The 44,841-nt window shown below is 70.7% G+C and carries 41 protein-coding genes and 1 pseudogene; 19 read left to right on the top strand and 23 right to left on the bottom strand.

All coding sequences use genetic code 11. The features are described 5' to 3' along the window. Nucleotides 1–113: 113 nt before the first annotated feature. From ACWDVB_RS14890 to ACWDVB_RS14875, 4 genes are all read right to left on the bottom strand, one after another. The gene (locus tag ACWDVB_RS14890; RefSeq protein WP_451515128.1) at nt 114–713 is read right to left on the bottom strand and encodes a hypothetical protein; all 600 of its coding nucleotides are present in this window, start codon (nt 711–713) and stop codon (nt 114–116) included. Nucleotides 714–720: 7 nt separating this feature from the next. Continuing rightward, on the bottom strand, nt 721–1,920 hold the full coding sequence (mqnC, locus tag ACWDVB_RS14885) for a cyclic dehypoxanthinyl futalosine synthase (protein WP_451515129.1): 1,200 nt from the start codon (nt 1,918–1,920) through the stop codon (nt 721–723). 71 nt (nt 1,921–1,991) lie between these two features. Further along, nucleotides 1,992–2,711: a prepilin peptidase gene (locus ACWDVB_RS14880; protein WP_451515130.1), complete on the bottom strand. Its 720-nt coding sequence runs from the start codon at nt 2,709–2,711 to the stop codon at nt 1,992–1,994. 75 nt (nt 2,712–2,786) lie between these two features. Then, the gene (locus ACWDVB_RS14875; RefSeq protein ID WP_451515131.1) at nt 2,787–5,879 is read right to left on the bottom strand and encodes a BTAD domain-containing putative transcriptional regulator; all 3,093 of its coding nucleotides are present in this window, start codon (nt 5,877–5,879) and stop codon (nt 2,787–2,789) included. 214 nt (nt 5,880–6,093) lie between these two features. Here ACWDVB_RS14875 and ACWDVB_RS14870 point away from each other — a divergent pair, with 214 nt between their 5' ends. Continuing rightward, nucleotides 6,094–6,444 (top strand): hypothetical protein, encoded by a 351-nt coding sequence (locus ACWDVB_RS14870; RefSeq protein WP_451515220.1) that lies wholly within the window; start codon nt 6,094–6,096, stop codon nt 6,442–6,444. Between the two features lie 41 nt (nt 6,445–6,485). Here ACWDVB_RS14870 and ACWDVB_RS14865 read toward each other — a convergent pair whose 3' ends face one another. From ACWDVB_RS14865 to ACWDVB_RS14825, 9 genes are read right to left on the bottom strand one after another with little or no spacing between them, the layout of a single operon-like run. Next, entirely contained in the window at nt 6,486–6,950 is a 465-nt protein-coding gene (locus tag ACWDVB_RS14865; RefSeq protein ID WP_451515132.1) for a TadE/TadG family type IV pilus assembly protein, read from the bottom strand. A gap of 17 nt (nt 6,951–6,967) precedes the next feature. After that, complete coding sequence (locus ACWDVB_RS14860) at nt 6,968–7,405, bottom strand: TadE/TadG family type IV pilus assembly protein (protein WP_451515133.1); 438 nt, start codon at nt 7,403–7,405, stop codon at nt 6,968–6,970. Beyond that, complete coding sequence (locus ACWDVB_RS14855) at nt 7,405–7,866, bottom strand: TadE family protein (RefSeq protein WP_451515134.1); 462 nt, start codon at nt 7,864–7,866, stop codon at nt 7,405–7,407. The genes ACWDVB_RS14860 and ACWDVB_RS14855 overlap by 1 nt, the downstream gene beginning before the upstream one ends. 42 nt (nt 7,867–7,908) lie before the next feature. Then, nucleotides 7,909–8,154, bottom strand: coding sequence for a hypothetical protein (locus ACWDVB_RS14850; RefSeq protein ID WP_451515221.1), 246 nt, complete (start codon nt 8,152–8,154; stop codon nt 7,909–7,911). Nucleotides 8,155–8,212: 58 nt separating this feature from the next. Further along, entirely contained in the window at nt 8,213–9,142 is a 930-nt protein-coding gene (locus ACWDVB_RS14845; RefSeq protein ID WP_451515135.1) for a type II secretion system F family protein, read from the bottom strand. Further along, the gene (locus ACWDVB_RS14840; RefSeq protein WP_451515136.1) at nt 9,139–10,137 is read right to left on the bottom strand and encodes a type II secretion system F family protein; all 999 of its coding nucleotides are present in this window, start codon (nt 10,135–10,137) and stop codon (nt 9,139–9,141) included. Before ACWDVB_RS14840 ends, ACWDVB_RS14845 begins: the two co-directional genes overlap by 4 nt. A 7-nt stretch (nt 10,138–10,144) precedes the next feature. Then, nucleotides 10,145–11,455, bottom strand: coding sequence for a CpaF family protein (locus ACWDVB_RS14835; RefSeq protein WP_451515137.1), 1,311 nt, complete (start codon nt 11,453–11,455; stop codon nt 10,145–10,147). Then, nucleotides 11,452–12,288: a hypothetical protein gene (locus ACWDVB_RS14830; RefSeq protein WP_451515138.1), complete on the bottom strand. Its 837-nt coding sequence runs from the start codon at nt 12,286–12,288 to the stop codon at nt 11,452–11,454. Before ACWDVB_RS14830 ends, ACWDVB_RS14835 begins: the two co-directional genes overlap by 4 nt. 17 nt (nt 12,289–12,305) lie before the next feature. Then, nucleotides 12,306–13,028, bottom strand: coding sequence for a hypothetical protein (locus ACWDVB_RS14825; protein WP_451515139.1), 723 nt, complete (start codon nt 13,026–13,028; stop codon nt 12,306–12,308). Nucleotides 13,029–13,570: 542 nt separating this feature from the next. Here ACWDVB_RS14825 and ACWDVB_RS14820 point away from each other — a divergent pair. Next, nucleotides 13,571–14,485 carry a S1 family peptidase gene (locus ACWDVB_RS14820; protein ID WP_451515140.1) on the top strand — a complete coding sequence of 305 codons (915 nt, stop codon included), beginning with the start codon at nt 13,571–13,573 and terminating at the stop codon, nt 14,483–14,485. 176 nt (nt 14,486–14,661) lie between these two features. Here the strand turns inward: ACWDVB_RS14820 and ACWDVB_RS14815 are convergent, their stop codons facing one another. The 4 genes from ACWDVB_RS14815 to ACWDVB_RS14800 form a co-directional block, all read right to left on the bottom strand. Further along, nucleotides 14,662–15,105 carry an SUKH-3 domain-containing protein gene (locus tag ACWDVB_RS14815; protein ID WP_451515141.1) on the bottom strand — a complete coding sequence of 148 codons (444 nt, stop codon included), beginning with the start codon at nt 15,103–15,105 and terminating at the stop codon, nt 14,662–14,664. A gap of 2 nt (nt 15,106–15,107) precedes the next feature. Continuing rightward, nucleotides 15,108–19,721, bottom strand: coding sequence for a DUF6531 domain-containing protein (locus ACWDVB_RS14810; RefSeq protein ID WP_451515142.1), 4,614 nt, complete (start codon nt 19,719–19,721; stop codon nt 15,108–15,110). Between the two features lie 64 nt (nt 19,722–19,785). Beyond that, a complete protein-coding gene (locus ACWDVB_RS14805; RefSeq protein ID WP_451515143.1) occupies nt 19,786–20,427 on the bottom strand; it encodes a hypothetical protein in 642 nt (213 codons plus the stop codon). Nucleotides 20,428–20,523: 96 nt separating this feature from the next. Then, nucleotides 20,524–21,060, bottom strand: coding sequence for a DinB family protein (locus ACWDVB_RS14800; RefSeq protein WP_451515144.1), 537 nt, complete (start codon nt 21,058–21,060; stop codon nt 20,524–20,526). A gap of 228 nt (nt 21,061–21,288) precedes the next feature. Here ACWDVB_RS14800 and ACWDVB_RS14795 point away from each other — a divergent pair, with 228 nt between their 5' ends. From ACWDVB_RS14795 to ACWDVB_RS14740, 12 genes are all read left to right on the top strand, one after another. Next, nucleotides 21,289–21,963 (top strand): hypothetical protein, encoded by a 675-nt coding sequence (locus ACWDVB_RS14795; RefSeq protein WP_451515145.1) that lies wholly within the window; start codon nt 21,289–21,291, stop codon nt 21,961–21,963. Then, nucleotides 21,954–23,036 (top strand): hypothetical protein, encoded by a 1,083-nt coding sequence (locus ACWDVB_RS14790; protein ID WP_451515146.1) that lies wholly within the window; start codon nt 21,954–21,956, stop codon nt 23,034–23,036. The genes ACWDVB_RS14795 and ACWDVB_RS14790 overlap by 10 nt, the downstream gene beginning before the upstream one ends. Nucleotides 23,037–23,177: 141 nt before the next feature. Further along, nucleotides 23,178–23,468 (top strand): hypothetical protein, encoded by a 291-nt coding sequence (locus ACWDVB_RS14785; RefSeq protein ID WP_451515147.1) that lies wholly within the window; start codon nt 23,178–23,180, stop codon nt 23,466–23,468. Nucleotides 23,469–23,538: 70 nt separating this feature from the next. Continuing rightward, nucleotides 23,539–24,804 carry a hypothetical protein gene (locus tag ACWDVB_RS14780; RefSeq protein ID WP_451515148.1) on the top strand — a complete coding sequence of 422 codons (1,266 nt, stop codon included), beginning with the start codon at nt 23,539–23,541 and terminating at the stop codon, nt 24,802–24,804. A 47-nt stretch (nt 24,805–24,851) separates the two neighbouring features. Then, a complete protein-coding gene (locus ACWDVB_RS14775; protein WP_451515149.1) occupies nt 24,852–25,289 on the top strand; it encodes a hypothetical protein in 438 nt (145 codons plus the stop codon). After that, nucleotides 25,276–25,902: a hypothetical protein gene (locus ACWDVB_RS14770; protein ID WP_451515150.1), complete on the top strand. Its 627-nt coding sequence runs from the start codon at nt 25,276–25,278 to the stop codon at nt 25,900–25,902. Before ACWDVB_RS14775 ends, ACWDVB_RS14770 begins: the two co-directional genes overlap by 14 nt. Beyond that, nucleotides 25,899–26,504: a hypothetical protein gene (locus tag ACWDVB_RS14765; RefSeq protein ID WP_451515151.1), complete on the top strand. Its 606-nt coding sequence runs from the start codon at nt 25,899–25,901 to the stop codon at nt 26,502–26,504. The genes ACWDVB_RS14770 and ACWDVB_RS14765 overlap by 4 nt, the downstream gene beginning before the upstream one ends. 155 nt (nt 26,505–26,659) lie before the next feature. After that, nucleotides 26,660–26,782: a hypothetical protein gene (locus ACWDVB_RS14760; RefSeq protein ID WP_451515152.1), complete on the top strand. Its 123-nt coding sequence runs from the start codon at nt 26,660–26,662 to the stop codon at nt 26,780–26,782. A gap of 576 nt (nt 26,783–27,358) precedes the next feature. Then, on the top strand, nt 27,359–28,072 hold the full coding sequence (locus ACWDVB_RS14755; RefSeq protein WP_451515153.1) for a hypothetical protein: 714 nt from the start codon (nt 27,359–27,361) through the stop codon (nt 28,070–28,072). Nucleotides 28,073–28,132: 60 nt separating this feature from the next. Continuing rightward, nucleotides 28,133–28,636 (top strand): hypothetical protein, encoded by a 504-nt coding sequence (locus ACWDVB_RS14750; RefSeq protein ID WP_451515154.1) that lies wholly within the window; start codon nt 28,133–28,135, stop codon nt 28,634–28,636. A 5-nt stretch (nt 28,637–28,641) separates the two neighbouring features. After that, nucleotides 28,642–28,887 carry a hypothetical protein gene (locus tag ACWDVB_RS14745; RefSeq protein WP_451515155.1) on the top strand — a complete coding sequence of 82 codons (246 nt, stop codon included), beginning with the start codon at nt 28,642–28,644 and terminating at the stop codon, nt 28,885–28,887. Next, nucleotides 28,884–29,534: a hypothetical protein gene (locus tag ACWDVB_RS14740; protein ID WP_451515156.1), complete on the top strand. Its 651-nt coding sequence runs from the start codon at nt 28,884–28,886 to the stop codon at nt 29,532–29,534. The genes ACWDVB_RS14745 and ACWDVB_RS14740 overlap by 4 nt, the downstream gene beginning before the upstream one ends. Nucleotides 29,535–29,633: 99 nt before the next feature. Here ACWDVB_RS14740 and ACWDVB_RS14735 read toward each other — a convergent pair whose 3' ends face one another. Next, nucleotides 29,634–29,933 carry a WXG100 family type VII secretion target gene (locus ACWDVB_RS14735; protein ID WP_451515157.1) on the bottom strand — a complete coding sequence of 100 codons (300 nt, stop codon included), beginning with the start codon at nt 29,931–29,933 and terminating at the stop codon, nt 29,634–29,636. 248 nt (nt 29,934–30,181) lie between these two features. Between ACWDVB_RS14735 and ACWDVB_RS14730 the strand changes: the two genes are divergently transcribed. After that, entirely contained in the window at nt 30,182–34,945 is a 4,764-nt protein-coding gene (locus tag ACWDVB_RS14730) for an FtsK/SpoIIIE domain-containing protein (protein WP_451515158.1), read from the top strand. 46 nt (nt 34,946–34,991) lie between these two features. Here ACWDVB_RS14730 and ACWDVB_RS14725 read toward each other — a convergent pair whose 3' ends face one another. Further along, nucleotides 34,992–36,983, bottom strand: coding sequence for a protein kinase domain-containing protein (locus tag ACWDVB_RS14725; protein WP_451515159.1), 1,992 nt, complete (start codon nt 36,981–36,983; stop codon nt 34,992–34,994). A 334-nt stretch (nt 36,984–37,317) separates the two neighbouring features. After that, nucleotides 37,318–38,172, bottom strand: coding sequence for a menaquinone biosynthetic enzyme MqnA/MqnD family protein (locus tag ACWDVB_RS14720; protein ID WP_451515222.1), 855 nt, complete (start codon nt 38,170–38,172; stop codon nt 37,318–37,320). Nucleotides 38,173–38,509: 337 nt separating this feature from the next. Between ACWDVB_RS14720 and ACWDVB_RS14715 the strand changes: the two genes are divergently transcribed. Continuing rightward, nucleotides 38,510–38,713, top strand: coding sequence for a cold-shock protein (locus ACWDVB_RS14715; protein ID WP_006138897.1), 204 nt, complete (start codon nt 38,510–38,512; stop codon nt 38,711–38,713). Between the two features lie 191 nt (nt 38,714–38,904). On the opposite strand, the gene ACWDVB_RS14710 is transcribed toward ACWDVB_RS14715, so the two are convergent. Beyond that, entirely contained in the window at nt 38,905–39,510 is a 606-nt protein-coding gene (locus tag ACWDVB_RS14710) for a helix-turn-helix domain-containing protein (RefSeq protein WP_451515160.1), read from the bottom strand. A 123-nt stretch (nt 39,511–39,633) separates the two neighbouring features. Here ACWDVB_RS14710 and ACWDVB_RS14705 point away from each other — a divergent pair, with 123 nt between their 5' ends. Next, nucleotides 39,634–40,434: an AzlC family ABC transporter permease gene (locus ACWDVB_RS14705; RefSeq protein ID WP_451515161.1), complete on the top strand. Its 801-nt coding sequence runs from the start codon at nt 39,634–39,636 to the stop codon at nt 40,432–40,434. After that, complete coding sequence (locus tag ACWDVB_RS14700) at nt 40,431–40,745, top strand: AzlD domain-containing protein (protein ID WP_451515162.1); 315 nt, start codon at nt 40,431–40,433, stop codon at nt 40,743–40,745. The genes ACWDVB_RS14705 and ACWDVB_RS14700 overlap by 4 nt, the downstream gene beginning before the upstream one ends. A 39-nt stretch (nt 40,746–40,784) precedes the next feature. Here ACWDVB_RS14700 and ACWDVB_RS14695 read toward each other — a convergent pair whose 3' ends face one another. Continuing rightward, nucleotides 40,785–41,468 carry a hypothetical protein gene (locus ACWDVB_RS14695; protein ID WP_451515163.1) on the bottom strand — a complete coding sequence of 228 codons (684 nt, stop codon included), beginning with the start codon at nt 41,466–41,468 and terminating at the stop codon, nt 40,785–40,787. A gap of 39 nt (nt 41,469–41,507) precedes the next feature. Then, nucleotides 41,508–43,379, bottom strand: coding sequence for an AMP-dependent synthetase/ligase (locus ACWDVB_RS14690; RefSeq protein ID WP_451515164.1), 1,872 nt, complete (start codon nt 43,377–43,379; stop codon nt 41,508–41,510). A 94-nt stretch (nt 43,380–43,473) separates the two neighbouring features. Here ACWDVB_RS14690 and ACWDVB_RS14685 point away from each other — a divergent pair. Further along, nucleotides 43,474–44,475, top strand: a pseudogene (locus tag ACWDVB_RS14685) (AraC family transcriptional regulator); the annotation flags it as partial. Nucleotides 44,476–44,841 lie beyond the last annotated feature (366 nt).

Here is a 44,841-nt window from a genome sequence, read left to right as displayed (position 1 = left end):
GGTTTGTTCGTGGCTGGTCGCGCCGTTCCCCGCGCCCCTGGAGGGGCTGCGCCCTCCCCCTTGCTCGCGCCGTTCCCCGCGCCCCCGGGAGGGCTGCGCCCTCCCCCTTGTGGTCAGCGGGACCTGTACACCAGACGGCCGGCCACTACCGTCGCCACGCAGGTTGACGTGCCTCGGCGGGGCAGGTCCGCTCGGGTGGGGACGTCGAAGATCGCGAAGCGGGCGGGGGCGGACTTGGTCAGGGAGGGGAGGAGGATCAGGGGGGTGGGGGACAGGGAGGGTGGGCCTGGGAGTCTTGGGGGGCGGCGGCCTACCGCCAGGCCCGCTCTGCGGACCGCGTCGATGACGGGGCGGGCCCGTAGTTCGCCCGCCACGGCCACCGTGCCGTGCGCCAGCAGCCGCTGCACGCCGCGTCGCGCGCTGGCGCCGAGGCGCGACGGGTCGGCGCGGAAGATGGCGCGGGCGCGCTCCCCCGCGATGGGGTCCGTGCCGAGCTCGTCGGCCTCGCGCGGGTCGGGGTGGTAGGTGGCTTCGAGGAGTTCGGGGCCGTACGGGTTGAGCAGGCCCGGCGTCAGGATGCCGGGCCAGCGGCGGACGCGGGCGGACGGGTGCGCCGCGGCCAGGCTCTCGTACGGGCCGACGGCGGCGATGATCGCCCCGTCGGCCAGGACCGCCGCCTCAGGTGAGTGTTCGGCGACGTGAAGTGTCAGCAAGGTGGCCTCAGTTGCCGGCGAGGAGCTTCAGCTCCGGGTGAGCCGTGCCGCCCTCGATCGCGGTGGACGAGATGTGCGAGGCGACGCGGTCGTCGACCGGGTCGTTCGCCGGGTCGTCGTGCACGACGAGGTGCTCGTACGTCGTGGCGCGCTGGGCCGGGACGCGGTCCGCCGTGCGGATCATCTCGATCATCTCGCGCAGGTTGTTGCGGTGCTTGGCACCGGCCATGGAGACCACGTTCTCCTCCAGCATGACCGAGCCGAGGTCGTCCGCTCCGTAGTGCAGCGTCAGCTGGCCCGCCTCCTTGCCGGTGGTCAGCCAGGAGCCCTGGATGTGCGCCACGTTGTCGAGGAAGATGCGGGCGATCGCGATCATGCGGATGTACTCGAAGATCGTCGCCTGCGTACGGCCCTTGAGGTGGTTGTTCTCGGGCTGATACGTGTACGGGATGAAGGCCCGGAAGCCCCCCGTCCGGTCCTGCACGTCGCGGATCATACGCAGGTGCTCGATGCGCTCGGCGTTGGTCTCGCCCGTGCCCATGAGCATGGTGGAGGTGGACTCGACGCCGAGGTTGTGGGAGATCTCCATGATCTCCAGCCAGCGCTCGCCGCTCTCCTTGAGCGGGGCGATGGCCTTGCGCGGACGTGCGGGGAGCAGCTCGGCGCCTGCGCCGGCGAAGGAGTCGAGGCCCGCGGCGTTGATCCGCTTGATGGCTTCCTCGACGGAGACCTTGGAGATGCGGGCCATGTGCTCGACCTCGGACGCGCCGAGGGAGTGGATGACCAGCTGCGGGAAGTTCTGCTTGATCGCGGCGAAGTGCTTCTCGTAGTACTCGACGCCGTAGTCCGGGTGGTGACCGCCCTGGAACATGATCTGCGTACCGCCCAGCTCGACGGTCTCCGCGCAGCGGCGCAGGATGTCGTCGAGGTCGCGGCTCCAGCCCTTCTTGGTGTCCTTCGGAGCGGCGTAGAAGGCGCAGAACTTGCAGGCCGTCACGCAGACGTTCGTGTAGTTGATGTTCCGCTCGATGATGTACGTCGCGATGTGCTCCGTGCCGGCGTAACGGCGGCGGCGCACGGCGTCGGCGGCGGCGCCGAGCGCGTGCAGCGGGGCGTCCCGGTAGAGGGCGAGCGCCTCCTCGGGGGTGATCCGCCCACCTGCGGCGGCACGGTCGAGGACGGACTGAAGGTCGGCCTTCTCGGTCACCGGGGCGTCCCTTTCGTAAGGGTTGTGGACGGACCAAGCCAGCGTACGCCAGCCCTTCCGGGGCCCTGACGTCAGGCGGTGAACGCCCCGAGCAGCACTCCCACGAAGGCGCCGCCCAGCAGGAACGGGCCGAAGGGGATCGCCGTCTTCCGCCCGGCGCGGCGCGCGGCGACGAGCCCGATGCCGTACAGCGAGGCGAGGACGAACCCGGCGAAGGTGCCGAGCAGCAGCACGCCCCACCCGTACCAGCCGAGCACCGCCCCCAGGGCGAGGGCGAGCTTCACGTCGCCGAAGCCCATGCCGTTGGGGTTGATGAGGAACAGCACGAAGTACGCACCGGCCAGCGCGAGCGCCCCGTACAGCGCCCCTGTCCACTCCCCCGCGTGCTCGGGCAGCAGCGCGGCACCGCCGAGCAGCACGAGCGCGGCCCCTGCGAGCGGCAGGGTCAGGACATCCGGCAGCCGGTGCACTCCGAAGTCGACCACGGTGAGCAGCACGCCGAAGGGCGCGATCAGGAGCCAGACGCCCAGCTCCGGGCGGGCGCCGGTGGCGGTGGCGAGCGCGGCGCAGACGGCCGCGGTGGCGATGGCGACCAGGGCGGTGCCGGGCCCGTACGACCGCCCGTGCCCGCACCTCGCGAGTCCGACCCAGCCGCCGAGCGGGTGTCCCTCGGGGCACTCCCGCCGCCAGCTCTCGTCGGGCTGGACGGAGAGCCGGTAGGCGGCGCGGGGCACGAGGGTCCCGGCGAGGGCCCCCCAGAGGCCGCCGAGGAGGATGAGGAGGGCGGTCATGACGGTCACCATTCAGCGCGGGGCAACGGGTGGGCAGGGGGCGTCCGCCGCGAACCGGCGGTCCAGCCGCCCCCGTCACCCCACAGCCGTGAGCCCACTGCGCCAGGTCGGCAGCAGCTCGTCCAGCAAGGCTTCGGTCCGGGGCGGCAGCCCCCGCGCCCCACTCCGCGCAAGGAGATCCGCAGCCACCCGCTGAAGCCGAGCAGAATCCTCCGTGGCGGCCGTGGCCCGGAGCAACTCGTTCCAGAGCCGCTCGTCCCCCGGCGCCGAGCCCAGCGCGGCGTTCAGCGCCTCGATCGCCTTCTCCACCCGCCCCTTCTCCAGGTGGAACTCGGACAGAGCGAGCCCGATGTCGGCCACGAGCAGCGGAAGCTGCGCGTCGATGATCTCGTGCGTGAGCCACCCGTACCGCCCCTGCGGCCGGTCGGCGAGCAGCGGCCCGCGTACGAGCACCAGCGCGTCGGTGAGCATCCGCCCGCGCACGGCACGGTTGCCGGCGCCGCGCCCCTGCGTGGCCTCGTGGTAGAGCGAGCGCAGCACGTCCAGGTCGGAGACGACGGACTTGGCGAGCGTGAGCCGCCCGTTCTGATCGGCCCGCAGCCGGGGCGCCCCGTCGGGGTCGGTGCCGAGCCACTCGCGCAGCCGCTCGACGAGCGCGTCGCGCACGTCCTCGGTGACGCCGCGCGGCCAGAGCGCGGAGGCGAGCACCCGGGGGTGGACGCCCTCGCGGTGCAGGAGCAGCAGGGCGAGCGCCTCGTGCATCAGCGCGCTGCGCTCACCGTCCGGCGGGTCGAGGCCGATGATCTCGTACGTACCGACGAGGCGGGCGTAGACCGCGGGCCGCCCCTGCTCGGTGACGTCGACGAGGAACGGCGGCGCGGCGCCCGCGGGCCCGTCGTCGGGGCCCGTGGGGTGTCCGTCCCTGTCGGGGTCGGCCTCGGTGAAGAGCCGGACGACGGCGCGCTGCTGGGCCTCGGGCAGCGCCTGGGCCTCCAGTTCGAGGCCGAGCAGCGGGGCGAGCAGCTTGCCCGCGGGGGTGATCTCCATCTGCCAGGCGGCGCCGGGCAGGTCCCCGGACTCCGTACCGACGAGGTAACCGATGCCGAGACGGCTGGCGTCGGCGGCGAGTTCGGCGAGCTTGACGGCGTCCTCGCCGGTCGGTTCGGCGGCGAGCAGTACGAGGTGCGGGGCCCAGCGGGTGTGCTGGGCGGGGCCGGTGCGGCCGGTGAGCACGGAGTCGTGTCCGGCGGTGCCGAGCGCGCCGCGCCGCTGTCGCGTCTCGGCCTCCATGGTCTCCAGGAGGGCTTCGACGTCCTCCAGGTGGCGCAGCCGGTTGGGCGCCAAGGGGGTGAGGTCCTGCCCGAAGCCGACGAGGGTGATGGTCATGCGGTCCGACCAGCCGTTGGTGGCGAGTTCGGCGGCGACGGACGCGAAGACGGCGGCGCGGTCGGCCTCGCTGCCGCTCAGCGAGACGATGCCGGGCACGGACTCCAGGTTGAGGAGCAGCCGTGACTCCTCGGGGGCGCCGAGGGTGCCGAGGCTGACGAGCCCCGGGTAGGGCGCGGCGGTGTCCACGTCCTCGTACCGCTCGGCGTCGGTGCGGGCCAGCATCCAGAACGTCTGGTCCTGCCCCAGCTGCCACGGCGCCGGCGGGCGTCCGGCGGGCTGGGCGAGCTGGAGGTGCAGGTCCCCGTTGCTCAGCCAGGCCGCGTACACGGTCGGCAGGGCGCGGTTCTCCTCGGCGAGCGAGGCGGCGAGGCCGCGCAGCGACAGGTCGAGCAGGCGTACGCCCTCGGGGTCGGCGCCCACGAGCAGCGCGTCCTGCACATCGGCGGCGTCCCCGGTCGGGGTCGGCGGCTGCATGCCGCGGCGGCCGCCGACCGCGCCCATGGCCGACTGCCACAGGGCGTGCCGGCGACGCCGCCCGAGGGCACCGAGCAGACCGGCGGCGAGGAGGGGCGCGCCGAGGAGCGCCTCGGGCAGCCCGAAGCCGGAGCTCTCGGACTGGCTGCCGCCGGTGGCGGAGGGGGCTTCGGGAGTGACGGGTGTGGCGGGTCCCTCGGGCGTGGCGGGTGTCTCGGGCGTGGCCGGGGCCTGCGGCATCGCGGGCTTCTCCGGCGCCGAGGGCCGCTGTTCGGGAAGGACGATGTGCGCGGTGTCGCGGTCGACGGAGCTGCCGCCGCCCTGCTGACCCCCCTGTTCCCCACTGCCCTGCCGGCCGCCGCCGCCCTGTCGCTGGTCCCCGGTCTTGGAGTAGTCGGAGATCTGCTCCTTGACGTCCTGCGACACCTTGGGCGCCTCGTCGGGCATCTCGACGAGCTCGCCGCCGTGCGCGTCCGCGGGCATCTCCATGATCCAGCCCGGCCGGATGAGACTGGCTTCGGAGAGCTTCGAACCGTCGGGCTGCTCGCGGTCCTTGTTGAGCTGGTAGATCTCCTTGTACCGGCGGCCGTCGCCCAGGTGCCGCTCGGCGACCTCCCACAGGGAGTCGTGGTGGCGCCCCTCGGGCGGCTGGATCCGGTAGTACTTCGTGTCCCCGTCCTTGGCACCGCTGCCGCCGCCCGCGTGCGCGGCGGCCTGCTCGGCCTGCGCGGCGAGGGCGTCGGCGGCACTGGCGGCCTGCTGCTGCTCCTGCCCGAACAGACCCCCCGGCGTCTGCTGGGCGCTCGCGGCGGACGCGGGCTTCTGGTTCCCCTCCAACGACTGCCCGAACTGCGAGAGCCCCGGCGCGAAGCCGGCGGCCGTGGCGCCCACGAGGAGGAGGGCGGCGACCAGTTGCCGCGCGAGCATCTGGCTGCCACCGGCGCCGGGCACCCGGCTCGGGATCCCGACGCCGGAGAGCGCGGCCTTTATCTCGACGAGTACGCAGGCGGTGAACTGCGCCCAGGCGAACCAGACGACGACGGTCAGCACGTTGATGAACGTGCCGACGGTGATCTCCTGCTGCAGCCAGCTCAGCGAGGGCGCCCCACCCGGCAGCGGCCACCCCACGAACACCGCGAGGGCCCCGGGCACACCGACCAGGAGCACGGCCAACGCCACAAAGGCGAGGAATGCCTTGACGAAATCCCCGAAGGAACGCCGACGCCGGGGCAGAGGCTGCGGCGTCCGGTTCCGCGGCGACTGCGGATCAGGCGGGCTCGTCGAGCGTGAGGTGGTGCGCGCCATGGCGGGTGTCCTGGTGTCCTGTGGGGAGGAGTGGATGGAGGGGGGTGGGTGGTAGTAACAAAAGCCTACTGAGGTGATGGTACGGAAGGGGAACCGTTCCGCCCTGTCCACCGACGCGATCTCGGCCGGAGACGGTTCCCGGCCCACGCGGTAGCGTCGTCGGTGCCGTTTCCTGTCGGCGGGACGCGGTGAATCACCCAAGGGGGACATGACTATGGGCAAGGGCAAGAGCGACCTCGCGGTCCCGATCACCGACCTGGAGGACTACGGCAGACGCCTGCGCTCCATCAAGGACCGCATGAACCGCACCAAGAAGATCTTCGAGTCCTACCGCGACGACATCGGCGACGGCGGTGTGTACGACTCCCTGGAGGACTTCGAGTCCAACTGGGAGGACGGCCGCGAGGACATCGGCCAGCAGTTGGACCAGCTCGCGGACCTCTCCGACGCGGTCGTACGCGAGTTCAAGAAGCTCGACGACGACTTGGCGAAGGAGGTCAACGACGCGGTGAAGGTGAACGGGAAGGGCGGCCAGGGCGGCAAGGACGGTGGGGGCGCGAAGTAGCCGAGGGTCGGGCTGACGCGCCGGAGGAGGCGAGGAAGGCCTCAGCCGACTTCGTTCTCCGCCGCCGCGCGGCCCTTCACCGTGATGTCGCCGCCGTAGAACATGCCGGTGAACACCGGGCTGTAGGTCATCTGGACCTCGACCTCGACCTGCTGCGCGTTCGCCGTCACGCAGTGCGTGTTGGCGACGTCCGAGGCGATCAGGCCCGCTTCCTCGACGAAGGCCCGGACTCGGGCGCCGCAGTTCTCGTAGTTGATGGGCGCGCCCTTGGCGCCCTCGTAGAGGCCCTCGGTGTCCAGGTCCTGCGCGGCGTAGCGCGCGGCCTGCTCCGCGATGTCCGCGGCGCGCTCCCGCTTGGAGATGGAGAGGCCGCCGTCGATCACGAACGCGGAGAGCGTGAGGAAGACGATCGCGAAGATGATGACGGCGCCGGCGCCCGAGCCGCGGTCGTCGAGGCGTACACGACGGGAACCGATCCAAGCGCGTACGACGCTTACGTCGCGCACAGCGCGGTGCGCCCCCGTCACGCCGACCTCCGGTAGGGGTCCAGCGGAGAGCTGAAGCTGGCCTCCAGCGTCGTGGGGACGTCCAGGCCCAGCATGGCCAAGCCCTTGACCTCGCAGCTCACTTCGACTGTGAAGAAGGGGTCCACGTCGGGGTCGAAACCGTCGCTCTTCTGGACGACCGAGACCGGGCCGGAACAGACGTCCGCGAGGTCCGCCCTCGCCGCCTTTCTCGCCTCCGCCATCGCCGTGCCGTGCTCCTTCTGGATCGACCCGGCGCGCGCCGCGTCCCGTGCCGCTCCGTCGATGGCGCCCCGGCCGTCGACGAGCTGGCCGAAGGCCACCAGGACGAGGATGAAGAGGATCATCACGGGGGCGAGGATCACGACCTCGACGGTCGAGAGCCCCCGGTCCGCGCTTTCACGGTTCGCGGCCCGTATGTGGCGTGCTCTCCGCATCAGCCGTCACCTTCCACGAACCGCTCCACCGGGCCCGCCGACCGCGCGTGCACGGTCAGATCGAGCCCCGGGAAGACCGTGGGCACCCGTCCCGTGATCTCCACGCCGACCGTGTTCTGCTCCGGCTGGATGGTCTTCACGTCCGGGCCGAGCACCAGCTTCGGGCCGAGCTGGCGGATGTACGCGTCGGCCACGTCACGCGCCTCGCCGCGCCAGCCGCCCGCGTTCTCGTCGGCGGTGGCACGGGCCTTGCGCGCGCCCGCCTGGGCGGCGGCCTGGGCGACATGGTCCGCGAAGAAGTACAGCGCGAACTGCACCGTCGCGAAGATCATGAAGAACAGGACCGGGGTCAGCAGCACGAACTCGATCGCGGTCATGCCGGATTCGCCGCGGGTGGAGGCGGCCCCCACCCTGCGGCGTACGAATCCACGCGGTCCCCGCACCCCGTCACCCTTCACCATGCCGTCAGCTTCACCATGCCGTCAGCAGCCAGTCGTACGCCGTCAGCAGGTGCCGCTGGCTTCCGCGCCCTTGATGCAGTCGCTGACCTTCTCCGCGCCGTCCTTCAGCGCCAGGTTGATCACCGCGGCCACGACGCCGACGATCGCCACCACGACCGCCGAGATGATGACCCACTCCACCGCGGACGCGCCACGGTCGAGCTCGCCGGAGCGGGCGCGCTGGACGCGGCCCTTCAGGAAGGTCACGAGGAAGTCGACAGCCGGGTGACTGAAGTTCCGTCCGTTCATCATGAGTTGTCCTTTCGGGTGGGTCGGGTGTGGGGTGGCATGGGTCGGGCATGGGTCGCTACACCTGGAACACGCGCATCGCCGCGGGAAAGATGAGGAAGACCAGGAACCCCGCGCACAGCAGCAGCTGCGCGACCAGCATCGACTGGGACTTCTCGCCCGCACTGCCCTCGATCTCGGCCAGTTCGCGGTGCCGCATCGTCTCCGCGCGGGACGCGAGCGACTCGCGTACCTTCGCGCCGTCGTCCGCCACCAGCGCCAGGGACGCCGACAGGTCCTTCAGCTCCTCGACGCCCAGTTCCTCGCCGAGCGCGCCGAGCGCCTGCCACTGGCTGACGCCGGTGATGCGGGCGTCGGCCAGCGCGCTGCGGATGCGCTGCGTCGCCCAGCCGTCGGAGACCTCCGCCGCCGCCATGAGCGCCTCGGGCAGGCCGCGGCCGCCCGCGAGGCTCATCGACACCAGGTCCAGATAGGCGCCGATGACGCGGCGCAGATCGCGCCGCTTCTCCGCCGCGTCCCTGCGTACTTCCAGGTCGGGCAGGAAGAAGAAGAGCGCGCCGAACATCAGCGCGAGCCACACCGGGATGATCGGGCTGCGGCCGACGCCGAGCGTCCAGACGATGGCGAAGAGGAACGGGCCGAAGAAGATGCCGACCGCCGCCAGCAGCACCTTCGTCGCCAGGAACTTCTCCCAGCTGCGTTCGAGGACCGCGAGGTCGGCCCGCAGCGACCGCTGCTCCCAGCCCTGCTGGAGGTAGAAGTCCGCGACGCGCATGCCGACGCGGGTCCGCAGCGAGCCGATGCGGCCGGGCTTCTCCGTGTCCGAGATGGCCCGGTGCGACTCGTACGCCGCGCCGCGCGCCCGCATCGCGTCGATGCGGGCGACGGTGGCGACCGCGCTGCGCTTGGTCGGCATCAGGGCGCGTACGAGGGCGAAGACGCCGAGGCCGAGCACCGCGCCGATCACTATCGGCATCGTCAGGCTCATCGACGTACCCCCTCAGGGTTCGAGTAGCCGGGCAGGCCCTGCTGGACCGGCTGCGGAGCCTGCTCTGCGGCGCCCGCCGGGCCCCGTGGACGTACGAACTGCACGCCCGGCACGTCCTTGACCAGGAAGCGGTCCGGCGTCTCCACCGTCGACAGCTTCCGCAGCCACCAGAAGCCCAGCGCGAACAGGGCGCAGACCATGGCGAGCACGAGCTGGCCGACCGGCGTGCCGTAGGGCTCGACGAACTCGCGGTTGAAGATGGAAAGGCCGAGTACGAAGGCGACCGAGACCGCCACCACGATCTGCACCGAACGGCGGGTCGACGCGCGCTGCGCCATCACGCGCTGGCGCATGTCGACCTCCTCGCGCGCCGACTTGGCGAGCGCGCCGAGGACCTGGCGCAGGCCGGGGCCGCGCAGCTTGGCATTGAGGATGAGCGCCGCGACGATGATGTCCGCCGACGCGTCGTCGATCTCGTCGGCCAGGATCTGCAGCGCCTCGGGGAGCGGGGTGCGGGCGCGCAGACGGTCCACGAGGGCGTCCAGGTGGGGGCGGAGCACCGGCGCCGCCGCGCGCGCCGAGGCCGGGATCGCCTGTTCCAGGCCGACCGCGCCCGCGATCGTGTCGCGCAGCGACTCGGTCCAGGCGGCGAGGGCCTCTACGCGCTTCATCTGCGCGCGCTCCTCCGCCGCGCCGCCGAACAGCTTGTCCCAGAAGAAGACGAGGATGCCGGCGGCGATGCCCGCCACCGCCCAGCGGGTGAGGAGCAGGACGACCAGGCCGACACCGGCGGCCAGCGAGCCGCGCCGGCCCGCGAACCGGATCAGTTCGCTCGCGCGCTCGCTCGCCTTGTGCTTCTCGTGGTCCGGCTTGACGGGCAGGCCGCGGATCGCGATCACGAGGAGCGCGATGCCGCCGCCCGCTGCGACGCCGCAGCCCAGCGCGTACAGGACGGGCAGCGAGAAGAGGCCGCCCATGGAGCCCGGTCCGTTCATGTCGTGCTCACCCCCATTGCCCGGCGGGGCGGTAACCGAACGCGGCCAGGTCGTCCATGCAGGCGATCGGCGCGTGCGCGACGACCCGTCCGTCGGGGGCCTCCGCGAAGACCTCGCTGGACAGGACGCGGCCGTCGACGCCGTTGACCTCGCGGACCGAGGTCACCATGCGCTGGAGCTTGCCGCCGGACTCGTAGTTGTTGCGCCGCTGGATGAAGACGACGAAGTTGACGGCTCCCGCGATGAGCATCTGGCTCGCGTCGATGGGGAGCCGCTCGGAGGCCTGCAACGCGTACGTGGAAATACGGTTGAAGACCTCGCTGGAGCTGTTGGCGTGGATCGTGGAGAGCGAGCCGTCGTTGCCCTGAGACATCGCGTTCAGCATCGTCACGATCTCGTCGCCGAGGACCTCACCGACGATGACGCGCGAGGGGTTCATGCGGAGGGACCGGCGCACCAGCTCCGCCATCGTGATCTCGCCCTGGCCCTCGGAGTTGGGCAGGCGTTCCTCGAAGGCCACGACGTTCGGGTGCAGGTCGGCGAATTGGTCGAGGCCGAGCTCCAGGGCCCGCTCGACGGTCACCAGGCGCTCCTGCGGCGGGATCTCGTTGGCGAGGGCGCGCAGCAGCGTGGTCTTACCGGCGTTGGTCGCGCCCGCGATCATGATGTTCTTGCGGGCCCGGACCGCGCAGGCGAGGAAGTGGCCGATCTCCGGCGTCACCGTGCCGTTGCCGACCAGGTCCGACATGAAGACCTTGCCCATGCGGGCGCGGCGGATGGAGAGGGCGGGGCGGCGCGTGACGTCCATGACCGCCGACAGCCGCGATCCGTCGGGCAGTCGGAGGTCGAGCTGCGGGTTCGCGGAGTCGAACGGGCGGGAGGAGAGACCCGAGTACGCGCCGAGGACCTGGATCAGCTCGACCAGCTCCTCGTCGGTCTCGGCGACCGGGTCGGCCTGGCTCTCGCGCCCGTCGGCGTACCCGACGAAGACCTGGTCGCAGCCGTTGATGTCGATGTTCTCGACCTCGGGGTCGTCGAGCAGCGGCTGCAGCCGTCCGACGCCGAAGAGAGCGGCGTGCACGGCGGCCGCGTACTGCTCCTCGGTCTCCGCGTCGAGGGGGGTGCGCCCGGCGTTGATCTCCGCGCGGGCGTACTCCTCCAGGATCTGGGCGATGACGGCGCGGGCGTAGTGCCGTTCGTCCTCGCCCGACATCGGGGTGACGCCGGAGACCTGGTCGAGGCGGCGCTGCTCGGCGATGCGGTCGCCGGCGTCCTGCCGGAAGCGCTTGACGAGCTGGTGATCGACGGGCGTACTCATCGGCCCGCTCCGGGCTGCTGCGCGACGGGGTTGGCCCAGGCGGCGCCGTACTGCTGGTACAGGTCGACGGTCACCTTGCGCGCGGAGCGGATGAGCAGCGACTTGTCGAGGCGGCCGCGCCTGCGTCCGGCCAGCTGGTCGGCGCCCGTCGGGTCGTCGGCGAGGGTGCCGACGACGCGGGCGCCGGTCTGCGCGGCCATCAGCATGTCGTTGACCTGGTGGACGAGCTTGGCCGATGCCGAGGGGTCCGCGATGAGCAGTACGCCGATGAGCGGGGTCGCGAGCGAGGCGGCGCCTCGCGCGCCGCCGTGCAGCTTGGCGGCGAGCGCCGCGGCACGGTCGCGTACGCGGGCGATCGACTCGGGTTCGGTGCGCGAGACGAGCAGGACGAGGGCGGCCTGCGGGAAGAGTTCGACGGCCGGGGTGTCGCCGCTGATGCGCCCGCAGTCGGCTATGACGTCGGCGGGCGCGTGCGGCGAGTCGGCGAGCTGCGAGAAGGCGCGCCCGAGGGTGGGCCAGAGACCGGCGAGCCCGGCGGCCTGCTCGGCGACGCCGAGCCCGACAAGGACTTCGAGCCCGCCGCTCAATGGCTGGGTGTGGTCCCAGAGTTGGTCGGGTACGAGGCCGCGGCGGGCCGTGGCCGCGATGGAGAGCATGCCGGTGTTGGGGTTGAGCGGCCCGCCGTGCGCGGCCGCGCTGCGGTAGACCAGGTCGCCGCCGGCGGGGTCGGTCTCCGCGACCAGCACGCGGCGCGGCCAGACGGCGGCCAGCGCGACGGCAGCGGTGGTGACGCCGGGCGACCCTTTGTCGGCGGCGAGAGCGATGAGCGCCATGTCTCTTCTACTCGCCTTTAGTTGCCGTTGGACGGGACGCGGACGATGACGACCTTGCCCTCGGAGGCGGCGCTGGCCAGGGCAGCGACCTCGTCCTGCGGGACGAGGAGGGTGAGGTTCTGGTTGCCGGTGCTCACGGTGGCGTCGCTCTGGGAGGCGACGGTGCTCACCTTGGCGGCGGCGACGAGCGGCGTACCGCTGGTGGAGTTGCCGCTGCCGGTGGAGCCCTTGCCGGTGGAGGTGCCGGAGACCACGGGGTAGGCGGCGACGGTGTCACCGACCTTCAGGTCGGAGGGGTACTGGCCCTCCTTGAGGGAGAGGCCGACGGAGGCCTTGCCCGCGGGCAGGCCGGCCTGGGCACCGAACATCTCACCGACGGCGACGGTGCCGCCCGGGATGGTGTTCCTGGCCTTGAGCTTGGTGAGGGCATCGGCCTTCGCCCACGGCACGTAGTTGATGGAGGCGTCCTCGGCGACCATCACGCTGGTGATGTTCTCGCCCTCGACGGGCGCCTCGCCCGCCGGGATCTCCTTCGTCACCTTGACGACCTCGATGCGGTCACCGGCGCGCAGTACGAGCACGGTGGCGCCGAGCGCGCCGACCAGGATGAGGAGGACGGCCAGTGCGGCCAGTGCCGGTTTGCGCTCGCGAGGCGGCGCGGGAAGGCGCTCACCGACCGCCGGCTGAACCGGCGCGGCGGAACGGCTGTTGCCCGCCCCCATACGCTCCTGGATCTTCACGCAACTGCTCCCCGCACACCCAAGAAGATTCGGTCAATTTTCATCATTTGCGACACTCGCGACTCTCTCGCCCCACCTCGGACGGGCTATTCAGCCCCAGGCCCAGTGTCAAGTCATCGCACCGTATCAGCAGCACATAAGCCCCTCAAGGCGCGTTAAAGATCGCGAAGCTCACACGTCCCATCGTTATCCACGCGCAATCCGCGCTCGTCGGTTCCGATGCCGTTCCTGGTTTTCGGAGTGCGGTGTTTGTGTGCGTACGCGAATAGGTCCGCGGCGCGCAACTGGCGGCGCGGCGGCGGGCGATGGGCCGAGATCGACCGGCCTGCCCCAAGGGGGACGCCGCGAGGGGCGTGGCCGGTTCCCGCCCGTCCGACTCCCGGGCGGCACCTGCGGCGTCGCCTGCCGCATCACCGAACAACCCGCACTCCTCCCCATGACCCACCCGACTCCGGCCGCCGGTCCGAATGAACCGGCCCGGCTTGCTCGCCCTCTGACATTCCGTATTCGTGTCCCTGCCGTACGAAGGAAAAGCACCCCCCATGAGTCACATGACCCCCACAAGAACCCCCGCCCGCGGCACCTCCGCCCCCAGGACTCCCGCCCGCAGAACCTCCATCACCGCCGCTCTCGCCGCGACCGGCGCCGCGCTGGCGATGGTCGCCACCTCCGCCCCCGCCGCGCACGCGATCATCGGCGGCACCGAAGTCCCCAACGACGCCTACCCGTTCATGACGGCGGTGCTGGAGAAGGGTCCCGGCAGCGCGCGCGACCGCCAGTTCTGCGGCGCGAGCCTCGTCACCCCGGACACGGTCGTGACGGCGGCGCACTGCCTGGTCGACGAGGCGGGCAAGCCGGTCAAACCGAAGACGCTCCAGGTCGCCGTGGGCCGCACGGTGCTCTCCGCACGCCAGGGCCAGATACGGAACATCGCCAAGGGCGGCGTGGTCGTGCACCCGCGCTACCTCAAGGGCAAGGAAGCCTACGACGTGGCCTTCCTCCAGCTGGAGAAGCCGGTGCGGGGCATCTCCGCGGTCGCGCTCCCCACGCAGGGCACGGACGCGCTGATCCGCCCGGGCCAGAAGGCGACGGTCGCGGGCTGGGGCAACACGGACACGGAGCTGACCCACACCCCTGACCGCCTCCGCGAGGTGAAGGTCCCGATCCTCTCCCACGCCGAATGCAAGGCGAGCTACAAGGAGTACGACGCGAAGGTCAACTTCTGCGCCGGCGTCGAGACGAAGGACTCCTGCCAGGGCGACAGCGGCGGCCCCATCTTCCGCAAGGTCCCCGGCCGTGAGGCCCCCATCCTGATCGGCGTCGTCTCCTACGGCGACGGCTGCGGCGCGCAGGGTGCCCCCGGCGTCTACACGTCGCTCAGCTCGGCGAAGCTGTGGAAGACGCTGGACGAGTCGCCGTCGGGGAAGAGGGTCAAGCGGGGGTTGAACCGGCGCTGACGCTCGGCTGACGCGGGCGGGCGGCCCGGGGCACGGATCTCCACGGCCCCGGGCCGCCCGGCATCCACACCAGGTCGGCGGCGGCGAAGCGGTGCACGGTGCCGCGGCTGGGGCAACACGGACACGGAGCTGACCCGGGTCGACTTCTGCGCCGCCGCCCTCCCCGAATGCCTGGTTCAGCGAATACCCTCGATGAGTTTCTCCAGTGCCTCCTCGCCGGTATCAGCGAGGAGGGTGACACTGTCCATGCCGATATAGACCTTGCCGTCCGGCGCGATTCCCAGATAGCTGTTGCGGCGGTCGGCCTCGCCGACGGGATACAGGTACGCGCCCGCTTCCTCGCTGAGCACGTCGAAGATCTCGTCGTCCCATTCGGCCGCGAGAGGGTCGAGCCGGAAGCCCATGCGGGCCATCGTCCTGCCCGGGCCTCGCTCCTCGCACGCCAGGCCGCCGAATTCGGCGAGGAAGAGCCGTGCCGCGGCGTGGATCTCGAAGCCGCCGTGTTCGCGCAGGACTCTCTCCCACTCGGCCGTGGGCACGGTTCGCCCGGGGTGCCAGCCGGCCGCCCGCAGTACGCGGTCGGTCTCCGCGGACCAACGCCCGGGGGATTCTTCAGTCATCTCTAGGTCACCGCCGTGATTCCGAATTGGTCGAGCACATGCTGACATGACGAACAGGGGGCCTTTGGCACACCGTGTTTGGGATTGCCCGCCGCCCGCACGTCCACCGCGGCACTCACGCCGCCCCGCGGATCGTGTCCGGCGTTCATGGCGTTCGAGAGGGCTTCCGCCTCGCCGCACCGTCCGTGCTGGTTCCCCGCCGGGCGAAGCTCCATCGGAACCCTGTCGTAGGCGGCCTGGACGTCCGGGTGCAGGTTGTGGTCGCCGCCGCCCTTGATGCTCGCACCGCTGTACGTCTGCTGATGCCCGGGCACCGTGAGGCCCGCCGTGCTCGTCGGCCTGGTCTGCTTGCTGGCGCCCGGCCGGGCCTGTTCGAGGTCGGCGCGGTCGCGTGCGGCCTGCAAGGCGCGCTCACAGTCCGGCGCCAGGCCGAGCGGGTCGACCCCGGTGAAGGGGTTCGACGCGTATGCGCGGGGGTTCGGGCCCGGGGCGAGGTCGAGCGGGTCCAGGGAAACGTACTGGCCCGTCTCCGGGTCGTAGTGGCGCTGGTAGTTGTAGTGCAGCCCCGACTCGGGATCGTGGTATTGGCCGGGGAAGCGGAGAGGGCAGTACGCGCGGTCACCGGGCGCCTCCTCGTCCACGGGCGCGCCCCATACCGTGGTCCGGGAGCACCACGCCAGCTCGCCCTCCTCGTCGCACAGTTCCGTGGGCGTGCCGACCACGTCGGTGACGATCGAGTAGAACTCCTCGTCGATCCACTCCTGTGCCGCGTCCTGGTGTCCCCGGGGCCCGGCGACGCGCTCCACCTGCGTGACCGGACTGAAGCGGTCCCTCTCCCAGTCCCACGTCGTACACCTGAGCGGTTCGTCGCCGGACCGTCTGACCTGCTCCGCGAGCACGAAACCGTCCCAGACGAACCGCACCTCCTCCACGACGGTCTCACCGTCCGCCGCGAAGCGCCGCTTCGCGATGCGGCGACCGAACGGGTCGTACAGATAGGCCCACTTCGTCCCGTCCGGCGTGACCACGCCGACCAGGCGGTCCTGGCTGTCCCACCTGTATTGCCAGACATAGGCCTTCCGTGAGAGCCGCTTTCTGCGCCGCCGCACCACGCGGCCCTGGGCGTCGAAGTCGTAGCGCACGCCCCCGGGCCTGCCCTGGCCACCGCTCATGCTCCCGGAGGTGCCGAGCGCCGTGGCCGCCTGCCGCTCCGCCGACGCCACATTCCCCGCCGCGTCGTAGGCGTACTGCTCCGACCAGGTGTCCGCCCGCACGGCGGTGACCCGTCCGGTGGGGTCGACGTCGATGGTGCGGTGGCCGTTGACCAGGTCGTGGATCGCGTGGACCGTGCCGTCCGACCGGTAGCGGTACGTCCGCTCCTGCACCCTGCGCCGTTCGGACCCGTCCGGCGAGGCGTCGGCAGTCACCGTCTGCGAGCTCAGCCTGCCGTCCGGGTCCCAACCCTGGGTGAGCACCGCCGCTCCCGCGCGGCGCTCGACCTCGCGGCCGGCCTCGTCGTAGCCGAAGCCGACAGCCCGGCCCGCCGCCCGGAGCAGTACGGGCCGGTCACGGCCGTCGTACTCCCAGAGGCTCTCGGCGTTCGACGGCGTCACGCGGCGCGTGCGCCTGCCCAGCTGGTCGTAGGCCGAACGCACGGTCGCGCCGTTGCAGGTCTCGGCCAGGATCCGGCCGACGGCGTCGCGTTCGTAGGCGACCTCCGCGTGCTCGCTTCGCACCACGCGGAGGTTGCCCACCACGTCGTACTCGTAGCTCGTGACCCCTTCGGGAGTCCGCTGTTCCAGGACCTTCCCGAGCAGGTCACGCACGTACTCGGTGGTCTCACCGGCGCCGTTCGTCTGCGCGATGAGCTGTCCGGCCGCGTCGTGGCGGTAGCTCCGCGTACGACCCTCGAAGTCCCGCTCCTTGATCAGCCGGCCGGCGTCGTCGTAGGTGTAGCTCCAGGTGACGCCGAGCTGGTTGGTCACCGAGGAGACCCTGAGCTCACCGTCGTAGGTGAAGCGCAGGCATGACCCGTCCGGCTCGATCCGCTTCTCCAGCAGGTCGAACGCACCGTACTCGAAACGCGTCACGCGGCCGAGGGTGTCCACGTACTCGACGAGGTTGCCCTCACCGTCGTGGGCCCGCCGCTCCGAGCTGCCGTCGGGCAGGGTGCGCAGGGCGAGCCTGCCTTCCGGCGTCCAGGTGTAGGTGGTGCGGGAGCCGTCCGGGCCGGTCTGCGCGACAAGCCTCCCGAAGGCGTCCCGTTCGTAGCGGGTCGTCGCGCCTTCGGCGTCGGTCGTCGCGACGGGGAGGCCCGCCGCGTCGGTCTCCACCCGGGTCGCGCGCCCCGTGGCGTCGGTGATCGTGGCTATCCCACCGGCCTGGTCGTACCCGTAGGAGAGGCGGGCGCCGGTCGGGTCGGTCTCCGCCGTGAGACGGCCCGCGGAGTCGTACTCCATGCGCCAGACGGCACCGTCCGGCTCGGTCACCGTCACGGGCCTGCCGAGCCCGTCGAGCTCGGCGACGCTCTGATGGCCGTCGGGCCGCAGGACACGCGTCGGAACGCCGTGCTCGTCGTAGCGGTAACGGGTCGTCCGGCCGAGCGGGTCGGTGCGCGAGAGCAACCGGTCGTAGCGGTCCCACTCCGAGTACGTGGTGTGCCCGAGCGGGTTCGTCTCGGACACGAGCTGGCGCAGCTCGTTGTGCCGGTAGGTGGTGGTGCGGCCGAGGGAGTCCGTGTAGCGCGTCTCGCGGTTCTCGGTGTCGTACGCGACGGTGCAGGAGAGCCGGCCGTCGGCACCCTCGCCCCTGACGCAGCGGTCCAGATCGTCGTACGTGAAGCGGTACCAGCCGCCGTTGCGGTCGGTCCAGGACGTGATGCGGTCGCGGCCGTCGTACGTGAGCTTCAGCGGGGCGCCACCGGAGTCGCGGACCTCAGTGAGGTTGCCCCGGCCGTCGTCGCTGTAGCCGTAGGACCGCAGGGTTACGCCCTCGGGCCCCGCCTCCACGTCGTCCAGGCGAAGGCGGGTGACGCGGCCTCCGTCCGTGTCGACGCGCAGGTGCCGCCCGGCGGAGTCCCGTACGGCCGTCGGCGTCCCGTTCTCGCCGCGGTCGAAGTCGACGCGCCTGCCGGAGCGGTCGGAGATCGCCGCCAGAGGCATCACGAACGCGGTGTCGTCCGGGCCGGGCGCACCCAGCGGCGCGAAGTGCCGGACCGTACCCGCCTGCGGGTCCGAGATGCGGATGGGGGCGCCCGGGGAGCCGTCCCAGTCCAGCGGCCAGCGCGGGCCTTCGAGGGGCATGACCGAGGCACCGGGCCGGGGCACCGGATACAGGAGGATCATGCCGTCCTCGGCGGCGAACACGACTCCCTCGGCGTCCAGTTCGAGCCGCTCGTCGAGCGTCGAGGCCCACGACGGCCCGAACCACCGGCCCCATCCGTACGTCGACAGGTGGGTGCGCCGAAGGACCAGCGGCATCAGCCCCGGGAGTTCGACGTCGGTCTCCTCCATGAGCATCTCGCCGGAGACCATGTCGATCGGGTCACCGTTCTTGCAGCGCGAGGCGGCCTTCTTGCCCGCACCCGCCGCGTCGTCGGCACCCCTGCGCAGCCCGCCCTTGCCCACCCCCTTGGCCATGGCCTTGAGGCCGCCCTTGACCCCCTTGGCAAGTTTGGCGGCGGTGGTGATGCCCTTGGCGCCCGGAATGCAGTCGAGCGCGGCGAACGCCACATCCACCAGGGTGGCTTGGCCTTTTGCGTATTTACTGAGGGTGTCGGCGAGGACAATCGCTCCGGCGATGATCACGATCGCAGCGAGGATCGGACCGCCGACGATCATCGCGATCACACCCACGACGGCGACGACGACCTTGCAGACGGCGACGATGGTGTCCCAGTTGTCGGTGACCCAGTCGCCGATCTCCTCCCACCACTTGCGGTTCTGAATACCCGCGTCGGATGCCTCGTCGATCTTCCGCTTCGCGGTCCCGGCGGCCTCTTCCCGCATTCTGCGGGCGTCCTCGGCCATCTTCTTCGCGGCGTCGAGGGCGTTCTGCGCGGAGGTGACGTCGGATTTGGCGGACTTCTGGGCGTTCTCGGCGGAGGCCGCGTTGCGGGTGGCGGCCCGCACCTTGTCCTCGTCCGGCTTGGGCACATCCTTGCCCTTGGAGCCGCCGTCGTCCTTGTACTTGTCGGCCTCCTTGCCCGCCTTCTCCATCCACGAGTCGGCGGAGGACAGACGAGACTTGGCGGAAGACAGGTCGGCCTGGGCCTCGCGGCCCTTGATGAGCGCCTTGTCGGCGAGGGACTGGGCGCGCTCCAGTTCCGGCCAATAGGCGGCGAGGGCGTCGCCCGCCATCCCGTAGGACTTCTTGAGCTTCTTCAGCTTGTCCGGCGCCTTCTCGAACTTCTCCGTGAAGGCCTCGGCGGTCTTCCCCGCCCACTGCAAGATGGCGTCCTCGCCCGCCATCCCCTTGATGTCCCGCAGCACCTTGCCGACATCGTCGGAGAAGTCGTGCAGGTCCTTGGCGAGCTTGCGCACCCGGTCCGGATCACCCGGCGTCGGATCCTTGTCCAGATCCAGGACATGCCAATCCCTCGGCCGATGGCCCCCCATGCGTATCCCCCGTCGTACCCGCGACTTCAGTAACCGTACGCGGGTACGAAACTACTCGCCGGTCCTACTCCGCAAAACGGAACGTGGACGTCACCGCGTCGAAGATGTCGAAGAACGAGTCCGCGAGTTCGAGGATCTGGCTGCTGCCCGAGACCAGCGCGACCTTTCCCTCCTGGCCCGGCACCGGAATGAACGTCTGCATCAGGACCACGCGCATCGTGCGGTCGTCGCCCGCCACGGAGATGTCCTCCAGGCCGTACGTCCGTGCCGCGAGGCCGACGCCCGGGATGTCGACCGTCGTCACCTTCCGCCACACGTCGCCTTCTCTTTTGGCCTCGCGTACGCCGAGCTGGGCGACGATGCGGTCCGGGTCGGTGGGCAGGATGTCGCCGCTGGGCGTGCGGGCGCCGACCAGGGAGACCGTGACCGAACCGGTGACCGGCGTATCGCCGCCGAAGGTCTCCGCCATGCAGCCGCAGTACAGGGCGCCGGACTGCCAGGCGTCCTTCGATGCCTTGCGCAGGAAGCCCTCGAAGGTCTCGCGGTACGGGGCCAGCTCCGGCCGCTCGCGGACGCGGTCGTTGATCATCTGGCGTATGGCGGCGTCGCGCGACTCGGGGCGTACGTCGAACTCCCACCACGTCTCCGGCACCTTGATGCTGAATCCGCCGCGCGCGATGGTCTGCGGTTCTGTGTAGCGGGCCATGGCTGTTCTCGTCCCCTTCGTCGGCATTCGCCGGACCGGCCGCTCGCCGGTCCGGGTCAGCCTACGAGGCGCCGGCCCCCGGAGGTGCGCCGCCCGCTACTCCCCCGTGGCTCCGTCGATCCGCTCCCTCAGCAGGTCGGCGTGGCCGTTGTGACGGGCGTACTCCTCGATCATGTGGGTGAGGATGTAGCGGAGCGAGTACGCGTCGCCGCGGATGTCGACGGTGACGTCGAGGGAGGCCAGGGCGTCCACGATGGCTCGGGAGCGGGCGCACTCCGCGTGCCAGATCTCGAAGGCCTCGTCGGGGTCGGCGTCCGCCACATCGAAGTCGGCGTACTCGCCGGGCAGCCGTCCGGTCCAATGGGCCGCCGTCGCCTCGCCGTTCAGTACGTTACTGAACCAGCTCCGCTCGACCTCGGCGAGGTGCCGGACCAGGCCGAGCAGAGACATGTCCGAGGGCGGCACGGCCCGTTCCTTCAGCTGCTCGGCGGTCAGCCCGGCGCACTTCATCGCGAGGGTCTCGCGCTGGTACTGGAGGAAGGCGGTGAGGGAGGCGCGTTCGCCGGCGGCGGCGTGCGGGGGTTCGGTGCGGCGGGGCGTACGGGGCACGTGCTCGGGGGTCTCGTCGGGCATCGGGCCATCATGCCGAGGCGGGGCGGGAATCGCTCGGAATTACGGACCGGGCGCCGCAGCCGGTGTCAGCCGAGGGGCCTCCTGGCTCCGGCGCGCCAAGTGCGTCACGACACGATGACAGTCCGCCGGGATGGCACACCTTGCCCCGCTATCGACCCTGGCGGAACCAACAACCCCGTGGATAACGTCGGCCCGTTGGAGACATCCTCGCCCCACCGGGAGCCGACCGTGAACCGCCGCACTCTGCCCGTCACCACCGCGCTCGCCGCGATCGCAGCCCTGCTCCTTACCGGATGCGGCAGCGGGGGCGATGACAGTTCCAAGGACAGGGACAAGATCGCGGGCGCCGATCAGGGCCCCGCGAAGCCGAAGAAGTCGGCGGACCCGTCGGCCGCCCCCGCCGAGGACAAGCCGGACGGCGTGGACCTGACCCTGCCCAAGGACATGAACCTCGTCTTCGACTGGGACAAGCCGAAGGACAAGGCCGAGGCGGCCGCTATGAACGACGCCGCGAATTTCATGCGGGCCATCTATCGGGGCGTAGACAAGCGCACGTCGAAAGACGCGGCGGTCGCCGCCTACTCCACCGGTGAGGGGCTGCATTACGCGAAGGTACAGATCGACAGCAGAGTCGATGGCGGCTGGACGGCCATTGGCACCCGGCGCCACTACCAGGCCACCACACGATCCGCCCCGAACGGCAACTCGGTGGAGGTCGCGTTCTGCGTGGATTCGAGCAAGTTCTACGGCAAAGAGACCAAGTCCGGGAAGGTGCTGAAGAGCAAGCCCAGCGTAGAGGACTTCGACCACTTCAAGATCGTAATGGTCAAATTCCCGACGGGTAAGGGCCTGTGGCAGGCCTCCAAGGTATTCGTCGAGACGAAGGCGGAGAAGTGCCAGTGACCAGATCACACCGTGCGGCCGTCGTCACCGGCCTGACTCTCACCTTCGGCGCCGTCATTCTCTCGGGGCCCGCTTACGCAGCAGAACCAGCGAACAATGGCAGTGGCGGCAGCACCGAGCAACAGGGCGGCAGTGACGCAACCGGCATCTACGCCACCGCCCAGATCCGCTACACCGGCGCCGTCGCCAAGGCCGGCAGCAAGGGAAACGTCACTTCATCCGACGTCACCTGGACCCCGCCCCCCTGCTGGTACGCCCCCTACCTCGGCGCCAAGGACTTCAAGAAGAAGATGTCCAAGGACCTCAAGGACTCCATGAGCGCCCCGGGGATGGCCGGCCACGCGGGCCGCGCGCTCGCCGAGTTGCAGCGCCACTACGAGGACGACTACGGCTGGACGGACACCCCGGGCTACAAGGACTACAACGTCGACAAGGACGGCAAGGGCATGTTCTGGGCCGCCGTCGAGAACCCCGACGAGCCGGACATCCTCAAGCGCTCCTCGTGCAGCGACATCCCCTTCTGGGTCGACGAAGGCGAGCAGCCGCCGCCCCAGTACGAAGAGGCGATCAAGCCCGAGATGCTCGCCGACCTCGCCTACCAGCGCATGCAGCTGCCCGAGACGAAGGTCTCCCTGGCACCCGAGGGCACCACGAAGGTGAACCTGCCCACGTGGGCCTGGCTCGACAAGGCCGTCTTCGACGACGTCCAGGCCACGGCGGCCATCGACGTCCCCGGATTCCACATCGAGGCGACGACGACCGCCAAGCCGAAGTCCCTCACCCTCAACCCCGGGACCGAGGACGCCACCATGATCCCCGCGAGCGGCGAATGCCCCATAGTGGAGGGCAAGATCGGTGAGCCCTACGCGAAGGGCAGGTCCAAGGAGACCCCGCCCTGCGGCATCGTCTACGGCCGCTCCTCCGGCGGAGACACCTTCCCGCTCAAGGCCGCCCTCACCTGGACGATCAGCTGGACGGGCACCGGCCAGGCCGCGCCGGTCGGCATGCCTGACGGCACGATCGAGGTCGTCCAGGACATCACCGTCGAGGAAGTCCAGTCGATCAACCGGTGAGTTACGGCTCCCCGCTTCGCATCACAACACGATGACAGTCCTCCGAGATGCAACTACTTGCCCCGGTATCGGCGCTGGAAGACCAATAACCCTGCTGGATAACGTCGTCCCAATGGACGGAGAAGACGCGAGGAGGCCCCCATGACCGACCTCGGGGTGGACTACGAGTACCTCTACACGATCAAGAAGGACCTCGGCACGGTCCGTAAGGAATTCAAGGGCTGCTCCGGGCATCAGGAGGACATGCGGGACGACTACGGATCGCCCTACGTCGCCGGGGCCATGGACGAGTTCACCACGAACTGGGACGACCATCGTAAAGAGCTGCTCGGCAGCATCGAAAAGGTCGGAAAACTGGTCGAGCAGTCGATCGAGAACTTCGAGAAGATCGACAAGGAACTGGCCGAGGCGAACAAGCGCAAGAAGAAGTAATGAAGCAATAGCGAGAATGCAGCCATGGTGTTGTGCGCGCAGTAAGAGCAGAAAGCAAGGGAGAACTCGCTTGGCTGGCCGTCCCGTCGATTGGTCCCCCATCGCCGAATCCGACCCCACCCCGGGTGACCCGGTCGCAGTCCGTGCGGAGGCGAAACGACTCTCAGACATCGCGGAAACCCTGTCCCGTCAGGTCAAAAAGCTGCGCCAGCTCGGCGAAGACGACAACATCAAGGGCAAGTATGCGAAGAGCTTGAAGGAGGAGTCCGACGACCTAGCCGGGCGCTTCGACAAGACAAAAGGCCGGTACGAGAAGGTGTCGGGCCACCTGAACACCTGGGCCAAGGAATTGGAGCACGCCCAGGACCTCGCCAAGAAGGCACGCGACAAGGCGCAGGCCGACGAGAAGGACGAGGACGCCGTCAAAGAGGCGAAGAAGCAGCTCTTCACCGCCACCTCGCACTTCCACAGCCACGCGTCGACGGTGCGCAGAAACATCCTTGAGGCGATCGACGACGCGGTGGAGGACAGTGCCTGGGACGATCTGGTCGGCTGGGCCAAGGAACACGCGGACGGTTTCAAGCTGTTCCTCGACGTTCTCAGTTGGATTGGCACAGCCCTGGCCATCGCCGCGATCTTCGTACCGGGCCTCAACCTCCTCGTCATCGGCCTGGGTGTCGCTGTCGTACTTGGCCGCATGCTGTTGGTGGCGGCCGGCAAGGCCACCTGGATGGATGTTGCCTTCGACGCCTTCGGACTGCTCACCATGGGGCTCGGCCGCGGAGCCATGATCGGACTCAAGACGGCGAGCAAGTCGACGCGTGCGGCGTCCACCGTGCAGCGGGTCACCAAGCTCAAGCAAGGCCTCGCGGGCACCAAGTCCCTGCGCAACCAGTTGGCCAATCGGCTGGCAGGCGCGACCGACGACGCGGCGAAGACGGCCATCCGACAGGAGATGACCGCTCTACGGAAGGGCATCGCCGGACGCGCCGGCAGGGTGGCCGACGAAATGCCGCCGCCCAGCAAGTGGTCCAAGGCAGCACACCTCGGAGACAGCGAGCTCGCCGCCCTGCGCAAGGGCATCAGCACGAACAAGCAGCTCTTCGGCGAGGGAATCCCGCAGGGGACCAAGGTGGGCGGAAACGTCACCTACGGCCTCGCTATGGGCTCCACCTATGCCGGTACGGCCGTCGACTGGGGAGACAAGATGCTGGGCGACAACGACTCGCTCAATGCCGTGAGTGACGGACTTGATATTCCGCACAAACCCAGCTGGGACGCCTACAACGACTTCAAAGCGAGCAACGGCGTGACGCAGGCCCAGTCCGCCTGGTGAGGCGACCGTCCCGCAGGACATGACGTACAGACCCAGGAGCCACGTACATGGTGCACAACGGAACAGCTGGGGCAGCCGGAGCAGCCGCTGGTCTCTCCCCCGAGGACCAAAAGGTGATCAGAAACGCGCGGATCGCCGTCGTGACTCCGCTCGTCTTTCTTGCCGTAGCCATTATCGGTGGGGTACTCATCAGTTCCGAGGCCCTTCCGACATCGCTCAGCGGCGTTTTCCGCGTTCCGGGCCAGACGCTGCCGCTGCTGGCGGTCGCGGCCCTGTCCGTCGGCGTCGTCCTGCTGCAAAACCGGGGGAGGTGGCGGAGTGAATTCGTCCTCTATTTCGCGGGCGGCGGGCTCGCCCAGCTTGCCCCGCTCTTCCTGCTGATGCACCACCACCCTGCGGTCCTCATCAGCCCTCTTCTGCCCGGTGCCATCACGCTCGTGTACGGGGCGCTCAACCGAAGGAGCCGCCGCGATGCCGCCGACTGACACCAAGAACGCCTTCGGCTACACCCTCGTCATACCGCCGGGGTGGACGCGGATCCCCTTGAGAGTGGGGACCCAGGACGTGGTCAAGGAGATCGTCGACGAAGCCGCCCAGCGAGTCGCCCGCGAGCTGCCCAAGGACAAGGTGGCAGAGGCGCGCATGGAGCTGTACCGGCGGCTGAACTCCTCGGTGAGAGAGGCGCAGCAACGCGACGGCGTGGACCTCTACCTGCCGACGGAACCCATGCACGGGTATCTCGTGGCCGCTTCCGTCATCGTGGCCAGGATCGACACCGCGTTGCGTGACGGGGTCGACCGGCAGGACGTACTGATGCAGCTGCTCACCGGCTCCGACGACTCCGAGCCCGTGGAGGTGGACGGTTCGGCGGGGATGCGCAAGGAGCGCACTATGCCCGCCGACCCGGAGAAGGGCGCCGAGGCGCCGTCCAGGCATGTCGACTACGTCGTGCAGGTACCGTCGTCCGGCGGGGACGCCGGATGGGTCGTCGTCAGCTTCAGCACGGTCGGTGACGGGAACCTCGACAGCGACTTCACCGAGATCCTCGTCGAGCTCTTCGACGCCGTCATGACCACGTTCCGCTGGAGGACCGAGTGACCGTCACCTTTTCTCTCAACACGGACAGCGACGCCGCCGTCTGGCCCGCCATGCCCGTCCTCGGCGAGGGGCGGGGCGCCGCGCGCGAGCGCAAGAAGTGGGCACGGCGCACGTCGGAGCTGCTGTGGGCGCTGGTCGATGACGAACCGGTCGACAAGAAACAGGTCAAGATGTTGGCCTTCGAGCTCGACTCCGCGGCCGAGCTGATCCCCCAGACGGTGCCGGTGCACCAGATCTTCCTCTACGTCCCTGACCCCCGCCGTGAGTTCCTGACCTTCCTCGTACACGCGGGCCCGAGCGAGGGCGACGTCAACGAGACTCTGGACGAGCTCGTCCAGAAGAACGAGCCGGGCGCCGCGCAGGACCCCGAGGTCATCGACTTCGACACGGAGCGGCTGGGCCGCGGCAAGCGCTCTATCCGCTACTTCGTCGCCGCCAAGGCCGAAGCGATGTGCGTCTCGGTGAACTACGCCTGGCGCATCGAGTCCCTCGGCATCGATGTGATCGTACGAACCCTCGGTGAGGACATCGGCTGGATCACCTCGAACATCGACGAGTTCGACGACTTCGCGCGGAGTCTGTTCATCAATCTCGACCAGTAACTGCACCGTCGGCAGGCTCCCGCAGCCCCCCACCATCAGCGGCGCGTCCGCGTGACCGAGGACGGTATCGACCTTGCGGCCCCTCCCCGGCGCGTATCCGTTCGGGTGGTGAGTCCGCGACTTCCGCAGGTTCGCTTGTCGTTCGGCTGCGAGCCGTGGGGCCGTACGAGGCCGCTTGCCAGTCCATGCCGGGTGTGCGGACGGCTCTCGGCACGTACCTCGTCACCGCGGCCTCCGTGGAGCACATCAGGAAGGACAAGCCCCGGCACACCGTCTAGCCGACGCGCCACATCGACCGACGCGTCACCCCGGTCCCTGCTCCGGTCACAGCATCGAGAAGTCACCAACGGCGGCGGCCCCGGCGGCGGATACCATCCGGTTTATGAGGCCGAAGGCCAAGGGTCCTCCGGTCAGTCGAGCGTGGGCTCCGGTGCCTGCCGGACGGTCGAGGGCCACGCGTCAGGCCCATCTCTGGCCCCGCGAAGTTACCGCGGAGCCATGGGAGGACCACCACTTCGATCCCGCCCCAAGGACGTCGACTTCGTCGCGGGCTACGCCTGGCGGGACGAGGAGCACGCATCGGATGTCGTCGTCCGGACGGCCACGCGCGACATCGCACATCCGAGGCGGCCTCCAAGGACCTCGAAGACCTGCCCGTGCTCTCAGCGTCTGGGCTTCTTCGTGGGGGCGCCGCCACTCCCCTGCGACCACGTCCAGCACGCCGAGCGCGTCACGACGCGATGACAGTCCGCCGGGATGGCACACCATGCCGCGCTGTCGACCCTGGCGGAACCGACAACCCCGTGGATAACGTCGGCCCGTTGGAGAGATCCTTGCCCCACCGGGAGCCGACCGTGAGCCGCCGCACTCTGCCCGTCACCACCGCGCTCGCCGCGATCGCAGCCCTGCTCCTTGCCGGATGCGGCAGCGGGGGCGATGACAGTTCCAAGGACAGGGACGAGATCGCGGGCTCCGATCAGGGCCCGGCGAAGCCGAAGAAGTCGACGGACCCGTCGGCCGCCCCCGCCGAGGACAAGCCGGACGGCGTGGACCTGACCCTGCCCAAGGACATGAACCTCGTCTTCGACTGGGACAAGCCGCAGGACAAGGATGAAGCCGCGGCGATGGATGACACCCGGCATTTCGTGCGGTCCATTTACCGGGGCGTCGGTCAGCAGTCCATGCCCGACCCGGCGGTGGCCGCCTACGCGACGAACAAGGGGCTCAGCTACGCCCGCACGTGTCGACGCCGGACTGACCCCTGCAAGCTCCGGGGCATCCGCTTCAGCGGATCAGGCGCCATGGGCGGAGTCACGGACAAGTTCTTCAATGAGATCGCCGTAAAGACGGTGAACGGCATTCTGACGAAGGCGGGGATTCCGGTCATCGCGGGCGAGCGGCTGACCGCGGGTATCAAGACCGGTGGTTTCGCCAGTGCGCTCTACAAGATCTTCACCGGCAAGGACGGTGCGAGGACCGGTGGTCCCGGCGGGCGTCGTCCACACCGCACTGGCTCCCTGACACACGCCGCCACCGCCCCAGCGAAGGAGCACGATTCACATGGCTGACGAGACCGACCGCGATCCCGGGCCGTGGGAGTCAGAGCACGCGAGGGGATCATCCGGAAGATGATTCCCGGCGAGGTCCTCGCGGCGGTCCCGGAAGCTCGCCGGGCCGCCGAAGCCGAGGGCCGCAGGCTGCAATTCGACTTTCTCGACGACGACGCGGTCCTCAAGATGCTGCGCCTGCGCCACATCGACGACGCGCAGCTGACCAATGCGGGAAAGAGGGCCGGCTATCCCTTGGCCCTCGTACTCATGGGTCTCTTCGTCTACTGGGGCGCTTACGTACAGCACTGGGAATCCGCCAAGAACCAGACGCTCTACTACGCGGGGGCGGGCGCCGTCGTCGGGATCTTCGTCCTGTACTTCGCCATCACACTGATCCGGCAGTGGGGAAACCGTCCACGCCAGAAGGTGCGAGCCAGGGCAGCCGCCTACCGGAAGATCGCGCACATCGCCGCCGAAGGCGGGGGCGAAGTCCCGGCCTTCTACCCGCATTACGGCCCTTACCCGTTCGCGGCCAATTTCCACCCCGAAGCAGACGAACTCGAGCTGCCTGAGAGGAACTAGTTCTGATGAGCTCGGTGACACCCGAGGTGGAGTCCCACGACGTCCTCGCCGACCAGCTCATCGTGCTGGCACACTCCCTCACCACACGCAAGGATGCCCATCCGTACGTCCAGATGCCCGATAGAGCCGAATATCTGCTGCCGGCGTTCTCCGTACCCGTGAGCGGCACCGAGAGTCCCATGGGCGGGTTGTGCGAGGCCATCGCCCATTCGTTGCGCTGGGTGCACCCTGCCGAGAAGGGCAACGCATGATCACCGACCGCCTCGGCATCCGACCCGAGGCCGCCGGATGGTGCACGATCGGCAAGATCCCCGAGCCCCCGGCCGAGGTGCTTCAGGCAGCCGGTGATCCGCGGTTGCGCCCGGCGGCCATGCCCGTGCTGGGCATGCTCGGCACAGCACTGGCCGTGCCGCTCATGCCGTTCGTCTGGCTGCTGACCCTGCTGGACAACGTCCGCGAGGCACTTGAGCGGCTGTTCGAGAGCAAGAAGGACGAGAAGCGGCGGGCGCGCGAGGACGAGCGGCGGTGCGAGGCCCAAGTCGCCGAGCAGGGGCTCGACCGCGTCTTCGACGGCAACTGGCAGGGTGCGGCAGGGCAGTTCCTGCTGCGCTGGTACGGCCATTCCCCTCACCATCAGCGTCTCGTCGTCGCCGCTCAGGGCGAGATCGTCCTGGCCGCTCCGCCACGGCGCGTCTCGGTGGGGCGCGAGAAGCACATGGAGGTCGTCGCCCGCCTGGCCGCCGGGGAGGCCGCTCTTGTCGACCCGTTCCAGGGGGAGTTCAGGACTCAGCTGCTGCTGCTGAAGTTCCGCGACGGATCGTGGATCCGGCTGACGACCGAGGAGTTCCGCGGCGAGCTCCACATGTACGTACTCCGACAGCCGTCGTCCGGCAGCTGAGACCGCCGTTCAGTACGACGCCCGGATGCCGTCCGCCGACGGAGGGGGCAATGGAGGCGGCCTCCGGCACCCCTCTCCCCGCCGACGTGACGCCCGCCCCTACTTCTTGGCGGCCCGTCCCAGCTCATCGTCGATCTGCTCGTACTTGTCGGCCGCGTTGGTCAGGTAGTCGCCCATGCCGTCCAGGCCCTCAAGGGTCTTCTTCGCGCCCTCGACGAAGTCGTCGAAGTTCTCGTCGAACGCCTTCGAGGCGCTCTTGGTGACGAAGCCCGTCTCGACGAGGTTCTTGATGTACTTCTTCAGGCCGTCCAGCTTCTCGTTGAGCTTGTCCTTCTCCTTGACCACGTGCTTGGCCGCGTCTCGCATGTCCTGATATGTGACATCAAGGTCCTTGGCCATGAGGCTCTCTCCTAATCAACTCGCCGCAGGGCCAACCCCCGTGGCTCCCGTCGCGCGGATGGTGTGATCGTCCGCTCTTGCGCCAAGCAGCTTACGGGTGGGGCTGATGGGATCCCAGCCCGGTTGAGTCACAGCTCTGCTATGACAGCGCGTGCGGTTCTGGGGTGAGCCTGTGTGCAGGCCGTTGCCTGTGGGAAGGGTGGAGCGGATATCGTCAGGCCCATTGTCCAGCTCCGGGGAGGACCGTCGTGCGCCTGACTCTGACCGTCGTCGATCCGTTCGGCGGGGGCACCGCCGACGTGGTCCTCGACGCCGATCCCGAGTCCACCGTGCGGGACATCGCCGTGGAACTGGCCCGGCAGGTCGGACACAGCGGTGCGCAGATCATCCCCATCGGGCAGGGGCAGCAGCCCCCCTCCGGCGGCGCTCCGATGATCTACGTGGACGGGTACGCCGTCGATCCCACCGCCACCGTCGCCACCTCGCCGCTGCGCGAGGGCGCCGTCGTCAGCCTCGACGACCCCGCGGGCTGTCTGCCGGGCGAGCCCTCCGGGCTGGTCGAGCTGCGCGTCGCCAGTGGGCCGTCCGCGGGGTCCGTCCACCGGCTCGGCATCGGGCGGTACGACATCGGCAGCGGGCCCGCCTCGTACATCCGCGTCGACGATCCCGAGATGCCCGCGCGGGCGCTGACGTTGTCAGTTGCAACCGATGGCACCTGCCAAGTCACCCTGCATGGGGAGGACAAGGACAAGGAGGGCGTCACCCTCGACGGCGAGCCCTTCGGCCAACAAGAGGAGACGGACCAGGAGCCGGGCCCGGGCAGCGGCACCCCCTCCGATCGCGCCTCCGATCGCGCCTCCGGCCGCGCCGCGAAGAAGCGGGAGAAGAAGCGGGCCAAGCGGGTGAAGAAGGCGCGTGCTGACGGCGGCAAGAACCGCGCCCCCCGGCGCGACACCGTCCAGTGGCCCCTCGGCGCTCAGATCGCCCTCGGCAACACCCTTCTCGAACTCAGCCGTTACTCGCCCCCGAACGCCGCCCTCAAGTGGTCCGAGGACGGCGCCGGCCTCGACTACAACCGGCCCCCGCGGCTCCGTCCGCCCGAGCGGCAGACCACCTTCCGGCTGCCGAGTCCGCCCCGCGAGTTCGAGGCGCGGCCGCTGCCCTGGCTGATGGCGCTCTTCCCGCTGGTCGGTGCCGTCGTCGCCGCGATGATCTTCAATCGCTGGTACTACCTGATCATTGCGGGTCTCAGCCCGATCATGCTCTTCGGCAACTACTTCATGGACAAGAAGCATGGCCGCCAGTCCCATGCGAAGCAGGTCAAGGAGTACAAGGAGACCAAGGAGCGGATCGAGAAGGACGCGCAGGACGCCCTGGTCGCCGAGCGGCTGGACCGGCGCAACGCCATCCCCGATCCCGCGACCGTCCTCGCGCTGAGCACCGGGCCCCGCACCCGCCTGTGGGAGCGGCGGCGGACCGACGCCGATCACCTCCTGCTCCGCTTCGGCACCGGACGGCTGCCCTCCGAGGTCGTCCTCGACGACCCCGAGAAGGACGAGCACCGGCGGCAGGTGACGTGGCACATAGAGGACGCGCCCGTCGCGCTGCCGCTGAAGGGTCTCGGTGTCATCGGCATCGCCGGGCCCGGCGACTCCGCCACCGCGCTCGGCCGCTGGGCCGTGGCACAGGCCGCCACGCTGCACAGCCCGATGGACGTGCAGTGCTACGTCCTGACGGAGAACTCCGCCAAGGACGCCTGGGACTGGCTGCGTTGGCTGCCGCACGCCAGGCCGACGGGCGGCCAGGACATCAACGTACTCATCGGCACGGACGCCGAGACCGTCGGCGCCCGCATAGGTGAGCTGACCCAGATCCTCGACGCGCGGGTGAAGGCCCTGGAGGAGAACAAGGGCCAGGGCGCCAACTTCTCCGACCCGGACATCGTCGTGGTGTGGGACGGGTCGCGGCGGCTCCGGTCCCTTCCCGGCGTCGTACGTCTGCTGCGCGAGGGGCCGGCCGTGCACATGTACGCGCTCTGCCTCGACACCGAGGAACGGTTTCTGCCCGGCGAGTGCCAGGCATTCGTCGTCGCCGAGCCGAAGCCGCGGGAGTTCGGGAACAGCGCCACCGGACCTGCACAGCAGCAACAGCAACAACAGGGCAGCGTGCCGCAGCCGCCCGTCACGGGTGGCTTCCCCTCCTTCCATGCCTGGCACAGGACCGCACCCGACCCCCAGCAGGACAGCGCGCCGCGCGAGCTGCGGCTGCGCGTCGAGATGACGGGCGCCGAGCGCCTCAAAGACGTACGCCCCGACTTCGTGTCGCCCTCCTGGTGTCTGCGTCTGGCCCGTTCCGTGTCGCCGCTGCGTGACATCAGCGGGGAGACCGAGGACTCCGCGCTTCCGGCGTCCAGCCGGCTCCTCGACGTGCTCCAGCTGGAGCCGCCGACGCCCGGCGCGATCACGGCCCGCTGGCAGGCGGGCGGTCAGTCGACGATGGCGGTCATCGGTGAGTCGTACGACGGTCCGTTCGGCATCGACATGCGCAAGGACGGGCCGCACGGCCTGATCGCCGGTACGACCGGTTCCGGTAAGTCGGAGCTGCTCCAGACGATCGTGGCCGCGCTCGCCGTGGCCAATACGCCCGAGAACATGACCTTCGTCCTCGTCGACTACAAGGGTGGGTCGGCCTTCAAGGACTGTGTGAAGCTGCCGCACACCGTCGGCATGGTCACCGACCTCGACGCGCACCTCGTGGAGCGCGCCCTCGAATCCCTCGGCGCCGAGCTGAAGCGGCGCGAGCACATCCTCGCCGACGCCGACGCGAAGGACATCGAGGACTACCAGGATCTCGTGCGGCGCGATCCGTCCCACCCGCCCGTGCCCCGGCTCCTCATCGTCATCGACGAGTTCGCGTCGATGGTCCGTGACCTGCCGGACTTCGTCACCGGGCTCGTCAACATCGCCCAGCGTGGCCGTTCGCTCGGCATCCACCTGCTGCTGGCCACGCAGCGGCCCAGTGGCGTCGTGTCCCCCGAGATCCGCGCCAACACCAACCTCCGCATCGCGCTGCGCGTCACCGACGGCGGCGAGTCCAGCGACGTCATCGACTCCCCCGAGGCCGGGCACATATCCAAGAACACCCCGGGACGTGCGTACGTGCGTCTCGGACACGCCTCGCTGGTGCCCTTCCAGTCGGGGCGTGTCGGTGGCCGCCGCCCCGGCGCCGCCGACCCGACGGCGCTCGCGCCCTGGGTCGACTCCCTCGACTGGGCGGCCCTCGGCCGCGCCTCACTGGTCAAGCCGAAGGCCGAGGCGCGCGAGGAGGAGGAGATCACCGACCTCAAGGTCCTCGTCGACACGGTCATCGAGGCCAACCGGACCCTCGGCATCCCCGCCCAGCACAGCCCCTGGCTGCCCGCGCTCGGCGAGACCCTGCTCCTCGACGAGATCCCGGTCCCCGCGCCCCGCACGGCACCGGGCTCCCTCGCGCCCGCCCCGTACGGCATCGAGGACCTGCCCGCCGACCAGGCGCGCCGCCCCGTCGTCGTGGACTTCGCGACCTTCGGCCATCTGATGATCGGCGGCGCCCCGCGCTCCGGCCGCTCGCAGGTGCTCCGTACCATCGCGGGCTCCCTGGCGCGTACGCACTCCAGCGCCGACGTCCATCTGTACGGCATCGACTGCGGCAACGGCGCGCTCAACGCGCTGACCCGGCTGCCGCACTGCGGCGCCGTCGTCGGCCGCAACCAGACCGAGCGCGTCGTCCGCCTCATCAACCGCCTCAAGGGCGAACTCACCCGCCGCCAGGACCTGCTGGCCGACAAGGGTTACGCCGACATCGGCGAGCAGCGCGCCGACGCCGCCGAGGACGAGCGCCTGCCGCACCTCGTCGTGCTGCTCGACCGCTGGGAGGGCTGGCTGCCCACGCTCGGCGAGATCGACCACGGCTCGCTCACCGACGAGATCACCACGATCATGCGGGAGGGCGGGAGCGTCGGCATCCACATGGTGATGACGGGCGACCGGCAGATCCTGGTGGGCCGCATCTCCTCCCTCACCGAGGACAAGTACGGTCTGCGCCTCGCGGACCGCTCCGACTTCTCGATGCTGGGCATCCCCACCCGCAAGGTCCCCGAGGAGATCCCGCCGGGCCGCGCCTACAAGAACGAGAGCGGTACGGAGACACAGTTCGCGCTGCTCTGCGCCGACGTCACCGGGCAGGGCCAGGCCGCCGCGATCGCCGCCATCGGCGAGCAGGCGGCGGCCCGCGACGCCGACGTGCCGCGCCACCGCCGGCCGTTCCGCGTCGACACGCTGCCGAGCCGCATCTCCTTCGAGGAGGCGTGGGAGCTGCGCGACCCGGAGGCCTCGCGCTCCAAGCTGTGGGCGCTGGTGGGCATCGGCGGCGACGAGGTCATGGGCCACGGGCCCGACCTCGCGCAGGGCGTCCCGGCGTTCGTCATCGCGGGTCCGGCGAAGTCGGGCCGCTCCACGGTGCTGATGAACATGGCGCGCTCGTTCCGCGCCCAGGGCGTACGCCTCGTCGTCGCCGCCCCGCGCCAGTCGCCCCTGCGGCAACTGGAGGGCACGGAGGGAGTCTTGAAGGTCTTCACCGGGGACGACATCGACGAGGACGAGTTCGAGGAGCTGATCGACGGGGCGGACGCGTCCCCGGAGGAGCCGGTCGTCGTCCTGATCGACGACGCGGAGATCCTGGAGGACGCGGACGCCGCGAGCCAGTTCAAGCGGATCCTCCAGCGCGGCGCCGACCTGGGTCTCGCGCTGGTCCTCGCCGGTGACGAGGAGGACGTGTGCAGTGGCTTCTCGGGCTGGCAGGTCGACGCGAAGAAGGGGCGCCGGGGCATTCTCCTCTCCCCGCAGGACAGCTCCAGCGGCGACCTCATCGGCCTGCGGATCTCGCGCAGCGTGGTCGGCGGCCCGGTGGCCCCGGGCAAGGGCATGCTGCACCTGGGCAATGGCGAACTGGCCACGCTGACCACTCCCTTGTAGGGGACGCGGCCGTAGGGGGCGCGGCCTGACGCGCCCCCTCGGCAAGTCACTCCACCGGGGACAGCCGCGCCTTCGGATCGCCCGCGTCCGGGTCGTCCGACGTGTACTTGAGGGCCTTGCCGTCCGGGCGGAGGCGGACCGTGTGGGCCGTCTGCGCGCACTGGCCGCCGTTGCCCTCGGCGCCCTTGCCGATCGCGACCAGCTCCTTCGCCGAGGCCGACTTGAGGGTGAGTACGTCCGTACAGGTGTTGCCGATCGGATCGTGCTGCACGACCGTGCCGACCCGGTCCCCCGGCTCCGCCTGGCGCAGGGTGACCTCGAACGTGCCGAGGGGGATCGTGCCGCCGCCCGCGTCTGCCTTGCCGCTCCACTTGCCGAGGTAGGCCTCGGGGACCCGCCCGGCGCTGTCGTCCTGGTCGGTGGGGTCGGACGGGGCGGTCGCCGCGGGGGGCTGCCGACCGCCGTCCGAGCCCTTCGACGCGTCGTCGTCCGGCAGCATCCCGAAGACGAAGACCGACCCCACCGTGACGGCGGCCATCGCCCCGGCCACGGCGAGGGCGACCGTGCAACTCACCTTGCGTCCCCGTCCGTTCGCCCCCTCGGGGACGGAGGTCGCCGCCACCGAGACGGAGAGCTTGCCGGGCGGGCGCGTGCCGGGCGGGCGCGTGCCGTCGGCCGCCGCGGGGGCGGCGGGGACGGCGGGCTGATCCGCGTACGCGGGGGAGACAGCGGGCCGATCCGCGTCCGCGGGAGAGGCGGCGGGCTGGTCCGCGTACGCGGGGAAGACGGCGGGCTGGTCCGCGTCCGCGGGAGAGGCGGCGGGCTGATCCCCGTACGCGGGGGAGACAGCGGGCCGATCCCCGTACGCGGGGGAGACAGCGGGCCGATCCGCGTCCGCGGGAGAGGCGGCGGGCCGATCCCCGTACGCGGGGAAGACAGCGGGCCGATCCCCGTACGCGGGAGAGGCGGCGGGCCGATCCGCGTCCGCGGGAGAGGCGGCGGGCCGATCCGCGTCCGCGGGAGAGGCGGCGGGCTGGTCCGCGTACGAAGAGTCGGGCGGGCCGAAAGACCCCGCCACGGACGGGGTGCTGAAGGCCACCGGGCCGGAGGGCGCGTCCGCTGGAGCCGCCCCCGCGCCCGCCCCCGTGTCCAGGTCCAGCAGCCGCACCGCGCTGCGGCTCACCCGCTCCACCACGGATCCCGGCAGCCATCCGGCCGCCACCAGCCGGGCCGCGCCCTCGGGGGCGAGGTGGCGGGCCAGCTCCGCGGGGGCGGGCCGCGCCGCCGGGTCCTTGGCGAGGCAGGCCGCGGCGAGATCCCTCACGTCACCTCTCAGCGCGCCCAGCTCCGGCTCCTCGTGGACGACCTTGTAGAGCAGCGCCGCCGACGAGTCGCCGGGGAAGGGCGACTCCCCCGTCGCCCCGTAGACCAGGACGGCCCCCAGTGAGAAGACGTCCGCCGCTCCCGTGACGCCCTTGCCGAGGATCTGCTCGGGCGACATGTAGCCGGGCGAGCCGATGGAGACGCCGGTGGAGGTGAGCGAGGCCGTGCCGTCCGTGGCGCGCGCGATGCCGAAGTCGATGAGGCGCGGCCCGTCCAGGGTGAGCAGGACGTTCGACGGCTTCACGTCGCGGTGGACGAGCCCGAGGGCGTGTACGTGCGCCAGCGCCTCGGCGAGGCCGGCGCCGAGGACCCGTACGGAGTGCGCGGGCAGCGGCGCGCCCTCCCGGACCGCCTCGGTGAGCGAGGGCCCGGCCGCGTACCCCGTGGCGACCCACGGCACGGACGCCTCCGGGTCCGCGTCCAGAACGGGCGCGGTCCAGTCACCGCCGACGCGCCGGGCCGCGTCGACCTCCCTGCGGAAGCGGGCGCGGAACTCCTCGTCGAGCGCGAAGTGCGGATGCACGATCTTGACCGCGACCGTGCGGCCGCCCTCGCTGCGGCCCAGATACACCCGGCCCATGCCGCCCGAGCCGAGCCGGCCGAGCAGCCGGTAGGGGCCGATCACGGCGGGTTCGCCGGCTTCGAGCGGTTGCATGACGTTGGCCTCCCCCAGGCGCGCCCCCGGACACCTCGCGCGCCTTACCACTGCGGTCAGCGTAGTGCGGAAGCGGCCGGGAGGGCGGCTCCGCCCGCATTCCCCGCCACATGGGAGCAATGACCGGATTGAGCACACAGGGCGCACACGGCGCACACCCGCGGCTTTCCCGCGCCCAATAACTATTGGCGGGTCGCGGGATGATTCCCGTACGCAATCCGGACGTCAAGAACTATTCCGACGGCGGCGATATCCCGAGGCGGCCGGAAAGGGCGCACACGGCACGTGGATGAATTCCCGCGAGGTTCACCTCGCGGACCTCCGCGCGGCGCCGCTACGGCTTCAGGAGCTCCACCCGCACGTCCGCCGGGAAGCCCGTCGTCGGCCCGGTCCGGCGGGCGAACTCGGTGACGCCCTCCAGCTGTGCGGCGCCGAAGCGGAAGTCGAGTGTCGTGAAGTACCGCTCCAGGACACCGGCGTCGAACGACTCCCAGCGCGCGGCCTGCTCGGCGACCTTCGTGACCTCCTCCAGGGAGAGGTCGCGGGAGGCGAGGAAGGCCTTGTGCACCGCGCGCACGACCTCCGGCTCGCGCTCGACGTAGTCGCGCCGGGCGGCCCAGACGGCGAAGACGAACGGCAGGCCCGTCCACTCCTTCCACATCTCACCCAGGTCGTACACGTCGAGGCCGAGCCGCGGCGCGTCGATCAGATTCGCGCGCAGCGCCGCGTCGCCGATGAGGACGGCGGCGTCCGCCTCCCGCATCATCAGGCCGAGGTCGGGCGGGCACGCGTAATAGTCGGGCTGTACGCCGTACCGCTCGGCGAGCAGCAGCTGCGCGAGCCGCACGGACGTGCGCGAGGTGGAGCCGAGGGCGACGCGCGCCCCGTCCAGCTGGTCCAGCGGCACCTGCGAGACGATCACGCACGACATCACGGGGCCGTCGCAGCCGACCGCGAGGTCGGGGAAGGCGACGAGGTCGTCGGCGTTCTTGAGGAACTCGACGAGCGTGACGGGCGCGATGTCCAGCTCGCCCCGCACCACCTGCTCGCTGAGCCGCTCAGGGGTGTCCTTCGTCAGCTCGAAGTCGAGGAGCGTCCCCGTGCGCGCGAGGCCCCAGTAGAGAGGCATGCAGTTCAGGAACTGGATGTGGCCGACGCGCGGCCGAGGAGTGCGACGGGAGTCGGGCAGCTGTTCGGCGCCTGCCCCCGCGAAGGCGCCAAGGGGAGAATTGTCCACATCGGGGAGGCTAGCCCCCATGCGATACGGTCCGGGCGCCGGGTCCCTTGCCCGTCCCGTCAACCCCACTGAGGGCCTCGTCAAACATCCGGGTGACGTGATCTTGCCCCCTATTGCATTCCCGTGCCTGCGTGCTAAGCTCGCCGCAAGTTGCAGTTTGGTTTCCCTTGCAGTACAGAGCCTGCGGAGCATGTAACCCCCGCAGGCTCTCGTCGTTTTCAGACTTATGCAGTTGTTTAAACAATCGCTGGTTCTGGAGCAGGGCAACCCTTTGGCCCAAGGAGGGCTTATGGCTACCGGAACCGTGAAGTGGTTCAACGCTGAAAAGGGCTTTGGCTTCATCGCCCAGGAAGGCGGCGGCCCGGACGTCTTCGTCCACTACTCCGCGATCAACGCGAACGGCTTCCGCTCCCTTGAGGAGAACCAGGCCGTTTCCTTCGACGTGACGCAGGGCCCCAAGGGTCCGCAGGCGGAGAACGTCACCCCGATGTGATCGGGCGCCTCACGTAAGTGGGGCGTGTGATTCGCTCCGGTGACTTGATCCGGACATGGATGCAGTACCCAAGGAGCCCTGCTCCTCCGCTCACGCGGGGGAAGCGGGGCTCCTGCCTTTTCCCCGGCCCCTGGACCGTGGGCGCTGGGCGCTGAGGGCTGGGCCCTCACATGCGCCGCCGCCCCGCCTAATCAGGTGTGCTGCATGACCAGCACGAAGGTGGTCCCCGGCTCCAGCGCCTCGTAGGCGTGCGGGACGTCCCCGCGGTACGACATGTAGTCCCCGGGGGCCAGTTCCACGGCCTCCCCGACCGGGCCCGCGAGCAGTCGGCCCGTGCTGATGACCAGGTGCTCGACCGAGCCGGGGATATGCGGGTCGGACTCGCGCGCGGCGCCCGGTTCCAGCGCCCCGTGGTAGATGTCGCGCCGTACGCCGGTGGGGCCCGCGGAGAGCAGCGTGCCCGCGTAGGACGAGTTCTCCGCGTGCATGGTGGGCCCCTCGCCCGCGCGGATCACGGTCACCGCCGGGGCGGGTGACTCCACGAGCACGCTGAACGGCACCCCGAGCGCCACGGCCAGCGCCCAGAGCGTCTCGATGCCGGGGTTGCCGGTGGCCGCCTCCAGCTGGGAGAGCGTGGACTTCGCGATGCCGGCGCGTTTGGCCAGCTCGGACAGGGAGATGCCGGCCTTCGCGCGCTCGCGGCGCAGCGCCGCGGCGACCCACTCGCGGGGCATGCGGGACGGCGGGGCCGCGCCGGGGCGGTCGGTGCGATGGGCGCGGTCGGCGTCGTCGGTCATCACTTCACTTCTCTCCTGGCTCTCTCCCGGCGGGGCCGCCGCCCCCGGTGGAGGGCGCGTTCGGTACAGGGGACTGATCGTTCGCCTTGACGAACGTACACCGCTGCGCTCATTCTACGACGTATGCGTTCGCCACACCGAACAGATGGCCCTGTAGACCGAACAGTCGACGGCTCAGAGGCCGACACCGGCCTCGTCCGTCTCTCCGACCTCCCGCCCGGCGTCCTGCGCGACATCGCCCTGGTCTGGCTCGCCGACGCCGTGGTCGGCGTCTCCTTCGGCGCGATCGCCGTCGCGGGCGGGCTCCCGCTCTGGGTGCCGGTGCTCATGTCGCTGCTCGTGTACGCGGGCTCCGCCCAGTTCAGCGCCGTCGGCATTCTCACCGCGGGCGGCGGTCCGGTGGCCGCCGCGGCGACCGGGCTGCTCCTCAACTCCCGTACGGCGGCGTTCAGTCTGGCGCTCGCCGACGACCTCGGCCGCTCCTGGGCGGCGCGGCTGATCGGCGCGCACCTCATCACCGACGAGACGGCCGCGTTCGTCCTGGCCCAGCGTGGCGGCAGGCAGCGCAGGGCCGCGTTCTGGATATCCGGCGTCGGGCTGTTCGCGGCGTGGAACGTCAGCGTGCTCGCGGGCGCCCTCGCCGGGTCGGCGCTCGGCGACACGGCCCGGTTCGGCCTCGACGCGGCGTTCCCCGCGGTGCTGCTCGCTCTGGTGCTGCCCGCGCTGCGCGGTGACAGTGCGGCGCGGCGGGCCTCGGCGGCCGGCGCGGTGATCGCGGTCGCCGCGGCTCCGCTGCTGCCGGCGGGCGTGCCGGTGCTGCTTGCCCTGCTCGGCCTGCTCGCGGCACGCCGCGGGCCCCGCCGCCGCCCCCGCACCACTCCCACCACGCCCACCACTCCAACCGCTCCCGGAAGCGCCTCGTGAACGCCACGCTCGCCTGTGTCCTCGTCCTCGCCGCCGGGACGTACGCGTTCCGCCTGGCCGGTCCCGTGCTGCACGGCCGCGTCGAACTACCGGCGCGGATGCAGGAGTTGCTGACCGTGGGCGCCACGGTCCTGCTGGTCGCGCTGCTCGCCACGGGGGCGCTCACGGAGGGCCAGGGCTTCGCGGGGTGGGCGCGGCCCGCCGGTGTGCTGGTCGGCGGGGTGCTCGCCTGGCGCAGGGCGCCGTTCGCCGTGGTCGTGGTGGGCGCGGCCGCGGCGACGGCGCTGCTGCGGCTGGCCGGGGTGGAGTGACCGCGGCCGCCCCGCACATCTCCCAGCGCCCGCCCCGGTTCAGGGCTGCGGGACGGCGTCGTACTTGGGGTTGGGGCTGCCGTCCCGCAGGGTGCGGGGCGCGGTGAACACCCCGTACAGCTCGGTGTTCTTGAAGTAGGGCTCACCGATGGTCTCGCGCGGGAGGCTCAGCCCGTAGTGCTCGCCGAACAGCCGGTACACGTCGGCCATCGGTGGGACGTACAGCAGGCACTCGTCGGGGTCGTCGGGGAAGTCGGGGTCGGGTTCGGCGCGGCCGAGACCGATCTCGGCGGTCATCCGGGCGGTGAGCGGGTGGTCGGCTCTGGCCTGTTCGTGCACCATGCCGTCGAAGTACGACCAGTCCCACTGGCCGTCGACGACGGCGGAGGCCGACGGCGGGTCCATCATGGTGTCGGTGATCCGGACGTACGTACGCCCCTCCCAGAGGGATGCCAGCTGGCGCCGGTCGCCCCTGAAGATGCCCCCTCCGGTCTCGAAGGCGAACGCCCACCCGTCGCAGGTTCCGAGACGGGCGAGGTCCGGCAGCCGCACCGTGCTGCCGGCGGCCACCACCAGGGCGTTGAAGGGTGCTGCGGCCATGACCGTGCCCGGCTCGGCGCCCAGCATCACCGCCAGCTCCTCGACGTCGGCGTCCTTCAGCGCCACCAGGCTGAAGCCCCAGCCGTTCAGGGACTCATGTATCCACTCGATCCCGTCAGTCATACCGGGGAAGCTACCGGCCACCACTGACAACGGCGCCGCTCAGCTCACAGGCCCGGGCGGCTCCTCGTACAGCGCCTCCACGACATCCGCGTACCGCTCCGTGACCGCACGTCTGCGCACCTTCAGGCTCGGCGTGAGCAGGCCGCCCTCCACCGTGAAGTCCTCGTCGAGTACGGCGAACCGACGGATGCGGGCGGGGCGCGAGACCGTGGCGTTGGCGGCGTCCACGGCCTCCTGGACGAGGGCGTGGACGCGGGGGTCGCGGGAGAGCGGTGCGGTCAGTTCGACGCCCTCGCGGGCGGCCCAGCCGGTGAGCTCCTCCGCGTCCAGGGTGATCAGTGCGACGGGGTGCGGACGGCGGTCGCCGACCATGACCGCGCGGGACACGAACCGTGAGGTCTGGAGGGCCAGTTCGCTGAGGGAGGGGGTGAGGTTCTTGCCTCCGGAGGTGATGATGAGGTCTTTCTTGCGGCCGGTGATCGTGAGGAAGCCGGCGTCGTCGAGGGCGCCCAAGTCCCCGGTGCGCAGCCAGCCTTCGTCGTCGATCGTCTCGCGTGTGGCGTCGGGGTTGTTGTGGTAGCCGGGAAAGACCATGGCTCCCCGGGCGAGGACCTCACCGTCCGGCGCGATGCGGATCTCGACGCCGTCGACGGGGCGGCCGACCGTGCCGTACCGCACGGCGCCGGGGTGGTTGAGGGTGAGGACGCCGGCCGACTCCGTCATCCCGTAGCCCTCGTAGACGGCGATGCCGCAGGCCCGCAGGAAGTCGACGGTGTCCGGCGCGATGGGCGCGCCGCCGGTCAGCGCCCAGCGGAGCTGCCCGCCGAGCGCCTGCCGGACCAGGCCGTAGAGGGCCTTGTCGGCGGCTTCGTACGCGTCCTGGAGCTCGGGCGGCAGCGTGCCGTCGGCGGCCATGACCCCGATGCGGACGGCCTCCTCGAACCGTTCGCGCCCGCCCTCCCGTGACTCGGCGAGGGACAGCACGACCGAGCGCACCTTCTCGAAGAGGCGGGGCACGGAGGGCAGATGGGTGGGCCGCGCCTCGGCCAGCTCGGCGACGACGTCCTCGATGCGCCCGCCGAAGAAGGTCAGCGTGCCGCCCTGGATGAGCGTCGTGAACTCGATGAGCTGGGCGAGGAGATGTGCGAGCGGCAGATAGAGGTACGTGGAGTCGCCGGGGCCTCCCTCGACGAGCGGCACGGTGGCGCGCTGCACGGCCAGCAGATTGCCGTGCGTCAGCAGACATCCCTTGGGGAGGCCGGTGGTGCCGGAGGTGTAGATGATGGTGGCGAGGTCGTCTTCGGCGCGGGTGCGGGAACGCTCCAGTAGGGCGTCGAGCGAGGCAATCGGAATCGCCCCTTCCATCCCTATGACTTCCCACGGACCGTCGGTGTCGGCAGGCCCGGCGGCAGCTGTGCCCCGCATTAGAACCACATCCCGCACCCCCTCCAGCCGCCCTTCCCGCTCCAGCCGCCCTTCCCTCCGCAGCCGCTCGATCTTCGCCGCCTGTGCCTCGTCCTCGCAGATCACCACCGTCGCGCCCGAGTCGCGCACGACCCACGCGGCCTCCTCGTCGCCCGCCGTCGGGTAGACGGGGACGACGACCGCGCCCGCCGCGAGCGCGCCGAAGTGGGCGTGGGTCCATTCGGGGCGGGTCTCGGCGAGGATCGCCACGCGGTCTCCGGGGCGGACGCCGAGGGCGATCAGGGCGCGGCCCACGTGGCGTACGCGGTCGCGCAGTCCGGCGTACGAGAGTTCGGTCCACGCCGCCCCGTCGTGCCCACGGAAGCGGAGGGCGGGCAGGTCGCCGTGCCGGTCGGCCGCCCATTCGCACAACAGGGAGAGCGTCTTCGGCAGTTCGGCCGGCGTCCCAGGGTGGTCGTTCCGCGTCTGCTGCATGCGTCGCTGCATGCGTACGACGCTAAGGAGCGGGTCCGGCGTACGGGATGACGCGAAACGTCAGCGGCGCTGGCCTGGGCGCTCAGCGCGGCGCTACCGTCGTGACATGGCGAGGCGGACGATCACCGTGCACCATGTGCGGGCCGTGCTGCGCGGTGCCGAGCGGCGCGGCGTGGACACCGTGCCGTTGTTGCGGGGCGCTCAGATCCCGCCGCTGCTTCTGGGCGACGACCGGGCCCGCGTCACGGCCCCGCAGTTCGCGCGGCTCTTCCGGGAGCTGTACCGCGCCACGCAGGACGAGTTCCTGGGCCTCGGCTCCGCCGTCAGCAGGCCCGGCACCTTCGCGATGATGTGCCGGACCTCGCTGGGCTGCCGCGACCTGGGCGCGGCCGTGGAGCGGGGCGTCACTTTCTACGGCCTCTTTCCCGGCGGCCCCGACCTCGTACTGGAACGCCGCGCCGACGAGGCGGTGTTCGGTGTCCGCAGCGACCTCGAACAGGACTACTTCCTCGCCGAGTGCCTGGTCATCATCTGGCACCGCCTGTGCAGCTGGCTGATCGGCCGCCGCATTCCGCTGCGCCGGGCGGAGTTCGGGCATGCGCCGCCGCCGCACAGGGACGAGTACGAGCTGCTCTTCGGCTGCCCCGTGCGGTTCGGGGCCGAGCGGACCGGCGCCTGCTTCGACCCGCGCTGGCTGGAGGCGCCGCTCGTCAGGGACGAGGAGGCGCTGGACGAGATGCTGCGCCGCGCGCCCTTCGAACTGCTCAGCCGCCGCGAGTACGGTACGACGGTCGCCGAGCAGGTGAGCCGCGCCCTCGCGCGCTCCCTGCGTTCCTCGCCCCGCCTCCCCTCGCTCGGCGAACTCGCGGCGCGGCTCGCGGTGAGCCCTGCGACGCTGCGGCGGCGTCTGGCCGAGGAGTCCACGTCGTACCAGCGGCTGAAGGACGCGGTGCGGAGGGACGCGGCGATCGCGGTCCTCGCGGAGAGCCACGAGCCCATCGCCGACCTGGCGGCACGGCTCGGCTTCTCCGAGGACACGGCATTCCACCGAGCGTTCCGCCGCTGGACGGGGACGACGCCGGGGGCGTACCGGGCGGTGAGGGGAGGGGCTCCAGGCACGTGGTCCGGCTCGCGGGCCGGGGGCTTTGTGGTGGGAGGGGGGTCACTCGGGGGGTCTGTGGCGGGGTGCGGGTCACCCGGCGGCGGTCCGGCGGTGGGCGGAGCCTCAGGTGAGGGGCCGTCGGAGGGCGACACGTCACTCGGCGGGGCGACCCCAGCCCCGAATGCGCCCGGCGACAGCCCATCCGCCGCCGAAGCCCCGGGCGAGGGAGCGCCGGAAGGGGACACGTCGCTCGGCGGGGCAACCCCAGCCCCGAACACGCCCGGCGACAGCCCATCCGCCGCCGAAGCCCCGGGCGAGGGAGCGCCGGAAGGGGACACGTCGCTCGGCGGGGCAACCCCAGCCCCGAACACG

The organism is Streptomyces sp. NPDC003379, assembly GCF_053589195.1.
This window is presented reverse-complemented; position numbering and strand designations above follow the sequence as displayed.

Bases quoted from the DNA above. Each gene is read 5' to 3' on its own strand.
- ACWDVB_RS14860 (WP_451515133.1), bottom strand. From the start codon at position 7,405: ATGCGGAGAGCACGCCACATACGGGCCGCGAACCGTGAAAGCGCGGAC.
- ACWDVB_RS14690 (WP_451515164.1), bottom strand. From the start codon at position 43,379: ATGCAGCGACGCATGCAGCAGACGCGGAACGACCACCCTGGGACGCCG.
- ACWDVB_RS14750 (WP_451515154.1), top strand. From the start codon at position 28,133: ATGATTCCCGGCGAGGTCCTCGCGGCGGTCCCGGAAGCTCGCCGGGCC.
- ACWDVB_RS14875 (WP_451515131.1), bottom strand. From the start codon at position 5,879: ATGGCGCGCACCACCTCACGCTCGACGAGCCCGCCTGATCCGCAGTCG.
- ACWDVB_RS14745 (WP_451515155.1), top strand. From the start codon at position 28,642: ATGAGCTCGGTGACACCCGAGGTGGAGTCCCACGACGTCCTCGCCGAC.
- ACWDVB_RS14740 (WP_451515156.1), top strand. From the start codon at position 28,884: ATGATCACCGACCGCCTCGGCATCCGACCCGAGGCCGCCGGATGGTGC.
- ACWDVB_RS14710 (WP_451515160.1), bottom strand. From the start codon at position 39,510: ATGACCGACGACGCCGACCGCGCCCATCGCACCGACCGCCCCGGCGCG.
- ACWDVB_RS14880 (WP_451515130.1), bottom strand. From the start codon at position 2,711: ATGACCGCCCTCCTCATCCTCCTCGGCGGCCTCTGGGGGGCCCTCGCC.
- ACWDVB_RS14705 (WP_451515161.1), top strand. From the start codon at position 39,634: ATGCGTTCGCCACACCGAACAGATGGCCCTGTAGACCGAACAGTCGAC.
- ACWDVB_RS14800 (WP_451515144.1), bottom strand. From the start codon at position 21,060: ATGCCCGACGAGACCCCCGAGCACGTGCCCCGTACGCCCCGCCGCACC.
- ACWDVB_RS14820 (WP_451515140.1), top strand. From the start codon at position 13,571: ATGAGTCACATGACCCCCACAAGAACCCCCGCCCGCGGCACCTCCGCC.
- ACWDVB_RS14870 (WP_451515220.1), top strand. From the start codon at position 6,094: ATGGGCAAGGGCAAGAGCGACCTCGCGGTCCCGATCACCGACCTGGAG.
- ACWDVB_RS14810 (WP_451515142.1), bottom strand. From the start codon at position 19,721: ATGGGGGGCCATCGGCCGAGGGATTGGCATGTCCTGGATCTGGACAAG.
- ACWDVB_RS14855 (WP_451515134.1), bottom strand. From the start codon at position 7,866: ATGGTGAAGGGTGACGGGGTGCGGGGACCGCGTGGATTCGTACGCCGC.
- ACWDVB_RS14775 (WP_451515149.1), top strand. From the start codon at position 24,852: ATGGTGCACAACGGAACAGCTGGGGCAGCCGGAGCAGCCGCTGGTCTC.
- ACWDVB_RS14695 (WP_451515163.1), bottom strand. From the start codon at position 41,468: ATGACTGACGGGATCGAGTGGATACATGAGTCCCTGAACGGCTGGGGC.
- ACWDVB_RS14840 (WP_451515136.1), bottom strand. From the start codon at position 10,137: ATGAACGGACCGGGCTCCATGGGCGGCCTCTTCTCGCTGCCCGTCCTG.
- ACWDVB_RS14835 (WP_451515137.1), bottom strand. From the start codon at position 11,455: ATGAGTACGCCCGTCGATCACCAGCTCGTCAAGCGCTTCCGGCAGGAC.
- ACWDVB_RS14785 (WP_451515147.1), top strand. From the start codon at position 23,178: ATGACCGACCTCGGGGTGGACTACGAGTACCTCTACACGATCAAGAAG.
- ACWDVB_RS14725 (WP_451515159.1), bottom strand. From the start codon at position 36,983: ATGCAACCGCTCGAAGCCGGCGAACCCGCCGTGATCGGCCCCTACCGG.
- ACWDVB_RS14805 (WP_451515143.1), bottom strand. From the start codon at position 20,427: ATGGCCCGCTACACAGAACCGCAGACCATCGCGCGCGGCGGATTCAGC.
- ACWDVB_RS14830 (WP_451515138.1), bottom strand. From the start codon at position 12,288: ATGGCGCTCATCGCTCTCGCCGCCGACAAAGGGTCGCCCGGCGTCACC.
- ACWDVB_RS14770 (WP_451515150.1), top strand. From the start codon at position 25,276: ATGCCGCCGACTGACACCAAGAACGCCTTCGGCTACACCCTCGTCATA.
- ACWDVB_RS14735 (WP_451515157.1), bottom strand. From the start codon at position 29,933: ATGGCCAAGGACCTTGATGTCACATATCAGGACATGCGAGACGCGGCC.
- ACWDVB_RS14715 (WP_006138897.1), top strand. From the start codon at position 38,510: ATGGCTACCGGAACCGTGAAGTGGTTCAACGCTGAAAAGGGCTTTGGC.
- ACWDVB_RS14850 (WP_451515221.1), bottom strand. From the start codon at position 8,154: ATGAACGGACGGAACTTCAGTCACCCGGCTGTCGACTTCCTCGTGACC.
- ACWDVB_RS14815 (WP_451515141.1), bottom strand. From the start codon at position 15,105: ATGACTGAAGAATCCCCCGGGCGTTGGTCCGCGGAGACCGACCGCGTA.
- ACWDVB_RS14845 (WP_451515135.1), bottom strand. From the start codon at position 9,142: ATGAGCCTGACGATGCCGATAGTGATCGGCGCGGTGCTCGGCCTCGGC.